56 protein-coding genes (1 of these 56 cut by a window edge) are annotated in these 56,563 nt (G+C 56.9%); 26 read left to right on the forward strand and 30 right to left on the reverse strand.

Annotated elements, in window-relative coordinates; genetic code table 11:
• The 13 genes from Q1K07_RS10145 to Q1K07_RS10205 all read right to left on the reverse strand — a co-directional run.
• On the reverse strand, window positions 1-723 hold a 723-nt coding region (locus Q1K07_RS10145; RefSeq protein WP_300310394.1), incomplete at its 3' end, for an aldehyde dehydrogenase family protein.
• 105 nt (window positions 724-828) lie between these two features.
• Window positions 829-1,770 (reverse strand): amidohydrolase family protein, encoded by a 942-nt coding sequence (locus Q1K07_RS10150; RefSeq protein ID WP_300310396.1) that lies wholly within the window; start codon window positions 1,768-1,770, stop codon window positions 829-831.
• 10 nt (window positions 1,771-1,780) lie between these two features.
• A complete protein-coding gene (locus tag Q1K07_RS10155; protein WP_300310398.1) occupies window positions 1,781-3,061 on the reverse strand; it encodes a TRAP transporter large permease subunit in 1,281 nt (426 codons plus the stop codon).
• A complete protein-coding gene (locus Q1K07_RS10160; RefSeq protein WP_300310400.1) occupies window positions 3,058-3,648 on the reverse strand; it encodes a TRAP transporter small permease in 591 nt (196 codons plus the stop codon). The genes Q1K07_RS10155 and Q1K07_RS10160 overlap by 4 nt, the downstream gene beginning before the upstream one ends.
• A 75-nt stretch (window positions 3,649-3,723) precedes the next feature.
• Entirely contained in the window at window positions 3,724-4,719 is a 996-nt protein-coding gene (locus tag Q1K07_RS10165; protein ID WP_300310402.1) for a TRAP transporter substrate-binding protein, read from the reverse strand.
• Window positions 4,720-4,776: 57 nt separating this feature from the next.
• Entirely contained in the window at window positions 4,777-5,754 is a 978-nt protein-coding gene (locus Q1K07_RS10170) for an amidohydrolase family protein (protein WP_300310404.1), read from the reverse strand.
• 22 nt (window positions 5,755-5,776) lie between these two features.
• Window positions 5,777-6,799, reverse strand: a complete 1,023-nt coding sequence (locus Q1K07_RS10175; protein WP_300310406.1) for a TRAP transporter substrate-binding protein — start codon at window positions 6,797-6,799, stop codon at window positions 5,777-5,779.
• Window positions 6,800-6,874: 75 nt separating this feature from the next.
• Complete coding sequence (gene araD1 / locus Q1K07_RS10180; RefSeq protein ID WP_300310408.1) at window positions 6,875-7,873, reverse strand: AraD1 family protein; 999 nt, start codon at window positions 7,871-7,873, stop codon at window positions 6,875-6,877.
• Window positions 7,874-7,880: 7 nt separating this feature from the next.
• The gene (locus Q1K07_RS10185) at window positions 7,881-9,053 is read right to left on the reverse strand and encodes an L-rhamnonate dehydratase (protein WP_300310410.1); all 1,173 of its coding nucleotides are present in this window, start codon (window positions 9,051-9,053) and stop codon (window positions 7,881-7,883) included.
• A gap of 45 nt (window positions 9,054-9,098) precedes the next feature.
• Entirely contained in the window at window positions 9,099-10,094 is a 996-nt protein-coding gene (locus Q1K07_RS10190; protein WP_300310412.1) for a 4-hydroxythreonine-4-phosphate dehydrogenase PdxA, read from the reverse strand.
• A 10-nt stretch (window positions 10,095-10,104) separates the two neighbouring features.
• Window positions 10,105-11,388, reverse strand: coding sequence for a TRAP transporter large permease (locus Q1K07_RS10195; RefSeq protein WP_300310414.1), 1,284 nt, complete (start codon window positions 11,386-11,388; stop codon window positions 10,105-10,107).
• Complete coding sequence (locus tag Q1K07_RS10200) at window positions 11,385-11,939, reverse strand: TRAP transporter small permease subunit (protein WP_300310416.1); 555 nt, start codon at window positions 11,937-11,939, stop codon at window positions 11,385-11,387. The genes Q1K07_RS10195 and Q1K07_RS10200 overlap by 4 nt, the downstream gene beginning before the upstream one ends.
• A gap of 67 nt (window positions 11,940-12,006) precedes the next feature.
• A complete protein-coding gene (locus tag Q1K07_RS10205; RefSeq protein ID WP_300310418.1) occupies window positions 12,007-12,996 on the reverse strand; it encodes a TRAP transporter substrate-binding protein in 990 nt (329 codons plus the stop codon).
• Window positions 12,997-13,322: 326 nt separating this feature from the next.
• Between Q1K07_RS10205 and Q1K07_RS10210 the strand changes: the two genes are divergently transcribed.
• On the forward strand, window positions 13,323-14,054 hold the full coding sequence (locus Q1K07_RS10210) for an FCD domain-containing protein (RefSeq protein WP_300310419.1): 732 nt from the start codon (window positions 13,323-13,325) through the stop codon (window positions 14,052-14,054).
• Window positions 14,055-14,060: 6 nt separating this feature from the next.
• On the opposite strand, the gene Q1K07_RS10215 is transcribed toward Q1K07_RS10210, so the two are convergent.
• Window positions 14,061-15,266: an ROK family transcriptional regulator gene (locus tag Q1K07_RS10215; RefSeq protein ID WP_300310421.1), complete on the reverse strand. Its 1,206-nt coding sequence runs from the start codon at window positions 15,264-15,266 to the stop codon at window positions 14,061-14,063.
• 212 nt (window positions 15,267-15,478) lie between these two features.
• Between Q1K07_RS10215 and Q1K07_RS10220 the strand changes: the two genes are divergently transcribed.
• The 3 genes from Q1K07_RS10220 (at window position 15,479) to Q1K07_RS10230 (ending at window position 19,390) form a co-directional block, all read left to right on the forward strand.
• Window positions 15,479-16,249, forward strand: a complete 771-nt coding sequence (locus Q1K07_RS10220; protein WP_300310423.1) for an SDR family oxidoreductase — start codon at window positions 15,479-15,481, stop codon at window positions 16,247-16,249.
• A 233-nt stretch (window positions 16,250-16,482) separates the two neighbouring features.
• Entirely contained in the window at window positions 16,483-17,889 is a 1,407-nt protein-coding gene (locus Q1K07_RS10225) for a sugar porter family MFS transporter (RefSeq protein WP_300310426.1), read from the forward strand.
• A 169-nt stretch (window positions 17,890-18,058) separates the two neighbouring features.
• Window positions 18,059-19,390 (forward strand): MFS transporter, encoded by a 1,332-nt coding sequence (locus tag Q1K07_RS10230; RefSeq protein WP_300310428.1) that lies wholly within the window; start codon window positions 18,059-18,061, stop codon window positions 19,388-19,390.
• On the opposite strand, the gene Q1K07_RS10235 is transcribed toward Q1K07_RS10230, so the two are convergent.
• A complete protein-coding gene (locus Q1K07_RS10235) occupies window positions 19,380-20,291 on the reverse strand; it encodes a LysR substrate-binding domain-containing protein (RefSeq protein WP_300310430.1) in 912 nt (303 codons plus the stop codon). The two genes, Q1K07_RS10230 and Q1K07_RS10235, sit on opposite strands and share 11 nt — an antisense overlap.
• 137 nt (window positions 20,292-20,428) lie before the next feature.
• On the opposite strand from Q1K07_RS10235, the gene Q1K07_RS10240 reads away from it, so the two are divergent.
• Window positions 20,429-21,661: an MFS transporter gene (locus Q1K07_RS10240; protein ID WP_300310432.1), complete on the forward strand. Its 1,233-nt coding sequence runs from the start codon at window positions 20,429-20,431 to the stop codon at window positions 21,659-21,661.
• Here the strand turns inward: Q1K07_RS10240 and mntP are convergent.
• Window positions 21,621-22,205, reverse strand: a complete 585-nt coding sequence (gene mntP / locus Q1K07_RS10245; RefSeq protein ID WP_300310435.1) for a manganese efflux pump MntP — start codon at window positions 22,203-22,205, stop codon at window positions 21,621-21,623. The genes Q1K07_RS10240 and mntP overlap by 41 nt on opposite strands.
• A gap of 344 nt (window positions 22,206-22,549) precedes the next feature.
• Window positions 22,550-23,788: an amino acid deaminase gene (locus Q1K07_RS10250; protein ID WP_300310438.1), complete on the reverse strand. Its 1,239-nt coding sequence runs from the start codon at window positions 23,786-23,788 to the stop codon at window positions 22,550-22,552.
• 271 nt (window positions 23,789-24,059) lie between these two features.
• Between Q1K07_RS10250 and Q1K07_RS10255 the strand changes: the two genes are divergently transcribed.
• From Q1K07_RS10255 to Q1K07_RS10270, 4 genes are all read left to right on the forward strand, one after another.
• Window positions 24,060-24,923, forward strand: a complete 864-nt coding sequence (locus Q1K07_RS10255; RefSeq protein ID WP_300310440.1) for a MurR/RpiR family transcriptional regulator — start codon at window positions 24,060-24,062, stop codon at window positions 24,921-24,923.
• 30 nt (window positions 24,924-24,953) lie between these two features.
• Window positions 24,954-26,465: an amidohydrolase family protein gene (locus Q1K07_RS10260; protein ID WP_300310442.1), complete on the forward strand. Its 1,512-nt coding sequence runs from the start codon at window positions 24,954-24,956 to the stop codon at window positions 26,463-26,465.
• 144 nt (window positions 26,466-26,609) lie between these two features.
• Complete coding sequence (locus tag Q1K07_RS10265) at window positions 26,610-27,002, forward strand: RidA family protein (protein WP_300310444.1); 393 nt, start codon at window positions 26,610-26,612, stop codon at window positions 27,000-27,002.
• Between the two features lie 112 nt (window positions 27,003-27,114).
• Window positions 27,115-28,602 carry a sodium:solute symporter family protein gene (locus Q1K07_RS10270; protein WP_300310446.1) on the forward strand — a complete coding sequence of 496 codons (1,488 nt, stop codon included), beginning with the start codon at window positions 27,115-27,117 and terminating at the stop codon, window positions 28,600-28,602.
• 156 nt (window positions 28,603-28,758) lie between these two features.
• Here the strand turns inward: Q1K07_RS10270 and Q1K07_RS10275 are convergent, their stop codons facing one another.
• The 5 genes from Q1K07_RS10275 to Q1K07_RS10295 all read right to left on the reverse strand — a co-directional run bounded on the left by Q1K07_RS10275 (window position 28,759) and on the right by Q1K07_RS10295 (window position 32,836).
• Window positions 28,759-29,337, reverse strand: a complete 579-nt coding sequence (locus Q1K07_RS10275) for an NAD(P)H-dependent oxidoreductase (RefSeq protein ID WP_300310448.1) — start codon at window positions 29,335-29,337, stop codon at window positions 28,759-28,761.
• Window positions 29,338-29,406: 69 nt separating this feature from the next.
• A complete protein-coding gene (locus tag Q1K07_RS10280; RefSeq protein WP_300310705.1) occupies window positions 29,407-29,889 on the reverse strand; it encodes a low temperature requirement protein A in 483 nt (160 codons plus the stop codon).
• On the reverse strand, window positions 29,816-30,595 hold the full coding sequence (locus Q1K07_RS10285; RefSeq protein ID WP_300310450.1) for a low temperature requirement protein A: 780 nt from the start codon (window positions 30,593-30,595) through the stop codon (window positions 29,816-29,818). The genes Q1K07_RS10280 and Q1K07_RS10285 overlap by 74 nt, the downstream gene beginning before the upstream one ends.
• A gap of 128 nt (window positions 30,596-30,723) precedes the next feature.
• Window positions 30,724-32,190: a sodium:alanine symporter family protein gene (locus Q1K07_RS10290; RefSeq protein ID WP_300310452.1), complete on the reverse strand. Its 1,467-nt coding sequence runs from the start codon at window positions 32,188-32,190 to the stop codon at window positions 30,724-30,726.
• Window positions 32,191-32,542: 352 nt separating this feature from the next.
• On the reverse strand, window positions 32,543-32,836 hold the full coding sequence (locus Q1K07_RS10295) for a ribbon-helix-helix domain-containing protein (RefSeq protein WP_300310454.1): 294 nt from the start codon (window positions 32,834-32,836) through the stop codon (window positions 32,543-32,545).
• Window positions 32,837-33,073: 237 nt separating this feature from the next.
• On the opposite strand from Q1K07_RS10295, the gene Q1K07_RS10300 reads away from it, so the two are divergent.
• The 3 genes from Q1K07_RS10300 to gloA all read left to right on the forward strand — a co-directional run bounded on the left by Q1K07_RS10300 (window position 33,074) and on the right by gloA (window position 35,887).
• Complete coding sequence (locus Q1K07_RS10300) at window positions 33,074-33,658, forward strand: twin-arginine translocation signal domain-containing protein (RefSeq protein WP_300310456.1); 585 nt, start codon at window positions 33,074-33,076, stop codon at window positions 33,656-33,658.
• Window positions 33,659-33,704: 46 nt separating this feature from the next.
• Window positions 33,705-35,288, forward strand: coding sequence for a GMC family oxidoreductase (locus Q1K07_RS10305; protein WP_300310458.1), 1,584 nt, complete (start codon window positions 33,705-33,707; stop codon window positions 35,286-35,288).
• 62 nt (window positions 35,289-35,350) lie between these two features.
• Complete coding sequence (gloA, locus tag Q1K07_RS10310; protein WP_300310460.1) at window positions 35,351-35,887, forward strand: lactoylglutathione lyase; 537 nt, start codon at window positions 35,351-35,353, stop codon at window positions 35,885-35,887.
• Between the two features lie 27 nt (window positions 35,888-35,914).
• Here gloA and Q1K07_RS10315 read toward each other — a convergent pair whose 3' ends face one another.
• Window positions 35,915-36,832, reverse strand: a complete 918-nt coding sequence (locus Q1K07_RS10315; protein ID WP_300310462.1) for a complex I NDUFA9 subunit family protein — start codon at window positions 36,830-36,832, stop codon at window positions 35,915-35,917.
• Between the two features lie 144 nt (window positions 36,833-36,976).
• On the opposite strand from Q1K07_RS10315, the gene Q1K07_RS10320 reads away from it, so the two are divergent.
• The 6 genes from Q1K07_RS10320 to Q1K07_RS10345 all read left to right on the forward strand — a co-directional run bounded on the left by Q1K07_RS10320 (window position 36,977) and on the right by Q1K07_RS10345 (window position 42,461).
• Window positions 36,977-37,789: a FadR/GntR family transcriptional regulator gene (locus Q1K07_RS10320; RefSeq protein ID WP_300310464.1), complete on the forward strand. Its 813-nt coding sequence runs from the start codon at window positions 36,977-36,979 to the stop codon at window positions 37,787-37,789.
• Window positions 37,790-37,901: 112 nt separating this feature from the next.
• Window positions 37,902-38,870 (forward strand): TRAP transporter substrate-binding protein, encoded by a 969-nt coding sequence (locus Q1K07_RS10325; protein WP_300310706.1) that lies wholly within the window; start codon window positions 37,902-37,904, stop codon window positions 38,868-38,870.
• 75 nt (window positions 38,871-38,945) lie between these two features.
• Window positions 38,946-39,551, forward strand: coding sequence for a TRAP transporter small permease subunit (locus tag Q1K07_RS10330; protein ID WP_149285509.1), 606 nt, complete (start codon window positions 38,946-38,948; stop codon window positions 39,549-39,551).
• Complete coding sequence (locus tag Q1K07_RS10335) at window positions 39,551-40,852, forward strand: TRAP transporter large permease subunit (protein ID WP_300310469.1); 1,302 nt, start codon at window positions 39,551-39,553, stop codon at window positions 40,850-40,852. The genes Q1K07_RS10330 and Q1K07_RS10335 overlap by 1 nt, the downstream gene beginning before the upstream one ends.
• Before the next feature lie 32 nt (window positions 40,853-40,884).
• Complete coding sequence (locus Q1K07_RS10340; protein WP_300310471.1) at window positions 40,885-41,538, forward strand: 2-dehydro-3-deoxy-6-phosphogalactonate aldolase; 654 nt, start codon at window positions 40,885-40,887, stop codon at window positions 41,536-41,538.
• The gene (locus Q1K07_RS10345) at window positions 41,535-42,461 is read left to right on the forward strand and encodes a 2-dehydro-3-deoxygalactonokinase (protein ID WP_300310473.1); all 927 of its coding nucleotides are present in this window, start codon (window positions 41,535-41,537) and stop codon (window positions 42,459-42,461) included. The genes Q1K07_RS10340 and Q1K07_RS10345 overlap by 4 nt, the downstream gene beginning before the upstream one ends.
• A 75-nt stretch (window positions 42,462-42,536) precedes the next feature.
• Here Q1K07_RS10345 and Q1K07_RS10350 read toward each other — a convergent pair whose 3' ends face one another.
• Complete coding sequence (locus tag Q1K07_RS10350) at window positions 42,537-43,085, reverse strand: gluconokinase (protein ID WP_300310475.1); 549 nt, start codon at window positions 43,083-43,085, stop codon at window positions 42,537-42,539.
• Between the two features lie 598 nt (window positions 43,086-43,683).
• Between Q1K07_RS10350 and Q1K07_RS10355 the strand changes: the two genes are divergently transcribed.
• The gene (locus tag Q1K07_RS10355; RefSeq protein ID WP_300310708.1) at window positions 43,684-44,046 is read left to right on the forward strand and encodes a septal ring lytic transglycosylase RlpA family protein; all 363 of its coding nucleotides are present in this window, start codon (window positions 43,684-43,686) and stop codon (window positions 44,044-44,046) included.
• Here Q1K07_RS10355 and Q1K07_RS10360 read toward each other — a convergent pair.
• From Q1K07_RS10360 to Q1K07_RS10380, 5 genes are all read right to left on the reverse strand, one after another.
• Entirely contained in the window at window positions 43,987-44,736 is a 750-nt protein-coding gene (locus Q1K07_RS10360; protein ID WP_300310477.1) for an SDR family oxidoreductase, read from the reverse strand. The two genes, Q1K07_RS10355 and Q1K07_RS10360, sit on opposite strands and share 60 nt — an antisense overlap.
• An 11-nt stretch (window positions 44,737-44,747) precedes the next feature.
• Window positions 44,748-45,629: a glycine betaine ABC transporter substrate-binding protein gene (locus Q1K07_RS10365; RefSeq protein WP_300310480.1), complete on the reverse strand. Its 882-nt coding sequence runs from the start codon at window positions 45,627-45,629 to the stop codon at window positions 44,748-44,750.
• 69 nt (window positions 45,630-45,698) lie between these two features.
• Window positions 45,699-46,415, reverse strand: coding sequence for an ABC transporter permease (locus Q1K07_RS10370; protein WP_300310482.1), 717 nt, complete (start codon window positions 46,413-46,415; stop codon window positions 45,699-45,701).
• 3 nt (window positions 46,416-46,418) lie between these two features.
• On the reverse strand, window positions 46,419-47,567 hold the full coding sequence (locus Q1K07_RS10375; RefSeq protein WP_300310484.1) for an ABC transporter ATP-binding protein: 1,149 nt from the start codon (window positions 47,565-47,567) through the stop codon (window positions 46,419-46,421).
• Window positions 47,568-47,617: 50 nt separating this feature from the next.
• Window positions 47,618-48,283: an ABC transporter permease gene (locus Q1K07_RS10380; protein WP_300310486.1), complete on the reverse strand. Its 666-nt coding sequence runs from the start codon at window positions 48,281-48,283 to the stop codon at window positions 47,618-47,620.
• A gap of 599 nt (window positions 48,284-48,882) precedes the next feature.
• On the opposite strand from Q1K07_RS10380, the gene Q1K07_RS10385 reads away from it, so the two are divergent.
• The 7 genes from Q1K07_RS10385 to Q1K07_RS10415 all read left to right on the forward strand — a co-directional run bounded on the left by Q1K07_RS10385 (window position 48,883) and on the right by Q1K07_RS10415 (window position 56,130).
• Entirely contained in the window at window positions 48,883-49,344 is a 462-nt protein-coding gene (locus Q1K07_RS10385) for an SUF system Fe-S cluster assembly regulator (protein ID WP_300310488.1), read from the forward strand.
• 126 nt (window positions 49,345-49,470) lie between these two features.
• Complete coding sequence (gene sufB, locus Q1K07_RS10390) at window positions 49,471-50,913, forward strand: Fe-S cluster assembly protein SufB (protein ID WP_300310489.1); 1,443 nt, start codon at window positions 49,471-49,473, stop codon at window positions 50,911-50,913.
• 138 nt (window positions 50,914-51,051) lie between these two features.
• Window positions 51,052-51,804, forward strand: a complete 753-nt coding sequence (gene sufC / locus Q1K07_RS10395) for a Fe-S cluster assembly ATPase SufC (protein ID WP_300310491.1) — start codon at window positions 51,052-51,054, stop codon at window positions 51,802-51,804.
• Entirely contained in the window at window positions 51,801-53,159 is a 1,359-nt protein-coding gene (sufD, locus tag Q1K07_RS10400; RefSeq protein WP_300310493.1) for a Fe-S cluster assembly protein SufD, read from the forward strand. Before sufC ends, sufD begins: the two co-directional genes overlap by 4 nt.
• Window positions 53,160-53,162: 3 nt before the next feature.
• The gene (locus tag Q1K07_RS10405) at window positions 53,163-54,404 is read left to right on the forward strand and encodes a cysteine desulfurase (RefSeq protein ID WP_300310495.1); all 1,242 of its coding nucleotides are present in this window, start codon (window positions 53,163-53,165) and stop codon (window positions 54,402-54,404) included.
• Between the two features lie 48 nt (window positions 54,405-54,452).
• Window positions 54,453-55,037 (forward strand): putative Fe-S cluster assembly protein SufT, encoded by a 585-nt coding sequence (sufT, locus tag Q1K07_RS10410; protein WP_300310497.1) that lies wholly within the window; start codon window positions 54,453-54,455, stop codon window positions 55,035-55,037.
• Window positions 55,038-55,230: 193 nt separating this feature from the next.
• Window positions 55,231-56,130 (forward strand): ElyC/SanA/YdcF family protein, encoded by a 900-nt coding sequence (locus tag Q1K07_RS10415; RefSeq protein WP_300310499.1) that lies wholly within the window; start codon window positions 55,231-55,233, stop codon window positions 56,128-56,130.
• Between the two features lie 22 nt (window positions 56,131-56,152).
• On the opposite strand, the gene Q1K07_RS10420 is transcribed toward Q1K07_RS10415, so the two are convergent.
• On the reverse strand, window positions 56,153-56,563 hold the 3' portion of the coding sequence (locus tag Q1K07_RS10420) for a hypothetical protein (protein ID WP_300310501.1). 99 nt of this gene lie beyond the right edge of the window; the window shows 411 of its 510 coding nt (coding positions 100-510); its start codon lies off the right edge, out of view; its stop codon occupies window positions 56,153-56,155.

The raw sequence follows: 56,563 nt of genomic DNA on the forward strand, positions 1-56,563 counted from the left end.
ACCGGTGAAACCAACGGCCTTGATGCGGGGATCGGCGACCAGCGCCTGGCCGACTTCACGACCGGAGCCGTAGAGCAGCGAGAACACACCTTCCGGCAGTTCGCACTTCGCCACCGCACGTTGCACGGCACGGCCGACCAGCTCGCTGGTGCCGGGATGGGCGGAGTGGGCCTTGACTACCACCGGGCACCCGGCGGCCAGGGCAGAGGCGGTGTCGCCGCCGGCGACCGAGAACGCCAGCGGGAAGTTGCTGGCGCCGAAGACCGTCACCGGCCCCAGGCCGATATGACGCTGACGCAGATCGACCCGCGGCAGCGGTTGACGCTCGGGCAGGGCTGGGTCGACACGCACATCGAGCCACTCGCCATCGCGTACCACGCGGGCGAACAGGCGCAGCTGGCCGCAGGTACGGCCACGCTCGCCTTCCAGGCGGGCACGTGGCAGGCCGGATTCCAGCATGGCGCGCTCGATCAGCGCATCACCGATGGCCTCGATCTCGCTGGCCACGGTCTCGAGGAAGGTGGCGCGTTCTTCCAGGCCGGTTTCGCGATAGCGATCGAAAGCCTGCCAGGCCAGTTCACAGGCCTGTTCGACCTCAGCCTGGCTGCCACCGGGGTAGCCCGGCTCTAGCGTCTCGCCGGTGGCCGGGTTGATGCCGTGAATGGGGCGGCCAGAGGCCAGTACCGCCTGGCTGCCGATCAGTTGTTTGCCTTCAAGTTGCACGTTGCTGCTCCGCTTGGTTGCTGAATTTGATGGTTGCTGAATTTGATGGTTGTTGAATTCGTTTGTTGCTGAATTCGATGGTTGCTGAATTCGGTTATCGTGAAATCACAGGATATGTGAGGCGGGAACAGTCCCTGCCAACCGGTAGATGCGCACGGCATTGTCATGCAGGATTGCCTGACGAGCGTCCGGTGCGGCATCGGCGATGGCCTGTTCGACCATCGCCAGCCAGGTGGCGTAACTGACATTGAGGCCAGTCACCGGGAAGTTGCTGGCGAAGATGCAGCGCTTGGCGCCGAAGATATTGATGGCCTCGGCCAGCACATCGATATTGCGCTGCTCATGCCAGGTGACCATGGGGCTGCCCAGCTCCGAAAGCTTGACCGCGACATTGGGATTGGCGGCCAGCGCGCGCATGCCCTCGCGCCAGTGTGCCAGGCCTGGTTCGCTGCGATCCCAGGGCAGGCCGGTATGGTTGAGGATCACCCGCAGCGCCGGTGTTTCCTCCAGCACTCTGGCGGCATCCGCGAGGTGCCAGGCGGGCACGCGCAGGTCCCAGCTCAGGTCGCGCTCCTCGAGCATACGCAGACCGCGAGTCCAGCCCGTATCCTGCAACGAGCCGCTGGCCCCCAAGGTGCTTTCGTACTGGTCCGGGCGAGCGGCGGTGACGGGCTTGGCACGTACACCACGAAACAACGCGGAACGCATCTGGCGCTCGAGCTGCGCCTCACAGGCCGCATCGGCGAAAGCCACCCAGCCCACCAGTGCGCTGGGCAGCTCCTGCTCCTTCGCCAGCCGGGTCAGCCACTCGGTCTCGACGTCCGGTTCGCCGCGCGCCGATTCGGCTTCACAGTGCACCGTGCCTGCCAGACGATAGCCGGCCGGAATCTGATGAAGCAGATCGGTCGGCAGGAACGGCTGGCGAATCCGGCTGTAGTCACCGAGGAAGAAGTGGCCATCGACATCATCTTCCAGCCACGGATAATGCACACTGCCATCCAGTGCCCAGAAGTGATGATGGCTATCGATCAGCGCTTGTTCACTCATCACGATGTCCTCAGCCCGCCAGCCAATACAGCGGTGCGGTAATGATCTGTGGGAAGGCCACGAACAGCAGCAACAGTACAAGATAGGCCAGCATGAACGGCATGACACCGGAGACGGCCTTCTCGAACTTGAGCTGGCCAACGCTGGTGATGACATTGAGCACATTGCCCACCGGCGGCGTGATCAGGCCGATCGCACAGTTGAGCACGAACATGATGCCGAAATAGACCGGATCGATGCCGGCGATTTTCACGATGGGCATCAGGATCGGCGTCAGCACCAGGATGGTTGGCGTCAGATCCATGACCATGCCGACAATCAACACGATGGCCATGATCGCCAGCATCAGCAGGCGGGGGTTATCGGCCAGCGGTGTCAGCATGTCCGCCACCAGCATCGGCAGCTGGGCAATGCTGATCAGCCAGGAGGCAACACTGGCTGCCGCCACCAGAAACATGACGATGGCCGTGTTGCGTGCCGCCTGTACGAGGACGTCATAGAGCCCGGAGAGGTCCAGCTCACGGTAGACCAGTGTGGAGATGATGATGGCATAGACCGCTGCGACCACACCGGCCTCGGTGGGAGTGAACACCCCGGTCTTGATCCCGCCGATGATGATCACCGGCAGCAGCATGGCCCAGAAGCTCTTGCGCAGTGCGCGCAGGCGCTCGGCGCCGGTGGCCTTCTTCGCTACCACCAGGTCTTCCTTGCGGGTGATCAGCATCCAGATCCCCACCAGAGTCACGCCCATGATCAAGCCCGGTACGATACCGGCCAGAAACAGCTTGCTGATCGAGATGCTGCCCGCGACACCGATGATGATCAGCGGAATCGAGGGTGGAATGATCGGCGCGATAATGCCGCCGGCAGCCATCAGCCCCGCCGAGCGGCCCTGGGGATATCCCGCCTCACGCATCATCGGCAGCAGCATCGAGCCCAGCGCGGCGGTATCGGCCACCGCCGAGCCGGACAGGCTGGCCATGACGATGGCGGCGAAGATGGCGACAAAGCCCAACCCGCCCTTGCGATGCCCCACCAGGCTCATGGCCAGCATGACGATGCGCTTCGACAACCCGCCCCGTGACATGACCTCACCGGCGACCAGGAAGAACGGTATCGCCAGCAGGGTGTAGCTGTCGGCGCCATTGACCAGGTTCTGGGCGAGGATCTGCGAATCGAATAACCCTAGATGCAGCATCAGCACTACAGCGCTGACCAGCAACGCAAAGGCAATCGGTAGGCTCAGGCCAATCGAGGCCAGCAGTGAGGCAAGAAACAGACCAATGGTCATGACGAAACCTCCTGTGCTCGATCTTGAGACGACTCTTGTGCCAGCTCTTGAGACGGATCTTGAGACTGGGGCTGCCTGAGCAGATGCCGTGGAGCCAGCAGACGAAACACCAGCAGGATCGACATCAGTACACCGGCAATCAGTCCGGCGAGATAGAACACGCCCACCGGTACACCACTGATCGGCGACAGATTGGTCCAGTTGAGCAGCGTTTGAGCGTAGCTGCCCTTGACCAGCATCAGGCAGCAACCCAACATCACCAGCGTCACCAAGCGACCCAGCAACGCCTGCACTGGGGCCGGTAGACGATCGGAAAAGGTGGTGACGCTGAGGTGTTCATGGCGCATCAACCCCACCACCGTGCCAATAAAGGTGACCCAGACAAACAGGAAGCGCGATAGCTCGACACTGACCGAGATACCGCTGTTGAAGCCATAGCGCAGCACCACATTGGTGAAGACCAGCGCAATCATGGCGACCAACGCCAACACCATCAGTAGATTCAGGGCTCGCTCGGTCTGGCGCGACAGGCAGCCAAGGGCTGCCTGAATCGAACCTTTCCGAGATTGAGTCGCGGTATGAGGCATGAAAATGTCCTCCGGATAAGAATCAGAGAAGCACTGAATAAATGTTGCGAGCGTAGCAGTGTATTCAGTGTTTCATCAGCGGCTTTCGGCCAGCGCGGCATCAAAGGCACTCAGCGTCGCCTCGCTGATCTCGGCACGATGCTTCTCGATCACCGGCATCAGTCGCTCGCGCATCACCTGGCGTTCTTCCAGCGAAACCTCATTGATGCTCATCTGATCCTGCAGGCGGGTCAGCAGGGTATCGTTGAGTTCACGACTGACCTGGCGCTGATAGAGCGTGGCCTCCCGCGATACATCACGCACCAGTTGCTGCTGTTCCGTGCTCAAGCTATCGATGAAGCGCTTCGAGGCAATCAGTACCTGAGCGTCATAGGCGTGGCCCGTCTGGGACAGGTAGCGCTGAACCTCGTAGAAGCGCTTGCTGTCGATCACCGTGAAGGGGTTTTCCTGACCATCCACAGTGCGGGTTTCCAGCGCGGTGAACAGTTCATTGACCGGCATCGGAATGGCGTTGGCCCCCAGGCCGTTGAACATGTCGATATACAGCTCGTTCTGCATGGTGCGAATCTTCAGTCCGTCGATATCATCGGCGGTCTCCACCGGGTGACGACTGTTGGTGATATGGCGGAAGCCATTGTCCCAGTAATCCAGACCAACGATGCCCTTGTCGGCGAGGCTGTCGAGCAGCGCGCGACCCGCCGGACCATCCAGTACGGTGTCAACCTGGGCCGCATCGTCGAACTGGAACGGTAGACTGATCACACTGAAATCCGGATTCAGGCTGGCCAGGGTGGCGGTGGATGGCACATTGAATTCCAGGGTTCCGGCCTGCAGCATCGACGCCAGATTGACGTCGTTGCCGAGTACGCCATTGCCAAACACCTGGACCTCTATCTCACCGTGGCTCTGCTCAGTCAGCAACTCGGCAAACTTGCGTGCGCCCAGCGTCTGCGGGTGGCTGTCCGGCAGGCTGGTGGCGATCCGCGCGGTGATTGCCGCCAGCACATCGGCACTGGCCAGAGCAAGGCCGAGGGCCAATACCGTTGCTGGTAGGATGCGAGATACGTTCATTGGGCATGCTCCTTATTTTTATGATTATTCAGTTCCTGGTTCTGGTTTTGGTTGTGTTTATAACGGGGGTTCTGTTGATAACGAGTAGCAGCGCCTGGCGTTATCGCAGAACAACGCCAGGCGCTGCTCGGGAGTGAGTTCGGCACTGAGCTGCTTGAAGGCGGTGAACAATGCATTGAGATCGGTCACCAGGCTATCCACCGGGAAGTTGCTGGCAAACATGCAACGCTCCGTGCCCATCACCTCGAAGGCGGTGTGAATCAGCGCACGGTTGTCTTCGATACGCCAGGGCTCACCCGCCATGCCGATCCCCGACAACTTGAGCATCACCTGGGGAAAGGCCGCGACCCGACGCAGCTGAACCTCCCAGCCACGCAGGGTTTCTGGGTCGCGATCTCCCGGCACACCGGCATGGTTGATCACTACCGGTACCTCGGGATGACGTTCGAGCAATGGCACCAGTTCATGCAGGTGCCACCAAGGCACCTGCAACTCGAAAATCAGCCCATGGCGCGCCAGTGCCGCATAGCCCCGCTGGTAGTTCGGGCAGCTCAAGGAGCCTGGCAGGGACTCGGCCTGATCGAGGCGATACTCGCTGCGCGGCAGACAGGCGGGTTTGTGACGTACCCCCTTGACCATCGGCCACATGCTCAGGCGTGCCAGTTGTGCCTCGACGTCCTGATGATCCAGCCAGGCCTGAGCGACCATGGCGTTGGGCCAACCATCTCGCTGGTGCAATTCATGAATCCAGCGCGCTTCGGCTACCGCTTCCCCGGTCTGCCACTCCGCTTCCATGTAGACACAGCCCATGACCCGGTGCGTACCACACAACTGCCGGTATTCTTCGGGCAGAAAGGGGCGACGGATCGCGCTGTAGTCGCCATAGCGAAAGGCGATCATCGGCTCATCGCACAACCAGGGATGGTAGTTGGCCACGGGGTCCCAGAAGTGCAGGTGTGCATCAATAATCGGTAGATCCCGATCATCGCCGCTGTCGAGAAAGCGCTGACGCCACGACTCGAGTTCGAGTGTCATCGAATATCCCTCACTCTGCTTATTACGCGGTAGGGCGCGCCGCTTCGATGGCATCGATCAACTCGGTGCCGTACTTCTCGGCAAAGCTGGCCTGCACCGGTTCGGCGACGATCTCGCGCATCGAGGCGCGGTCGGGATTCTCGACCACCTGCATACCCTGCTCCTCGAGGAACTCGAGATCACCGGTCAGGCGGTCGGCGAGCTCTGCACGCTCGAACTGCGCAGCCTCGATGGCGGCATCCATCAGCAGTTGCTGCTGCTCAGCACTCAAGCTGTCGAACTTCGCCTTGTTCATCACCAGGGGGGCGGCCGTGTAGGCATGAGCGGTCAGCGACAGATAATCCTGTACCTCGTATAAATTGGCCGAGCGAATCAGGCTGACCGGATTTTCCTGGCCGTCCACGGTGCGGGTTTCCAGGGAAGTGAACAGCTCGGTGAACGGCATCGGTGTCGGGGTGGCGCCCAGCGCTTCGAAGGCGGCGATATGTGCCGGATTGGGCGTGGTGCGCAACTTCAGACCTTCGATGTCTGCCGCGCTCTCGACGGGATGACGGGAGTTGGTCAGGTTGCGGAAACCGATCTCCCAGAATGCCAGTCCCTTGAGCTCATGCTCGCCGAGCCGGTCAAGCAGCGACTGGCCAATCTCGCCATCCAATACGGCATAGGCATGCTCATAGTCATCGAACAAAAACGGCAGGTCGAGCACATTGAGCTCACCCACCAGACCGGTGAAGTAGGGATTGCCGGTCAGCACGATATCCACCTGACCACCCCGTGCATTGGCCACCTGGGCGCTGTCGCTGCCCAGCTGACCATTGGGGAATACCCGTACCTGCAACTCACCGTCGCTACGTTCGTTGACCAGCTCGGCAAAGTACTCCGCCGCCTGGTGCTGGGCATCTTCCACGGGATGGGTATGGGCGAAATTGAGCGTGGTGGCCGCCATGGCCGTCAACGGCATGGCGGCCAGGGCCACGGTCAGGGCCGCGAAACGGGTTGCATGATTGATGACATCAAAGGGGATTACATCAAGGGGCTTTCTCATTATTGTTACCTCGATCATGAGAGGCTCTCCCGGCCGTTCAGGGCGGGAGAGCATCGGCACACGGATTATTCCTCTCTACAGCGCACCCATGGAGCGCGGTAATTTTTCCTCTTCCTCCTGAATCAGCGGGTTACGCAATGGCCGGCCAAAGGCGGGAATCTCGATCTCGAAACGATCACCGGGCTGCACCTGAACCTGATCGGCGAAGCTCAAGGTCGCCGTGCCGAAGAAATGCACATGAACATCACCAGGGCGGCGAAACCCTTCATACTTGAAGTGGTGATGCTCAAGATTGGCGATGCTGTGGGACATGTTGCCCTCACCGGTCAGGAAAGGCTTCTCCCACAGTGTCTCGCCGTTGCGGGTAATACGGCTGGTGCCTTCCAGGTGTGCGGGTAGATCACCGATCAGCAGTTCCGGGCCAAAACTGCACTGACGCAGCTTGGAATGGGCCAGCCACAGGTAGTTCTGCCGCTCGACGACGTGATCGGAGAACTCATTGCCCACCGCGAAGCCCACCCGCCACGGCAAGCCATCCGCTCCTACCAGGTAGAGCCCCACCAGTTCTGGTTCCTCACCGGCATCCTCGGCAAAGGCGGGTGCCGACAGCGGAGCTTCTGGCGCCACGACCCAGTCGCCATCGCCCTTGTAGAACCACTCTGGCTGCACACCGATCTCACTGGGCCCCGGTCGTCCCGCCTCGACGCCCATATTGAACATGCGCATCGAGTCGGTCAGCTCGGAGTCATCGGTTTTCTGAGCTTTCGTGTGCATCGCCGAACGGGTGTCGGCACTGCCCAGATGGGTCAGCCCGGTTCCAGTGATCAGGCAATGCGCCGGATCGGGATGGGTCAGTGGCGGCAGCAAACGTCCTTCGTCGATCAGCGGCTGATAGTCGATCAACTCATCATCCAGGCGTACCTCGACCACCGCCGACAGCTTCTGTCCGCTGTCGATGGCAATCCGCGCCAGCGCATAGACACCGCCCTCGATACGAATGGGTCTGACCGCATCATCGCTCTCGACCAGAGCCGCACGCAGGCGCCCTTCGTCCAGGTATTGAATCAGTCGCATGGCCGCCTCACTCGATGATGTTGAACTGGTCGAAGTACTGCTCGTTGAGCTCGAGACCCAGCCCCGGCACATCGTCATCAAGATCGAGGAAACCATCCACCGGCTCTGGATCGCCCTTGAACAGGTAGTAGAACAGCTCGTTGCCGATCTCGACGTCATGCACCGGGAAGAACTCGGACATGGGCGAGGCCAGTGAGGCCATGGTCAGGTGATAGTTGTGCATCTGTCCGGCGTGAGGAATCACCGGCACGCTGAACGACTCGGCGATAGCGTTGATCTTGCGCGCTGCCGTGATGCCACCGACGCGGTTGGTGTCGTACTGAACCACCGACACCGCGCGCTGCTCGAGCAACTGACGGAAGCCATAGTGGGTGAACTCGTGCTCGCCACCGGAAATCGGGATGCTGGTCAGCTTGTTGAGTTCGACATAGCCATCGATGTCGTCAGCGATCACCGGCTCTTCCAGCCATCGCGGCTGAAAGCGCTCCAGTTTGGGCAGGATGCGTTTGGCGTACTCCAGGTTCCAGCCCATATAGCATTCGAGCATCAGGTCGATGTCCTCACCGATGACCTCACGCACCGCCGCCACACTGTTGAGGTTCTCGCGGACGCCCTGCGGGCCGTCCTTGGGGCCATAGCCGAAGCGCATCTTCATCGCCTTGAAGCCCTGGTCGAGGTAGGACTGAGCCTCACGCTGCATCTCGTTCAGGTCGGTGCGATAGAGCTTGGAGGCGTAGCAGGGAATCTTCTCCTTGGTGCGCCCACCAAGGAGTTTGAACACTGGCTTGCCCAATGCCTTGCCCATCACGTCCCAAATGGCGATATCAACACCGGAGATCGCTGCCATGCCGATGCCCTTGCGGCCCCAGGCATGGGTCGAGCGATACATGCGTTGCCACAGGTATTCGTAGTCGAAAGGATCCTGGCCAATGACCAGCGGTGTCAGGTACTGGTCGATGATGGCCTTGGCGATACGTGGTGCCAAGGCCACATTGCCGAGGCCGACAATGCCGCTGTCGGTCTCGACTTCCACGGTGGTCCAGCCGTGAAAACGGAAGGTGCCCATGGAATCGCCCCGGTCCCACAGCTCATCCATGGCGTTGGAACAGAAGTGTGGCTGTGGTGGAACCGTATGTCCTTTCCACTCGAAAACCCGGGTACGAACGTTGGTTATTTTCATATTGTCGTTCCTTGATGTCGCCTGCTCAGGGGGGAAGTTGGCGGCTTACTGCGAACACATGGCCTTGACCAGATTGAAGGCATTGCGGGTTGGCGTGAGATTGGCCTTGCCCTGGCCGGCGATATCGAAGGCCGTGCCATGCGCAGGAGAGCCCACTGGCAGGGGTAGGCCACCGAGGATGGTGACCCCCTTGTCGAAGCCGAGCATCTTGATGGCAATCTGGCCCTGGTCGTGGAACATGGTCACTACGGCATCCAGTTCGCCATCACGAGCCTTGAGAAACACTGTATCGGCAGGGAAGGGGCCCACGATCGGATAACCTTGGCTGCGGCACTTCTCTACGGCAGGCGCAATGATGTCGATTTCTTCACGGCCGCAGGTGCCGCCCTCGCCGGCGTGTGGATTGAAGCCCGCCACGGCCACGCGGGGAGCGTCGAAGCCAGCCTTGCGCAGTGTGTCGTGGATCAGAGTGGCGGCGGAGATGATACGTTCTTCGGTGATGTAGGTATGCGCGTCCTTGAGCGGCACATGCGATGAGATACGCGAGGTCCACAGGGTTCCCAGCGTGTTGAACTCACTGAAGAAGTCAGTCACTCCCAGCTTGTTGACGAACCAGTGCAGCTCATCCTCGTGGCCCAGCCCACCCAGCTTCATGGCGTACTTGTTGAGTGGCCCGAAGCAGATACCATCAACCTCTCCAGCCTTGTAGCCCTCGATGCAGCGATCCAGCACCGCGAGCACGGAAGCGCCTCCATGCTCATTGGCTTCGGCATAGGCGGTTTGTTCTTGCGCCACGGTATCCATTTCCAGGAACACCGGAGTGTCGTACTTGCGAGCCTCGGTGAAGGTGGTGACTTCGGGTAGCTCGATAGTGACGCCAGCCACACGTTGTCCTTCTTCCCACAGCCAGCGGTCACCGATCAGGACAGTATGGGTATCGGCAAAGACCTCATTTTCAGCGAACAGCTTGGCGATCAGTTCCGGACCAATACCACCGGGATCGCCCAGGGTGACGGCAATGACAGGTGTGTTGTTATGCATGTTGTTTTCCTTATCCGTAGAAGACGTTGACGAGGCTCATCGGGATGGCTGGTACATAGGTGACCAGCATCAGCACCAGGAACAGCACGAAGATCATCGGCAGGTTGACTTTGGTGGTCTGCCACATATCGGTTCTGGCAATCGAGCAAGCCGTGGCCAGTACTGAGGCCACTGGTGGTGTCTGCTGACCGATGGCCAGGTTGAGGGTCAAGATCAGGCCGAAGTGGATCGGGTCGATACCGATCTGGTTGATTAGCGGCATGACGATCGGTACCACCAGGATGATGGCGGCAGCACCGTGCAGGAACATGCCCAGTAACAGCAGCAGGATGTTGAGCAATGCCAGTACTGCTACGGGATCGCTGGTAATGGACGTGATCTCGCTAGCCAATTGCTGCGGTAGCTGCATTTCGGTGAGGAACAGGCCGAGAATGGCAGAGGTAGCGACAAGCAGCATCACGACGGCGGTCTGGATCACACCTTCAATAACCGCACGGTAGAGGATCTTGAGATTGAGCTCGCGATAGACCAGTCCACCGATGACCAGTGCGGCAAGGACTGCAATGCCAGCCCCCTCGGTTGCCGTAACGAAACCGCCGAAGATGCCACCCAGAATGATGACAGGCAGCAACAGCGCCCAGAAAGCCTCCTTGAATGCCTTGCCGAGGCGTGACAGCGAGAAGGCTTCCTCACGCGGCAGATTGTACTTCACTGCATAGTAGTAACAGGCGCCGGCGAGACCCACACCGCCCAGAATGCCGGGGATGATGCCCGCCACGAACAGCTTGACGATGGAAGTATCAGCGATGGCGCCATACAGGATCATCGACAGCGACGGCGGAATGATGATCGCCAGCGAGGCCGACGATGAGGTAATCGCCGCCGAGAAGTTAGGGTTGTACTTTCGCCGCTTCATCTCCGGAATCAACACCGATCCAGTTGCCGCAACATCGGCCACCGCTGAGCCTGAAATTTCGGCGAAGAACATCGATACGCCGACATTGACCATCGCCAGGCCGCCGCGCACGAAACCGACCATGGCCGAGACCAGGTTGATCAGACGCATCGAGATACCAGAGGTGTTCATCAAGGCTCCTGCAAAGATGAACAGTGGAATGGCAATCAGCGGGAACTTGGTGGCACCGTTGAACAAGGTCAGCGGTATGTTGACCAGTGCATCAGCGCCCATGTAGAAGAAGGCGCCGACGACACCCACCACCCCAATGGCCACGGCAATTGGCACATTGATCAGGACCAACGCGAACAGTGCCGCAATCACTATCAACAGGGTCATGAGCGGTGCTCCTTGAGGTCTTCTTCGGCAATGCGAATCGCTTCTTCGATGGCTTCTTCTTCACTGTCGATACCGGAGCGCATCTTGTGCCATGCCATGGGCATGCTGAGTAGCTCGCAGACAATGAACAACGCCGCACTGATCGGGATGACCGACTGGGTGACATCCAGGCCAATGGATGGCAGCGACACCAGTGTGTCCCAGGCCAGTACCTCGAGTACCTTGTAGCCGTACCAGGCGACTACCGCGAAGAAACCCACCACGATGACTTCCGAGAGCATGAACAAAGTGCTGCGTATAGCGGGGGGGGCACGTGACACTATTCCGGGGAACCCCATGTGGGAGCGCTTTAGTGCTGCCAGACAGGCGCCGTAGAAACTCAGCCAGGCGAGGTTGATCGAGGCCACTTCGTCGTACCAAGGCAGAGAGCCGCCAAACATGCGCAGGGCTACCGCTGTCAGCACGGTAATGGTCAGGGCCAGTAACAGCCCCACAGTAAAGACTTCCAGCAGCCGTTCGAGGACCCGGCGCAACTGATCGATCGCTGGCATCGCATCTCTCCCGTGCGCGGTTGCCATAGAGGGCGCCTTGCTGGCGCCCGCATGCGTTGTCATTGACTCACTCCTCTGCCAGTGACAAGGCTCGGTCGATCAACTCCTGACCGCCTTCCACCTGCTCGGCATAGGCCTCGTACACAGGGCGACTGGACTCGACAAAGGCAGCGCGATCCACCTGATTGACCTGCATGCCTGCATCTTCAAGAGTGGTGACCAGCTCGTTATCCAATTCCAGACCCTTGGCCAGGGCCCACTGCTGGGTTTCGGCTGCCGATTCCTGGATAGCGCTCTGTACATCGTCAGGCAGTGATTCCCAGCCTTTGGCACTGGCCGTCAGCCAGATCGGCGAGTAGACATGGTTGGAGAGAGAAAGGTAGTCCTGTACTTCCTGAAACTTGGCCCCATCGACATTGGAGAGAGGGTTCTCTTGCCCGTCGACGACTCCAGTCTGCAAGGCGACGAAGACCTCGGAGAAGGCCATCGGCGTGGGGTTGGCGCCCCAGGTCTTGAACATCAGTGTGCGCCACTCGCTCTGCGGGGTGCGGATCTTCAGCCCATCCAGGTCTTCCGGTACATTGATCGCCCGTTTGCTGTTGGTGATCTGGCGGAAGCCATTCTCCCAGGTCGAGACAAGGTGCAGGCCTTTTTCCTCGGCATCCTGGGCCAGGTCAGTCATGACGATGTCCTTGTCGATGCGCAGCAGGTGGTCGCGGTCCTTGACCAGGAAGGGCAGATCAAACAGCGCGAAGCTCGGCGCAACAGTTGGCATGATCGAGGAGATGCCCGCCAGGTCGACGGTGCCCAGGCGCAGTTTCTGCAGCAACTGCCTTTCATCTCCGATTTGACCACTATGGTAATACTCGACCTGATGGGCATCGCCCAAGCGTTCCTGCAATAGGTCAGTGAAGTGCTGTGCTGTCAGGCCTTGAAGACTGTGCGGAGTGCCGCCGATAGCAAACACGATCTTGTCGGCCAGGGCAGAAGTGGAAAAGGTTGCCAGCAGTGGAGCGATCATCAGTGCTGAAAGCTTGAGCGACGTGCCTCGTTTCATTATGCGTCTCCTGAGTCCATCTGTGTTATTGGGTTTGTGGTGCAACAGAAGGAGGTCTGGTCTGGTGGTAGGATTACCAGACCAGTTTGTGAGGTATAATCTAGATAGTGTTTTGTCGAAGGGTCAAGCGGAAATATCCTGCTCCCTCTTTTGAGGGATGTGCGTATCTCGCGCTTGGTGTGTATACGAAACATGGCCATAAGATGATATTTTCTTCAGTTCATGACGTGGGATTGAGGTTGGATCAATAAGTGGACTAGTATTTAGACCAGTGGGGGGCGAATTGTGGACTCGGCTATGCATAAGGAACGGCACAGGGGACTGACATGCAAACTACTGCCTTCGCGTTCGAAAAAACGCTGACCAACAAGACCAAGAAGGACATCCTGGCCGAAAAGCTGGTGGGTATGATCCTCAATGGATTACTGCGCGATGGTGATGTGTTGCCAAGCGAGCGTGAGCTATCTCAGCTGTTTGGTGTCAGTCGTGAGACAGTGCGTGGTGCCATTTCTCAGGTCAGTGCTTATGGCCTGATCAATGTTTCTCACGGCAGCAAGACAAGAATCTGTGCCAGCGAGAGCGATCTTGTTACCTACCGCAAGCGCGAGGTAGATGACAGTAGCTACTTCGCCAATCGCTTCGACATCGATTCCGTATTTGAAAGTCGTTTTGTGGTTGAAGCTGCTATTGCGCGGCGCGCAGCGATGAACATCGACGACAGGGGGATTCAGGCGCTGGAAAGTATGCTGGAGGCCCAGGCGGGCATGTTTGATGCCCCAGTTCTCCACTTCCAGCTGTCGGATGAAAGCTTTCACAAGCTGATTTCGGAGTATGCGCGCAATGAGATCCTCGCCGGTTACTCCGAGGATCTGTTTGGCTTTGCTCTGAAGATTCGCCGCCTGATACTGCAGGAACCAGGTGGTGTCGAACAGAGTTATCGAGAGCACTGCCATATCGTTGATGCACTTAAGCAGCGTGATCCTGATGCTGCTGAACGCGCCATGCTGGCTCATATCGATAGCATCTACCGTACGACCCGGGAAAAATTGGTCAAGTAGGCTGGCCTATACCAGATCGTTGCTGCCATGAATGACGGTGGCCAGTACTTGTGCTGCCGCTCCGCGGGCAGCAACAAAGGTGGCGTCATCGAGTATGCGCAGACGTACCTTCTGCCCATTGCCGAGCAAACGGTTCTGATTGGCTGCGAAGTAACGTTGGGCGGGAGCAAGAAAGGCAGGGCCCAGTTGCACCAGGGAACCTCCGAGAACAATTTCGGCAGCATTCTGGGTATGGTGCAGGTTGAGCAATAGAATGCCCAGGGTTTCACCCGCTCGCCTCAGAACGTATTGAACGTCTTCATCATGCTGCCTCGCGCTTATCGCATCGACGAGGTTGATGTCTTCAGCAATCCCTAGGGCCGCGCGGATTGCCCAGCCACTGGCAAGAGTCTCTGCACAACCTCTGTTTCCACAATGACAATATTGGCCATTGGGTTGTAGTACCGTGTGTCCAATCTCTCCGGCTAATCCCTGTGCTCCCCGGGAAAGCTGGGGAGGGCTCTGATCCGTCACCATCCCTCCGCCGATGCCTGTACCAAGGCTGACGTAAGCCAATGAATGAGGAATATTGCCGGTACGAAAATAGAGCTCACCGAAGGCCGCGGACTTGGCCTCGTTGTCCATCAGCCAGATGCTTGTGGCCTCGGGAACCAAGGGACGTATCAGATCCAGAAAGCGAACATCCTGCCAATTCAGGTTGGGAGCCAGGCGCAATACTGGGGCTGCAGGGTCGACAGGACCAGGAAGTGCGATGCCAATACCCAGGCAATGACGATCAGCCATGCTGGGGCGTGCCTTCAGTTCCTTGAGCAACTGGGCCAGGGTATGAGCGGTTGCTTCAGGGGACGCCGGAAGAACCTGCTCGTGGTGGGACTCGATGATGTTGCCAGACAATGTGCAGGCGACCAGGCGCAGGCCATGTACACCCACTTCTGCACCGAGTAGGGCGAAGTGTTCGTCGTTGAGATGCAAGGCGCGTCCGGGACGCCCGCCACTGCTCTTGTGCAGTTCTCCCTCACTCAGCCAGCCTTGGCCCAGCAGCGTCTGCACACTGTTGCCGACGGTCGCTTTGGTGAGCTGGGCTTGGGTGGCGATATCGGCTCGGGTCAGGCCGGGGGTCTGACGAATCATCTCAAGGATGGCGCTGCGGTTGAGCCGCTTGAGATAATGCAGGTCGCCCGTTCGGTGGGGCGGCAAATAAACGATAGACATTGATGCGTGGGTGCCTTCTGGTGCAGGCCGAAGGAAATAGCGCTACCGGCTGTCCTCAAGAATCGAATATCAAGCCTACCCGGTTTTGCTCAGGATTTCTGCTTCTATACCAAGGTCTGATTGTGAAGGTTGGGCAGGATTTCTCATGCTGTTGTTAGTTTAGAAAGAAAACTAAGACTAAGCATATACATGCAAAGATGGGTGGAGACTGTATGGGTAATCTGGTGGCGCAATATCCCAGCCTTGAAGGCAAGGTGGTGCTGATCACCGGCGGTGGTAGCGGCATCGGGGCTGAGATGACTCGGGCCTTTCACCGTCAAGGAGCCCGAGTGGCCTTCATTGATATCGATGATGCTGCCAGTCAGGCGTTGGTGGAAGAATTGAAGGCCGAGACGGGCAGGGAGCCTTGCTACCGGTCCTGCGACATTCGGGATATCACCGCCTTGCAGACCGTCATCGCTGAACTGGGTGAAACCCTGGGGCCGATCCAGGTGCTGGTCAACAATGCCGCCAATGATGACCGCCATCGCTGGGATGAAGTGGATGTCGCTTACTGGGATGAGCGCATGTCACTCAACCTGCGGCCGATGTTCTTTGCTGCCCAGGCCGTTGCCCCGCAGATGATCGCGGCACAGGGTGGTTCGATTATCAATCTCGGCTCTGTCAGCGTACGCATGGCGCATGCAGACCTGTCGGTCTATGTCACGGCCAAGGCGGCGATCCATGGATTGACCCGCTCATTGGCCAGGGAACTGGGTGTGCACAATATTCGCGTCAATACCATGGTCCCGGGCGCTGTCATGACGGAACGCCAGTTGCAGCACTGGATCGGACCGCAGGAAGAAGCCGACATCCAGGCTCGCCAGTGTCTGAAAATGCGCCTTGAACCCCAGCATGTCGCTCCCTTGGCGTTATTCCTGGCCAGCTCTGACAGTGTGGCGATCACTGCTCAAGCGTTGCCCGTCGATGGTGGGTGGGCATGAGGGCCGGGGGGGGCGAAGAGCGACAGCGACAGAAGAAGGGTGGCAGAACATGGAAACACCTCTTCTGGTGTGTCAGGGCAAAGAGGTATGCTTAATTAATTCATTAAATTAACTAAGGTGCTGATGCATCTATCGATAACACGCCATCCATATAGCGATTAGGAGCACAACAATGACAATGTCTGCCTGGTCTCTGAACCTGAGCGAAAGTGCCTGTGTCGAGGAGGCTACCGGTGAACAATAATCCGTTTCTCGGCCAGTCTCTCTATATCTTCATCATCTGCTGCATCGCGGCCATTGGAGGGTTTCTCTTTGGTTTTGACAGCGGTGTCATCAATGGCACCGTTGATGGTCTGCAGTCTGCTTTCAACTCCGATAGCGTAGGCACCGGCTTCAATGTGGCATCCATGCTACTCGGGTGTGCCATCGGTGCCTTCTTTGCCGGACGCCTGGCGGATCGTTTTGGGCGCAAGGCTCTGCTGATCGTGGCGGCAGTGTTTTTCATCGTCAGTGCCTGGGGATCGGGTATTGCCGCTGGATCGCTGGAGTTCATCATCTATCGAGTGATCGGTGGCATGGCCGTCGGCGCAGCCAGCGTGATGACTCCGGCCTATATCAGCGAAGTTGCACCGTCTGCCTACCGTGGCCGGTTGGCGACGATCCAGCAAGTTGCCATCATTGGAGGGCTGTTCATGGCCTTCCTCAGCAACTATCTGTTGGCCAAGCTGTCTGGTTCTGCCGTCTCGGGGTTGTGGTGGGGATATGCCACCTGGCGCTGGATGTTCTGGGTCGAACTGTTGCCTGCCGGAATTTTCCTGTTGGCATTACTGTTCATCCCTGAAAGCCCGCGTTATCTGGTCAGTCGTGATCGCCAGGAAGCTGCCCGGAGGGTGCTCAGCCTAGTGATGCCGGAAGACCGTGTGTCGGCCAAGCTGCAGGAAATAGAGGCAACCTTGACGCGTGATCGCGCACCACGCCTGGGTGATGTTATCAATCGTGCCTCCGGACGCTTGCATGGCATCGTCTGGGTTGGCATCGGTCTGGCAGTTTTTCAGCAACTGGTAGGCATCAACGTCGTCTTTTATTACGGTGCAGTGCTATGGCAGTCGGTCGGGTTCTCTGAAGGCGATGCGCTGTTGATCAATGTGATCTCGGGGGCGGTGAGCATCGGCGCTTGCTTGATTTCCATTGCCTATGTCGATCGTATTGGCCGCAAGCCGCTATTGTGGATGGGGTCGATCGGTATGACCATTACCCTGGTATGCCTGGTATATGCTTTCTCCACAGCGTCCATGGTGGATGGCGAGGTGCGCTTGAGTGACGATATGGGAACTCTGGCGCTGTTCGCCGCCAATGCTTATGTGTTCTTTTTCAATGCATCCTGGGGGCCGGTCATGTGGGTGATGCTCGGCGAGATGTTCCCCAACCAGATGCGTGGCTCTGGCCTGGCGATTGCTGGTCTGTGTCAATGGCTGGCCAATTTCGCCATTACCATGACCTTTCCGGTCTTCCTGTCCAGTATTGGCCTGTCGGGTGCCTACAGTTTCTATGCACTTTGTGCGGTGCTTTCTGCCTACTTCGTACATAGGTATATCAAGGAGACACGCGGCAAGGAACTGGAAGACATGCGTTATGAGTAATACCAGCCTGCATCAGTGAAAAGCCGGATGCAGTGCTACTGAAATCCTTTTAGACCGAGTCCACGTCGTGTGATGAGTGGGCTCATTTTTTATAGCAGGCTATCAGTTAGTTTGATGTGTAATCCTTCATAAACGGATAGAATCAGGCTTTGTTTTGTCCTGGTGTTCCATGCCTACTGATTTCGAGACCGTCCATCCTCGTTCCGATGAACCCTTGTCGCTACGTCGACAACCGGGATTCCTGGGATTTCTGCTGTCACGCTTGTTCGCAGTGTTCGCGATGCAAATCCAGGGCGTGGTCGTTGCCTGGCAAGTCTATGATATCACTCGTGATCCTATTTCCCTGGCTTATGTAGGGCTGGCTCAGTTCTTGCCCATGGTGGCGTTGTTGCTGCCGGCGGGGGATCTGGTTGATCGTTTCTCTCGCAAGCGCATTCTGCAGTTGAGCTGGGGAGTGCAGGCGGTATGCAGTGGCTTGTTCCTGGCGCTCTCCATGTCGGGGACCGAGCGAGTTGTCCTGTTCTATCTGGTACTGGTGCTGTATGGCTGTGCTCGCGCCTTTACTGGCCCTACCTTGCAGAGCATCCTGCCGAATATCGTGCCTCGGTCGCAGCTGGCCCAGGCGATTGCCATCAACAGTTCGATCATGAAGGTTGCCGTCATCGGCGGGCCGCTACTGGGCGGACTGCTCTATGCCTTTGGTGGCAGTCTGGCCTATGCGGTATGTCTGGGGGCCTATGTACTGGGGCTGATACTGCTTTCGCCAGTACCGATGCGGTATGCACAACAGCATGAAGCGCTCAAGCAGCAGATGCTGGAATCCACGGCCTGGCGTCGCTTCACGGCGGGAATCTCCTATATTCGCCACCAGCCTATCGTGCTGGGGGCGATTTCTCTGGATCTGTTTGCCGTATTGCTGGGAGGCGTGGTGGCCCTGTTGCCGGTTTATGCTCAGGAAGTGCTGCATGTGGGGCCGGAGGGGCTAGGCGCGCTACGTAGCGCTATTGCCGTTGGTGCTTTGCTGATGGGGCTTTATCTGAGTACGTACGGCATCAAGAGGCATGCAGGATTCGTGATGTTTGCCGCGGTGGCGGTATTTGGCATTGCCAACCTGGTATTTGCTCTCTCGACGATATTCTGGATCTCCTTGTTGGCCATGCTGGTGGCTGGTGCAGCTGACATGATCAGCGTGAATGTGCGCACGTCATTAATCCAACTGGCAACGCCCGATGAAATGCGTGGCCGGGTTTCGGCCGTCAATATGCTGTTCATCGGTTCATCCAATGAGCTGGGTGAATTCCGCGCGGGCACCATGGCCTCCTGGTTTGGTGCTGTGCCTGCTGCGCTGATTGGCGGGGTGGGGACACTGGCTGTTGTCGGGGTCTGGGCAAGACTGTTTCCGGCATTACGCCAGGTAGATCGCTTTGATGAAGCTTCCCTGGAAGCCGCGTTGAAGGCATCTCCCCAGGCACGGCCATCACAGGATGCCGTTAGCCGCTAGGTGAAACTTCGGCGCCTACATTGAACTGATCCAGCAGCCAGTGCTTCAGCAGCCGGGCAGCCGGACTGAGTGGCTGCTGCCTGGGATGCACAAGGTAATAGCCCTTGTCCTGGGAAAGACTCTGCTCGAATGGCGCAATCAACTCGCCATGTTTCAGCTCATCATGAACCAGCAAGGCGTTGCTCAGCACCAGGCCCTGACCTCGTTTGGCGGCATCTATAGCCAGCAGAGCCTGATCAAACTGCAGTGCACGAATGCTGTGCTTGGCATCGGCCTCAAGGGTTGTGCATTGCTGTAGCCATTCCCTCCAATCGACATAGGTGCTGATATTTAAGAGCACGGCTTTGGCAATGTCATTGGGCTCTTTCAGCTGCATGTGATGACAATAGTCGGGTGAACAAAATGCCTGAACCTCATCGTGGTGCAGCAAGCGAGTTTCCAGATCATTATCGTGTCCATCGAAATGGCGGATGGCAAGGTCCACGGCTTCATTATGAAAATCCACCGGGTGGCTGACCGAATTGATGCTCAAGTCGATGCCTGGGTGGGTGGCGATGAAGCAGCCTATTCGCGGCCCCAGCCACTTGGCTGCCAGCGCCGGGGTCAAGGACAGGCAGACGCTGTGACTATCACGTTTTCGGCAGGCTTCGCTGGCCCGGCGAATCTGATGCAGTGATGGGGCAATGCGGGCGTAATATTCCAGGGCGCTTTCCGTTGCACAGACTTGCCGCACCTCGCGCTGGAAAAGTGGGTAACCGAGCCAATCCTCAAGCTTGCGAATCTGCTGGGACACGGCGCCGGGGCTGATGTTCAGCTCCTTCGCCGCCTGCTTGAAACTGGCATGGCGCACACTGGCTTCGAAGGCCACAAGAGCACGTAGCGGGAGATAGGATATCGACATCTAAGGTGTCCCTGAGACTGGTACAAACGGTGTATAGGATAGTTTTTCTTATCTATAGGGAAGTATTAATCGTTTGTAAGGCAGTTAGCCAGCTATAAAAATCAACATCATGAATCTTTTCCCCTGACGAGGTTGCGATGTTTCATTCCATGAGTCGTGCCAGCCTGCTGCTGGTGATCAGTGGTTGTCTGTTGCTGATGTTGTCTTTTGGCTACCGTTCGGGCTTTGGCTTGTTCGTGCCGCCACTTACTGCAGCCAATGGTTGGTCCAGGGAGACCATTTCCATGTCGCTGGCTATCCAGAATATTGTCTGGGGAGTTCTGGCTGTATTTGCAGGAGGGCTGGCGGATCGTTTTGGTACGCGCAAAGTGATTGTGGCGGGCGCCTTGCTGTATGCCGCAGGCATGTGGCTGATGGCGGGTGTCGATACTCCTTGGTTGCTCAATACATCAGCCGGTGTGTTGGTGGGGGCGGGTGTCGCCGGCACAGCGTTCGGTATCGTTCTGCCTGCCATGGCCAAGGCGGTGGATGAGTCGCGTCGCCAATGGGTGCTGGGGGTAGGAACCGCGGCTGGCTCAATGGGGCAATTCGTGGTCGTGCCGGTAGTGCAGCAATTGATCGATCATGTCGGTTGGATCAGTGCTCTGCAGGTCCTGGCCATTTCGGCGTTTGGCATGATGCTGTTGGCCTTTCCTCTGGCCATGAAGAATGAGGAAAGCCAGGTGGCGGTAGGGCAGCCTGAACAGACTCTGCGTCAGGCCTTGATGGCTGCGTTGAAGTACCCATCCTTCATGCTGCTGGTGATGGGCTTCTTTGTCTGTGGTTTTCAGATCGCCTTTGTCACAGCCCATATGCCGGCGTTTCTCCAGGATAATGGCTTCAGTCCTGATGTCGGTGCGTGGGCGATCGCCGTCATCGGCCTGTGCAATGTCGTAGGGGCCTACATGGCGGGTATCCTGTCAGGCCGTTATCCCAAGCGGGAGGTGCTGGTGATCATCTATCTGGTGAGAGCCCTGGCGGTAGCGGTATTCATGTTGATGCCCTTGAGTCTTACATCGGTGCTGGTGTTCAGTGCGGTAATGGGCTTTTTCTGGCTGGCCACTGTGCCGCCGACATCGGGGCTGGTCGCGGTGATGTTCGGTACTCGCTACATGTCACTGCTCTATGGTGTGGTCTTCCTTGGCCATCAGCTTGGTAGCTTCTGCGGAGTATGGCTTGGCGGAATGCTCTACGATCAGACCGGCAGTTACGATGTGGTCTGGTGGATGGGGGCTTTGCTGGCGGTCATGGCGGCATTGGTTCACTGGCCGATCAAGGAATGGAGTGCCGTCAGAACAGCGCCGGTTCCGTCAGGTGTTGATACAGCGTGATACAACCGATGCCGGCCAGAATGAGACCACCGATGATTTCTGCTCGCTGACCCAGCGCCGAGCCCATACGATGGCCTACCATGATGCCGATGGTGGCCATCAAGGTAGTGGCAGCACCAATTGCCAGGGCTGCAATCCAGATATTGACACTCATGAAGGCCAGGCCGATACCTACCGCCATGGCGTCGAGGCTCGTCGTGATGGCGGTTGCAATGATCAGCCACCATTTGGTTGACCCGTTGCTGATGGGAACCCTATCGTCATCGCTGGCGGGTCTCAAGCCGGCATAGATCATCCGTCCTCCCAGCAGCAACAGCAGCGTGAAGATGACCCAGTGGTCCCAGTCCTGGATGACCTGGGAAGCACCGAGTCCGAGCAGCCAACCGATGACAGGTGCACAAGCTTCGACAACACCGAACAGCAATCCGGTTTTCAGCGCGCAGGTGAAGCGTGGAGCATTCAGGCAGGCTCCCTTGCTCAGCGATGCGGCAAAGGCGTCTGTCGACATCGAGAAAGCCAGCAAGGTAGTGGACAGCGCGGACATGGCATCGAACCCTGATGTGAAAAGTTGGCGCGAGAAAATACTGAAATTCTATCTTCGGTTATTGCTTTAAATAGCATTTTTAACAGTGTTGGATGCTCGCTGAAATGAGCACCGTCAAGGGAGATGTTAAAGCAGGATTTTCTTACGTCAACTCTTTGCTTTGGTTGGGTTTTTTAGTGGGTGCGAAGATTTATAGGCGAGGCTATAAGTCATGCGTTGAGCAATGTAATGCTCCACGGTATTGCCGAGATTTTAATATCTGTCTTTTAAATAAGAAGTGCGCCTTATAAACACATACCGCCCCTAAGTTGGGGCGGCATGTATTGACTCGCTGAAAGGACGCTTTAAAAACAGGTCTTCCAGGTATCCAGTACTTGCAAGGTCTCATCCACCAGGTGGATCTTGCGCCACTTGTCGAAGGTCATGCAGGGGTGGGAGGTGCCAAAGGCAATGATATCGCCGACCTGAACGTCTTCTGCGTGTTGCGGAAGCTCGATGAAGGTGTGTTGATCCATCAACTTGACCACTTTCCAGTCATCCACAGATAGCGGGGTGTCGGTATTGCCACCTTCACGGTAACGCACCAGGGCTTCCGGTAACAGGTCGATGCCGATGTCACGCTTGCCCATGGCAATAATGGCAAGGCCGGGCTCCGGCAGTGACTGAACCTGAGCGTAGACCTCCAGGGCCGGGCGCAGGCCTTCGTGAAGGTCTGGGCGCCGTGACAGTACGCCTTTCTGAGCTTCACGATAGACACCGTGGTCATGTACGACATAACAACCTGGGCGCAGAACTGGCGTGAAGTGTCCTTCCAGCCCCCCATCACGGAAGGTTTCGGCAATCAGGTCATACCAGGCGGAACCTGAGGCCGTGACAATGGGGGACTCCACATCCACCAGTCCTTCCTGGGCAAGACGCTTGACGTTGGCGACCAGGCGTTCGGCATAGGCACGAATTCCTGCAATCGGGTCATCGCCATGGACAACCCCTTCATAACCTTCAAGGCCTGCCAGCATCAGTCCTGGTAAATGGCGAACCTGGCGGGCCAGCTCCGTGATGGCCTCGTCATCGCGACAGCCGCAGCGGCCGCCATCGATACCGACCTCGATCAATACCCGCAGTGTTACCCCCGCCTTGGCGAAGTATTCGCCGAGGTCAGCGACATTCTCTGCACTATCTACTGTGACATACAGCTCACACCCGGCTCGGATCAGGTCGGCTGCAATGGCCATGTTGGCATGTCCGACCAGTTGGTTGGCGACCAGCAGGCGAGTGACACCTTCAGCAAAGGCGGCACGACATTGGGGCAGGGTAGCCAGAGTGATCCCCCAGGAACCGGCAGCGAGCTGACGCCGGAATAATTCCGGGGTCATGGTCGTTTTGCCGTGGGGCGCCAGATGAGCCTGGTGCTGTTCGGCAAAGTTCTGCATCCAGGCCAGGTTATGAGCCAAGGGCTGCTCATGGATGACAGCAGCAGGCAGGCTGACATCCGTCAGGAGATCACGGCCGGTTTCCAGTGTGCCTTTGTCCAACGTGTCTTTGCCTAGAGAACCTGAGAATTCAGAAGTGGAATGGGGCGCCATGACGGTCTCCTGTGGATGGCGGGGCACTCATCCTGCGCTGATGCCTGGTGATAGGCAAGCAGCTCGGGGCAGAGCAGCCTCACACTTTTGTATAAAACTAACAATTTTTTGTGGATGTTTGATAGAAACTAACATAGCTTTGGTAGTGTGATCTATTACCCGGTGTGCTTGTCATCCACTCAGTACTTGGCATTGACAGTACTTGTCATTGAGCGCTGAGCTGACATGCCCTCCGCCGATGAGCCCGCTGCCAATTGTGTATGAATACGCCATGACTCAACCGACCGACATTCTTTCTGCCATCACTTCCTGCGTCGGCACCTTGAGCGATTCAGAGCGCAAGGTCGCGGAGCTGATCTTTGAAGATATCGATGTGGTGGCAGAGGCAAGTATTACCGATATCGCCAAGCGAGCATCGGTCAGTGAGGCCACGGTGACCCGTTTTGCCCGTTCCGTGGGGTGTACTAATGTACGGGACCTGAAATTGCGTCTGAATCGGGCCTTGGCCGCTGGGCGGCGCTTTATTCAGGATGCTGATCCTGATGATGGTCTTGGGGTGGTCTATGACATTGCCATCCAGACATTGGAACTCAACCGGGAGCTGCTGCTGAGCGCAGATGTTGCCGGGGCCGTCGAGCGTCTCGATAACGCTCGCCAGATCCTGGTGTTTGGCTGTGGTGGTGGTTCCAGCGTAATGAGCCAGGAGATGCAGTTTCGCCTGGTGCGCCTGGGATATGCGATCAGTGCCTATCCCCATGGCTTGCTACCGCGCATGGTAGCGGCAACCCTGGACCCGGCCGATGTGGTGGTGGTGTTGTCAGTATCGGGTTACACCCCGGAGATGGTGGAGTCTGCCCAGATTGCCCGGCATTACGGTGCCCAGGTGATTGCTATCACCGCTGTCGGTTCACCTCTGGCAAGTAACGCCGATGTGGTATTGCCGATCGCGACCCGAGAAACCGATTTTATTATTCACCCCTCCGCTTCCCGCTATGCACTGATGGCAGCCATTGATGTGCTGGCCCTGGAACTGGCCATACGCCACCGCGATCAGGCACGTGACAAGCTGCGTCGGTTGAAGATTGCTCTGGATGACCATCGCGGTGGCGACAATCGACAGCCGTTGGGCGATTGAGTGCTGCAAGTACCAGAGAATGAAAGCCGGATGGACGCGCAGTTGACCGAATGCAATACCGAGAGTGAGACCAACATGCATCATGACTTGCTGATTCGACATGCCACACTGCTGGACGGTAGCGGTGCTGAACCCACCACTGCGGACGTGGCCGTGAAGGGTGACCGGATTGTCGCAGTAGGCGATTTGAGTGCTCACCATGCCAATGAAGAGATCGATGCTGAAGGTCTCGTCCTGACACCGGGGTTCATTGATGTACATACCCACGATGATACCAATGTCATCCGTACTCCAGAGATGCTGCCCAAGCTCAGTCAGGGCGTTACCACTGTGATTGTCGGTAATTGCGGGATCAGTGCTTCACCTGTGACGTTGCGGGGAGAAGTGCCTGATCCCATGAACCTGCTGGGTGATAGCGAAGACTTTACCTATCCCACTTTTGCGGCGTATGTACAGGCGGTCGAGCAAGCGCGTCCGGCCATCAATGTGGCGGCACTGATCGGGCATACCAGTCTGAGAAGCCAGGTCATGGAGGATTTCTCCCGCCCCGCCAGCGAAGACGAAATAGTCGCCATGCGCACCTTTCTGGAACAAGCGCTGGTAGACGGCGCCATTGGCCTGAGTTCCGGTCTGGCCTATCGTAATGCAAGGCAGGCACCGGACACTGAAATGGCTCCCCTGGTTGCTGCCGTAGGGGAGGCTGGCGGTATCTACACCACTCACCTGCGAGATGAATTCGAAGGCCAGGCGGATGCCATGGAAGAAGCCTTTGCCACTGCCAGCCAAGGCAAGGCACCGCTGGTCATTTCCCATCTTAAGTGCGCTGGTGCGGGCAATTGGGGGCAGGCGCCGCGAGCTTTGAAACAACTGGAAAATGCTGCACGTCAGCAACGGGTGCATTGTGATTGCTACCCGTACACGGCGGGTTCATCGACTCTGGACCTGGGGCAGGTGACGGATGAAATCGACATCACCATCACCTGGTCCAAACCTCATCCTGAACAGGCCAAGCGACCGCTGGCCGACATCGCGCTGGACTGGGGCGTTTCGCTGATGGAGGCGGCCCGCCGTCTGCAACCTGCGGGTGCGGTATACCACAATATGAGTGAGGACGACATGCGTCAGGTGCTGGCGCATCCGTTGACCATGGTGGGATCTGACGGCTTGCCCAATGACCCGCATCCACACCCCCGGCTTTGGGGAGCCTTTCCACGGGTGTTGGCTCACTACAGCCGCGACCTGAAACTGATGCCGCTCTCGGAGGCTGTGCGCAAGATGACCAGCCTGTCTGCTGCCACTTTTGGCTTGGTGGATCGTGGGGAGATTCGCCCGGGAGCCTATGCCGACCTGGTGTTGCTGGATCTGGCAACGCTGGAGGACACCGCTAATTACGACACACCAATTGCCCCGGCCAAAGGCATTGTGAGGGTCGTGGTCAATGGACTGACGGCTTACACCGATGGAACAGCGAGCAGTGAGCGCCATGGGCGCCTGCTGAAGCGCAGCATGCGGCTGGATGCAGCACCCAACACACCCAGTTGAGAATTTCCGTATTTACTTTCATTGCATTTTCGAGGATGTGGCATAGGAAGGATGGTGGCAGCGCATCACGGTAGCGTAATGAAGTCACCACTGACCTGAGTCATCCGACAACAGAACATTCATCCATTGAAGTGAGGAGACAACATGAGCATCAAACGTTATGGCGCTGAAGGCGGTGTCGGTACTGGCGGCCAGAAACTGCCATTTTCTCGAGCTGTGGAAGCCGGAGGCTGGCTGAAAGTGTCTGGCCAGACACCGATGCGAGACGGTGAAGTGGTGGAGGGCGGCATCATCGAGCAGACCCGTCTGGCGTTCGAGAACTGTCTGGCCATTGTGCATGAGGCTGGGTACTCCGTGGAAGATGTGGTTCATGTCACTGCAGTACTGACGGATGCGCGTTATTTCCAGTCGTTCAACAAGGTGTTCGCCGAGATCTTCAAGGATCATCCGCCTGCACGTATCTGCAGCGTTCAGGATCTGGTCGTCGACTGTAAGGTTGAGGTCGACATGACGTGTTACCGAGCCGATAGAGCCTGAAGAAAGAAAGTGCCGGACCCCGGCAAGGGTCCGGCACTGGGCACAGCAAACGGCACAACGTTCACTGCCCGGTCGCGGCAACGACCGGGAACGACAAGTATAAGAGGTCTGTATGAGCAGTCACCTTTTCCTTGCCACCTTTTTTGTATATGTCATTGGCATGATTGTCTTTGGCTGGTGGATTTCGCGTAATGATCGCGGCACAGGCGACGACTTTTTGCTCGGTGGTCGAAGTGTGCCGTTGTTCCTCACCATTGGTACTACCGTGGCCACCATGGTCGGTACTGGCTCGAGTATGGGAGCGGTTGGATTCGGCTACGTGAATGGCTGGGGCGGTGCGCTGTATGGCATCGGCGGTGCCATCGGAGTTCTGTTGCTGGCGATATGTTTCTCTGGCATTCGCAAAATGCGTTTCATGACCATGAGCGAGGAACTGTCATATTACGTTGGTGCCAATCGACTGGTGCGCAATGTCGTGGCATTGCTGATCTATATCGCCTGTATCGGCTGGTTGGGTGCCCATATCCTTGGTGGTGGATTGTATCTGGCCTGGATGGCAGATATTCCCTCCTGGCAGGCCAAGATCATCGTGGCCCTGGGCTTTGGCGTCTATTGTGTCGTTGGAGGCTACATGGCGGTGGTGTGGACGGACACCGTGCAGGCTATCGTGCTTTTTGTGGGCTTCTTCCTGATGGCGGCCGTGGCCGTTGTTGATGCAGGTGGATTCGAAGCGATCAAGGCCGCGGCAGACCCTTCTGCCATCAGCTTCCTTGGCATCGAAAAGATTGGCCTGATACCGGCCATTTCACTGTCGACGGTGATTGCTGTGGGCGTGCTGGCTACACCATCTTTCCGTCAGCGTATCTACTCAGGTTCTTCGGTAGGTTCCGTACGCCGTTCTTTCCTGGTCACTGGCCTGTTGTACATGGCATTTTCTGTAGTGCCGGCAATCATTGGCATGGCGACCTATGCGCTGAATCCGAATCTCGAGACCAGCAATTTTGCATTCCCTTACCTGGCAACGGAAGTTCTGCCGTTATGGCTGGGTCTGCTGCTGCTTGTCGCAGGGCTGTCGGCCACCATGTCGAGTGCCAGTAGTGATGCTATTGCTGGTGTAGCAACGCTGATTCGCGATATCTATGTATTGGTCAAGGGGCGCGCGCCTTCGGCTCAGAACGTGGTGCGTTTCTCGCGTATTGCGCTGGTAGGTACCATTGGACTGGCGCTGGCGTTTGCACTGAGCTCTGATGATGTCATTTCATATATCACGCGAATGGTTTCCACCGTGCTGGCCGGCATGTTCGTTTGTGGCGTGCTGGGACGTTTCTGGCCACGCTACAACTGGCAAGGTGCCATAGCGTCCCTGATCGTGGCCTCGGTAACTTCCTTGGCGGTGATCGCCAATGCAGACTGGAGTGCTTTCTGGGGTAACCCGAGCATTCCTGCTGTGACACTATCCGCCCTGGCTGGCATTATCGTCACGCTGTTAACACCGGCCAGCCGTCTCAGTGAAGAGGAAGCGCTGGAGCTGATCAGTGAAGAACGCAAACGTATGGAAGCAGTGCCCGAAGTGACTGTTGGCAAGGCTTCTCCGGTGTGATCTAGCGTCACCTGTGATGAGCTTGAAGGCCCGCGTTCCGGTAAGGAGCGCGGGCCTTCTTTTTCACAGGTCCGTTTTCATGGGCCTGTTCTTCATGGACCTGTTCTTCATGGACCAAAGATATATTGGGCCAAGTGCTATCATCGAGCGGTGGTCTTACAGCTGGCGCTGGAGTGTGACAACCAGGCGCTCGCAGATGGCATTGAGCTTGTTGGCATGGCCTTCATCGGTAAGGTTGCCTGACTCATCAAAAACTTGGGAAGCTCCACCGATGGCCAGCTGATCGGGAAGGACGGTGACGCCGATATTGCTTAACAGCTGGCGCAGCAAAGGTAGACCGCGTAGACCGCCAAGCCCTCCTGGAGAGGAGGATACGATACTGGCGATCTTGTTCTCATAGGGAGCCAGGCCAGGCAGGTCCCCGTCGGGTCGGGACACCCAGTCGATGGTGTTCTTGAGCAGTGGGGTGATGAAACCGTTGTACTCTGGAGAGGCAATCACCAGGCCTTGGTGTTCCATGAACACGCGCTTGAGCTGACGAGCGGCATCCGGGATGCCCTCGGCATCTTCCGTGTCGCCGTCGTAGATCGGCATGGGATAGTCACGCAGATCAATGAAGGTTGCTTCAGCACCGGCAGCTTCGACACGTTTAGCAGCCAGGCGAGCCAGATGCTTGTTGAAGGAAGCTTCGCGGGTGCTGCCTGCGAAGACCAAAACCTTGGGCTTATGGGACATGTTCAGTTCCTATCTTGAGCGTGAGGATATTGATGTGGTTGGTGCTCACCACTATCGAGGATACACAGATCATTTTGAAGATACCTGATGCTCTGTTTCAGGATGAAGCACAGGAATGTCGAGATGATTTCTTGCTACGACTGCCAGCACGATGAGGACCGTCATGCCACTGAGCCCCAGCCATGGCACGCTGACTAGGATGAGGACGGCAAAGGCAGGAAGTACCAAAGACAACGGCCCACGCAGTAAGAGACGATCACGCACGAACCACAAGCCAAGCAGGTACACGGCGACAGGGATGGCAATGGCGTAGAGGGCAACCATCGCACCAACCTCGGCATGGCCAGCGGTAACATCCACCAATACCGCGAAACCACCACCAACCGCGGCGCCAGACATATAGATGGTCAAGTGGCCGTAGCCCCAGCTGAAGGCTCGAGCAAGGCAGTACTGCAGTTGGTGCTCTTCGCGGGCGAAATTATAGCCACCACATGGCAAACACGATGACCAGAGAGCAGAACGCAGTGTATGCCAGGCCCCAGTGAGTACCATCACCGATGACCTCTGCCAGTGCCAGAGAGCCGGCCAGCAAGGTCTCGCCCAACACGATGATATTGAGTAGGCCATAGCGTTCGATCAGATGATGGCGGTGCCATGTGGTGGCCAAGTGGCGTTCGGCAATGACGGGAACACACAGTTCCATGGCGGCCCCCAGGACGAACAGGCTGACGTAAAGGCCCAGGCCTTGCGGGGCGTTGAGGCCCAGCCATACCCAGTAGCATTGCACCAGGCTGATGCCGACAGCATACGTGAGTGCTGTTTGCCGGCGTTGGCGATCATGCAAGGCTGCTCGCAACCATAGCACGACTATGCCAACACGCATGACCACGAAGCCGATCACTATCAAGCTCAGGTCCAGCTCATGGAAGAAGCGAGTGATGCCTGCGGCCATGATCAGGGCGCCACTCATGATGACCATGGTCATCAGGCGAAACAGGACGTCATCGTTATCATAGGCAGAGGCATACCAGGTGAAATTCATCCACGCCCACCAGATGGGGAAGAACACCAGCGAGAAGGTCACGACACCTTGCATGACATGATCGTCGGCAATGGAATGATGCAAACCGGCCACCGCTGAGGCGATCGCGATGACGGAAACCAGATCGAACAGCAGCTCCAGTGGTGTTGCGGCGCGATGAGGCTCGTGGGGGTCACGTGGGTGAGTCGGGCGTATGAGGTTGAGACGCAGAGGCATGTCCCTATTCCTGAGCAGCGATAGCCATCAAAGATGGTATATAGCATATGCCAAACATCATCATGTCTGCCCGGAAACGACAACGCCATGGCAATGGCCATGGCGTTGGGTACGAATGGAAGCTTGTCTTAACGCTTCTCGCTACCTTCCGGCGGTGTCGGCCAGGCGCGCGGATCAACCTTGGCGGCGAGTTTCGGGAACTGGCTCGGGTTGAAGGTCGGTTCCACACCTGCCTTGAGCTGGCGCTCGTAATCCCGGAACAGGGCGAAGGCCAGCGGTGACAGAGCCAGAATGGCGACCAGGTTGATCAGTGCCATCATGCCCATGGACAAGTCGGCGAAGTTCCAGATGGCCCTGAGCTCGGACACGGAGCCGATCATGATCATGGCCAGTACTGCCAGACGATAGATGAAAATAGCGGTGGCCGAGCGGCGCTCGCCTGCCAGGTACTCGATATTGGTTTCGCCATAGGAGTAGTTGGCAATCAACGAGGTGAAGGCGAACAACAGAATGGCGACAGCGACGAAGAAGCTACCCCAGTCACCTACATGATAAGTCAGTGCAGCCTGGGTCAACTGGATACCGTTGGTATCCCCCGTAAATAGCTCGGGGCCGGCGAGAATGATCATCGAGGCGGTGCAGGTGCAGATGACCAGTGTGTCGAGAAACACACCAAGCATCTGGATGAAGCCTTGTGCTGCCGGATGATTGGGCCGAGTGCTGGCAGTAGCTGCTACGTTGGGAGCAGAGCCCATGCCGGCTTCGTTAGAGAACAGGCCTCGCTTGATGCCCTGCATCATGGCCTGGGCCACGGCATAACCCATGGCGCCACCTGCTGCCTCGTGGAGGCCGAAGGCACTCTTGAAGATCAGGGCAATGGCACTGGGTAACTGGCTAATGTTCATCAATACCACGACCACGGCCAGAATCAGATAGAGCAGGGCCATGAGCGGCACGATCAGCTCTGCTGTTTTGGCAATGGAGCGCAGGCCACCGAAGATGATGGGAGAAACAATGGCAATCAAGGCGACACCGACCAGCCAGGTCGGCAGGCCGAATGCACCTTCCATGGCCTGAGCAATGGAGTTGGCCTGAACGCTGTTGAAAGCCAGGCCAAAGGCAATGATCAGGCAGATGGAAAACAATGCTGCCATCCAGCGCTGACCGAGACCTTGTTCAATATAACGGGCCGGGCCGCCACGGAAGGTCTTGTCGCCATGGTCGGTCTTGTAGGCCTGGGCCAGGGTGGACTCAATGAAACTTGTGGCCATGCCGACCAGAGCGGTCAACCACATCCAGAAGATCGCCCCAGGGCCGCCGAGAGCGATGGCCACGGCAACACCAGCCAAGTTACCCGTACCGACACGAGCTGCCAGGCTGGTGGACAGAGCCTGGAAGGAGGAGATGCCTTCGCCACCGTCGCGGGACCCCTTGAGCAGGCTGAACATGTGTCCGAAGAAGCGGAACTGAATACCTCGGGTCATGATGGTGAAATAGAGACCGGCGCCGATCAGGACATAGACAAGAACCTTGCCCCAGATCAAGCCGTTGCCGGCGTCTACAAAATTGGTAAAGAGAGTCGCGATGGAATCCATAGCGTGTTTTTTCCGTCGGTGTGCAGATTCGGGAGCCATTCTTCATGAATCTCCCCTGATTACAAGGAAGAATAAGGTTATGGCACATTCATACGACTAAGGTCGTAGAGCGACCGATTTGCCGTTTTCCTTGCAGAAAAGATGGATTGGCAGGCGATGGAAGAGGGCCTGTCGGTAAGCGGGAAGGCGTTACCATGGACCATTGTGGCGGTGCTGTTGCATCGAGGGATTTCCTGTCGATCTACGAGAAATGCAGGGATGGCGGGCATTCTCCTGAATCCGACGGCAGCTCCGCGAAAGAGGTGTCTAGCGAAAGAGATCTATCCGGTGCCCGTGGTCCGGGCGTCCAGAATCACCCCATCGATACATTGACGTTGCGCTGTTGTATTGCACTCTGCTGGTAGACCGCGCAGGCCACCCGCAGCAGTGATGCCAGATTGGGCACTTCACCGCGGCTGGTAAACACTTCGCTGTGTAACTGGCTGATGAACTGTGCAGTAGACAGCTGTTGACCATGGGCAATCTGCTCGAGGATCTCCCAGAACTCGTTCTCCAGACGTACGCTGGTGACACAGCCCTGCAGGCGTACGGAACGAGTGGTGCATTCATAGCGGGATGGATCAGTCGAGGCATACATGTAGCACATGGCGAACTCCAGCTGTCAGGCAGCACGATGATGGCTGCTTCATTGAGCATGTCTTCATTGACTATCAACCTGGAGGCGACAGAAGGCCAGCCGAATTAGACCATGGTCGACGTAGTAATCCGCTGTTACCTCATCTTCCCATCTTCGGACCAGGATAGTCGTTAGAGTGCGAAATTCGTTGCCGTGGCGAACCTCTTTCGTCGGATTCGCGACGATCCGCCATCGAGGAGAACAAACATGATAAGCCAACCTCTATTTCACAACCCCGTATCCCGCCGTGTGTTTCTCAAGGCCAGCGGTGGTGTGCTGGCAGGTTCGCTGGCCTTTGCCTCAGGACCGATTGCTCTGTTGGCTCCCAGCCGTAGTTGGGCGGTGTCTCTGGAGTACCTGAGCAGTCGTCAAGGGGAAGTGCTGTTGGCCGTGACCCGACAGTTATTTCCCCATGCAGGCCTTGAGGATGCGGTCTATGCGCTGGTGGTCAAGAGCCTGGATGGGAAAGCAGCCGACAGTGAGGTAGCCGAGCAGCTCAGAGCCGGGATCTCCGAACTGGATGACAAAGCGGGTGGTGATTGGCTGATGCTCGATGATGCCCAGCGTCTCACGCTGCTCAAGGAGGTGAGTGGGACGCCGTTCTTTGAACGGGTACGAGGCGATGCAGTGGTTTCTCTGTACAACAATCCGCTGGCCTTCGCCCATTTCGGGTACGAGGGAGAGAAGGGCAATTCAGGCTACCTGACCCAGGGGTTCAACGATCTCACCTGGCTACCGGATCCACCGCAACCTGAAGCAGGCTACCTGCCTTCTGAAAAGCCGAGTGCTTGATGTCCGTGGACCTGATGACAAGAAAAGCAGACGAGGAGAGGTCAGTATGACCATGACCGACAACCAGAAGACTTATGCGCTCGATGACGACAGCGTTGTCGTGGTAATCGGGTCAGGCGCGGGTGGCGGGACCTTGGCCAATGAATTGGCTCAGCAAGGGGTTGATGTAGTGGTTCTGGAAGCTGGCAAGCTGCACACTGCCGCTGATTTCCTTGCTGATGAGTGGGCGGCCTTCAGTCAGCTGTCCTGGCTTGATCCGCGAACCACGTCGGGTAGCTGGCGGCTGGCGAAGGATTTTCCTGACCTGCCTGCCTGGATCGTCAAGTCAGTGGGAGGAACCACAGTGCACTGGGCGGGCGCCAGTCTGCGTTTCCAGCCTCATGAATTCCAGGCCTTGACACATTACGGTGAAGTGGAGGGGGCCGCCTTGCTTGACTGGCCCTTGAGCTATGACGATTTGGCACCCTGGTATGACCGTGCGGAACAGCGCATGGGCGTGACTCGCACCCATGGCAACAAAGGACTGCCCGGCAACAACAACTTCAAGGTGATGTACGCCGGCGCCAAGAAGCTGGGCTATTCCTGCAACACGGGTCATATGGCGATCAACAGTACAGTACGTGATGGGCGTGCTGCCTGCCAGCAGCGTGGCTTCTGCTTTCAGGGCTGCAAGATGCAGGCAAAATGGTCGACGCTCTACACCGAGTTGCCCGCAGGTATCGCTACCGGCCATATGGAATTGCGTCCTGAATCGCATGTGGCACGCATCGAGCACGATGACCAGGGAAAGGTCAATGCGGTGGTCTATTTTGATGCCGAGGGCAATGAGCAGCGCCAACGGGCGAGAGTGGTTGCAGTCGCAGGGAATTCCATCGAAACGCCCAGGCTGCTGCTCAATTCTGCCAGCGATCGATTCCCCGATGGTCTAGCCAATGGTGCCGGGCATGTCGGTCGGCATTACATGCGTCATACGACTGGCTCAGTGTTCGCGACCTTCGAAGAACCTGTTCACATGTACCGTGGGACGACCATGGCCGGTATCATCTCCGATGAAGCACGTCATGACCGTGAGCGTGGCTTTGTCGGTGGCTACGAAATGGAAACAATATCACTGGGCCTGCCTTTCATGGCGGCCTTTCTCGACCCTGGTGCCTGGGGGCCGGACTTTACAGGTGCCCTCGATCAATATGAGCACATGGCTGGCATGTGGTTGGTGGGGGAGGACATGCCCCAAGCGACCAACCGCATCACACTCAACCGGGACGTCGTGGATCGGTTCGGCCTGCCGGTCGCCAACGTGCACTATGACGACCACGATAACGACATCGCCATGCGCCAATATGCCTATGCCCAGGGACGAGCGCTCTATGAGTCGGTTGGTGCTCAGGATATCTATGAGGTACCACCCTACCCATCGACGCACAATATGGGGACTTGTCGCATGAGCGAGCGCCCGGAGGATGGTGTCTGCAACGACCATGGGCAGAGTCATGAGATCACCAATCTGTTCATTTCCGATGGCAGCCAGTTCACCACCTCCGCAGCCGAGAACCCGACGCTGACCATCGTTTCCCTGGCATTGCGCCAGGCGGAGTTCATTGGCCAGCAGATGCGCGAAGGCGCCATTTGATCGACTCCGTCAGGTGTGTCTGGCGGTCAAGGTCTTCTTCACATCATTAAAAGGAGTATTTCATGAGCGACCACATCCAGGGGGAAGCACATCCCGGTGTTGAAGCGGCTCCCGCCCAGACGCGTGGCTTTCGCCTCAACCACTGCATGTTGCGAGTCAAGGATCCCGAGGTATCGTTGCGCTTCTACTCACGCGTCTTCGGCATGAGTGTATTGCGACGCCTGGATTTCGAGGAGATGCAGTTTTCGCTGTACTTCCTTGGCGACCTTGAAGACAGGGAGGTACCAGCGGAGGCAACGGAGCGAACGGTGTGGACCTTCCAGCAGCGTGGCCTGCTGGAACTGACGCACAACTGGGGCACGGAGAACGAAGAAGGGCGGATCTACCATGATGGTAACGCCGAGCCTCAGGGGTTTGGGCATATCTGTTTCAATGTGCCGGATCTGGAAGCGGCAGTGGCATGGTTCGATACTAATGAGGTCGAATTCATCAAGCGTCCGGACCAGGGCAAGATGAAGAATGTCGTCTTCGTCAAGGATCCGGATGGTTACTGGATCGAGGTAGTGCAGAGTGATTTGATCGGTGATATCGGCAGTTGAAGGGTGATGGGATCGACATGATGATGCTCAAGGCCGTGGCAAGCAGTGAGGCAGGCTATCACGCAGGCTGCGCGGTTTGATGCCCAGGTCGGCAAAGGTACCGACACCTTCGCCGACCAGGTTGTCTTCGCTGATCAGCCATAGCATGTCCCGGGTCAAGGGAGGCGAGGGCAAGCCTGACATCGCTCTGGCCAAGGTATGCCAGAACATCATGGGAACGGGGGCCAGGCGCGGTTCCCGTTGCAGGTGGCGAGCGACCTGCAGGATCAGTTCCCGATAGGTGAACGCGTCTGGGCCGCCGAACTCGAACAACATGCGTGGTGTATCGGAGCGACAAACCAGGCGCGCCACCGCCCCGGCCAGATCACCTAGATGCAATGGCTGCAAACGGCTCTGTCCCTGCCCGAACAGCGGTACCACCGGTAACCTCGCCAGGCGAGCGATACCTGGCAGAAAACCTCCATGCTCGGCATAGAGCGCGCTGGGACGCAAGATAATGGCTCGGGCCATTTCTGCCATCACGGCCTGCTCCCCTTCGGCCCTGGCACGAATATAGGGCGATGGCGAGTCTTGACGTACCCCGATTCCCGACATTAGGAAATACTGCTCGACTCCTGCTTGCCTGGCCAGGTAAGCCAGGCGTGAAGCCCCCTCGACATGCACATCATGGAAGTGGATGTCTTTTCCTTCCGTATAAAGGCTTACTACATTGATGACGGCACGGGCGCCCTCAAGAGCAGGCTTGAGGCTTTCGGCATCGCCAATGTCAGCCTTCCGCACTTCCAGTGGATCTCCTGGCTCCAGCTCTCCGGGCAACACATCTTCGGCGGTAGATACATGGCGTGCAACGACGCGCACGTGCTGGCCACTGTAGAACAGCTCTCTGACGATGGCGCGGCCAACGAAGCCTGTACCACCGATCACGACGATGGGGCGGGTATCCAAGGGTATCCATCCTCCACTTTGCAGATCACCAAAATAGCCTTGTCAGCCAGTGACTTCCATACCAAGGACTAAAGTCTAAAGGAATTCAGGTTCATTTTTGTTGATGCTATGTCCGACATAAAGAGAATCCCGTCGGACATGAATATGACAGTGTCTTCCCCAAAGCGTCGCATACGCCCTGATATCGCCGATGCCCTGGCCGAGTCGATTTTCAATGGTGACTACTCACCGGGAGATTTCCTGCCTCGGGAGGTAGACCTGTGCGAGCGTTTCGAGGTCAGTCGCTCCACTGTGCGAAGTGCATTGCAGACTCTGGTAGCGACGGGGTTGATTACCCGAATTTCTGGGCAAGGGTCGCGCGTTCAACCACTCGAGAAGTGGCATCTGCTGGACCCTCGCGTAAGTGGATGGCTGGCCAGCTATGCAAAACCGAACCCGGCCATTCAGCGTGAGGTATTCAGCTTTCGCGCCGCAGTGGAGCCTTATGTTGCCCGCTTGGCAGCAGAGCATGCGACTGCGGTGGATCTGCTGGCGATCGAGACAGCGTACGAAGGCATGATCAAGGCGCTGGAGAATGAAGATCGCTGTTACGCAGGGAAGACCCATGATGAATACGACGTGGCTTTTCATGAAGCCATATTTACAGCTTCGCACAATCTGGTCTGGGCTCAGATCAGTCACGTGCTCAAGCCCGCAATTGCGCTTGTGGTAGAGCGCTCCAACCAGTCTGCCAAGCGCTTGAGTGACAGCATGGAACGCCACCGTCGAGTGATGGAGGCGATCCGCCTGAGGCAACCGCAAGCGGCGGCAGAGGCTGCATTAGCGGTGTTGCAACGTACAGGGCAGGACCTGGGTCTCGAGGGTCTGCTGCGCCATATACCTGCTATCGAGACGACCTTCGATTGCAACAATGACCTATACAACAACGACCTTGTTACACGCGTACAAGAAGGATGACCAGCTCATGATGGCTAGCACCAAGCTCAAGACACTATCCAGTCTCAAGCTCCAGACCAGTCTCAAGCCCCTCTCCAAACTCAAGGTTCTTTCCGCGGCGATTCTCGCCGTCATGGCCAGTTCTGCTCATGCTGCCGAGTATGAGTGGACATTCCAGACTTCCGAAACGGCTGGTGAGCCGCAGTTCGAGATCAAGAAGGAGTGGGCCCAGAAAGTCAACGAGTTGTCCGATGGCCGCATTACCATCGAGATCCTGCCGGTCAATGCCGTGGTCCAGGCCAACCAGACGCTGCAGGCAGTACAGTCCGGTATTCTTCAAGGCCACTTGACGGATCCCAGCTACTTTACCGGCCAGAACCCTGCCTTCGGCATGATGGGCAACCTGGTAGGGGCCTGGAGCGATCCCAACGATTTTCTTGATTACATGAACAACGGCGGTGGTGAAGACCTTTACAACAAGCTGGTCGAGCCCTATGGCCTGCACTTGATCGGTGCCGGGGCAACGGGGCTGGAATCCTTGCCATCCACCAAGCCAGTGCGTTCCATCGACGACCTGAAAGGTCTCAAGATCCGCGCTCCGGAGGGCATGGTCTACAACATCTTCGAGGCAGCAGGTGCGACACCGGTCAATCTGCCGGGCTCCGAAGTCTATACCGGGCTGGAGAAGGGAGTGATCGATGCTGCCGATTACACCGTCTTTGCCACCAATCAGGCTCAGGGGCTGCACAAGTTCGCACCTTATCCGCTGTATCCGGGTTTCCACTCCCTGCCAATGGTAGCCGTGTCCTTGAACAAGGACATCTGGGACGGCCTGCCCGATGACCTCAAGTCCATGCTGGAAACGTCCGTAGATGAAATGGCCGTCGAGATGGTGGCCAAGCTCAAGGAACTGGACCAGGCCGCTGTAGAAGAGGCGAAGCAGGATCCGGATATCGAAATCATCGACCTACCGGCGGAAGAGCTCGTCAAGTTCCGCAACATCGCTAAGGATGAGTGGGCCGAATGGGCCAAGCGTAACGAGATTACCCAGGAATACTACGATTCCGTGGTGGCTTATCTCGAAGAGCACGATTTGCTGTAAGTCGGTAAATCATCCCTGAGAGGGCGGTGCCGACGCGCCGCCCACGTATTTCTCCTGTCATATCGAGGATGTCGCATGAGTGACGCGACTCGTGAGCCGCACGAGGGTTCCGTGCCCAGCGGCGACAAGCTACCCGAACACGGCCCAGACCCCGTCCGCAGCGCGTTTGACCGTGTCATTGTCAAGGCTGCCCGCGGGGCAGCATGGCTAGTCTTTCTGGCCATGGCGATCAGTGTCTATGAAGTCTTCATGCGCTATGGCTTTGACTCACCCACTTCCTGGGTTCACGAAACCGTGGTCATGCTGGTGGCTGTGAGCTTCTGTCTCGGCGGGCCGGCAGCGCTGGCGTCCAATCGCCATATCCGCGTCAAGGTGCTGTATGACTCGGTGGGGCCACGCTTTCGCTTGTGGCTGGACCGCTTCAATGACTTGGTCACCTTCGGCTTCTGTCTGGGGATGAGCTATGCCGGCTATGTGATGTTCTGGGGCGCTAGCCACAATCCTCTCGGGGAGTGGCAGCTGGAGCGCTCTGGGACCTCCTGGAATCCGCCTTTTCCAGCATTGGTAAAGGGGATGATTCTGCTGGCGCTGGCCATCATGTGTATTCAGTCACTGATCCATCTGGTGCAGTCGATCAAAGGCAAGCCAGCTCCTCAACCCCACGATGAAGGAGCCGCCTGATGGATATCGCAGACGGAACGATATTGATGGTTGGGGCCATCTTTGCATTGCTGGTTACCGGCCTGCCACTGGCCTTTATTACGGGGCTCATCGCCCTGGCGTTCACCTTCGGTTGGTTTGGTCCCATGGCACTGCCTCTGGTCACCAGCCGGGTCTATGGGTTCGTCACGGAATATTCTCTGGTGGCGGTGCCGATGTTTGTGTTGATGGCATCGCTACTTGATCGCTCGGGAATCGCCAAGGATCTGTTCAATGCCATGCGGGTATTCGCTGGCCGACTTCCTGGTGGCGTGGCGGTACAGACCATCGTGGTGGCGTTTTTCCTGGCGGCATTGTCCGGCATCATCGGTGGCGAGATCGTTCTGCTCGGCATCCTGGCATTGCCGCAGATGCTGCGCCTTGGCTATGACAAGCATCTGTCCATTGGCGTGGTGTGTGCCGGTGGCGCCCTGGGAACCATGATGCCGCCGTCGATTGTACTGATCATCTATGGTCTGATTGCCAGTCAGTCCATTGCTGATCTGTTCACGGCGGCAGTGACACCAGCCGTGGTTCTGATGCTGTCGTATATCGGCTATGTCCTGGTTCGTTGTCTGAGGAATCCACAGCTTGGTCCGCCCATGAGCGAGGCAGATCGCAATGATGGCTTTTCCAGCAAGCGCCAGGCGATCAGGGCCATTGTCGTGCCTGGACTGATTGCTGGCCTGGTGCTGGGCTCCATCTATGGTGGCGTGGCATCAGTGACGGAAGCCGCTGCCATGGGGGTGTTCGGTGTACTGCTGGCCGTCGTCCTGCGTGGTGAGTTCTCGTTCAAGACCATGCATGAGAGCCTGTCCCAGACCTTGGTGACTTGCGGTATGATCATCTGGATTGGTATAGGGGCCGCCGCTCTGGTGGGAGTCTACAACCTGATGGGTGGTAACCGCTTTATCAACGGCATGATCATGGGCCTGGATGTACCGCCCATCGCGATCATTCTGGTGATGATGGCGATATTGCTGGTGCTGGGCATGTTCCTTGACTGGATCGGCGTTGCCATGCTGACCCTGCCGATTTTCGTACCTATCGTCGAGCAACTGGGTTACAGCCCGATCTGGTTCGGTATCCTGTTTGCCGTCAACATGCAGGTTTCCTTCCTGTCCCCACCCTTTGGTCCTGCGGCCTTTTATCTCAAGGGTGTGGCACCACCGGGCATCAGCCTCAAGGACATCTTTGTCTCTCTACTGCCTTTCATTGCCCTGCAACTGTGTGTTCTCGCCGCCCTGTTATTGTGGCCGAACATGGCAATGTGGCTGGTGTAACGACGATATAAGCCAAGCAACGAGGAGTTTCGATGAACGACAACCAGCGCAAGATTCTGGACAAGGCCCTGGAGGAGCTGCCACTGGTAGCCATCCTGCGTGGCATTACACCGGATGAGGTGGAAGGTGTATGCGATGCTTTGGTGAGTGCCGGCTTTCGTCTGATCGAGATTCCGCTCAATTCTCCAGAACCTTGGGTCAGTATCGAGCGAGCAGTGGCTCACTGTCCTGATGATGTCCTGATTGGAGCAGGGACCGTGCTGGAGGAGGGAGACACTCTGCGTCTGGCCCAACTGGGGGCTCCGCTGATGATCACTCCCAACACGGATCCCGCACTGGTCAGTCTGGGCGCTGAGCGTGGCCTGGCACCGATGATCGGCTGCATGACACCAACCGAAGCACTGGCGGCTGCCAAGGCTGGCGCCAGTGCATTGAAACTGTTCCCTGCGGCCCGCCTCGGAACTGCCTATTACAAGGACATCAGTGCCATCCTGCCCAGAGGGTTGCCGGTGTTGGCAGTCGGTGGCATCGACAAGAGCAACATGGCGGAATGGCATGCGGCTGGTATCAGTGGCTTCGGCTACGGCAGCAACCTCTACAAACCAGGCCGCAGTGCTGCTGAAGTAGAAGTGGCAGCTAAAGAGCTGGTGGCTGAGTGGATGCGCTTGCAGGAGGCGAGGGCATGAGTGAACGCCTGATCGCCATTGATTGGGGGACAAGCAACTTTCGCGCCTTTCTGGTCGATCGTGCGAGTGGTGAGTGTCTCGACAGTCGCCGCTCTGATGCGGGGCTACGTTCTCTGACCAGTGCTGAGTTTCCGCACTATTGTGACGCTCAGGTGGGGGATTGGCGCCAGGGAGGAAAAGTGCCTGTGTATCTGGCCGGCATGGTAGGGTCTGCCAGAGGATGGAGTGAGGCGCCTCAGTTGGATGTACCGGCCAGTGCCGAGGATCTGGCAGCCAATGTCGTTGCAGCTCCTGGTCTGGACAATGCCTGGATCGTGCCCGGACTCAAGGAAGTGCGTCATGATCACGTGGATGTCATGCGGGGCGAAGAGATCCAGGCATTCGGAGCTCTGGCGCTGGTAGCGGCGCAGAGTGCGATCTGTTGCCTGCCGGGTACCCATAGCAAATGGGCAAGAATGGTCAACGGACGTTTGGTGGAATTCACCACGGCGATGACCGGAGAACTATTCCATGCCGTGCGTTTTCATACCCTGCCTGGAGAGCCTGCTCGGGAAGATTCTTCCCACGATACTGACGCGTTCGCTCAAGGTTTGGCCGCTGCTGCACATCCTTCTGGTGTGCTACATGCTTTATTCGAAGGCCGCAGTCGACACCTTTATGCTGGCCTTGAGGCTTGCCAAGTGAGTAGCTTTCTGTCGGGCGTGCTGATCGGGGCAGAAGTGCTGGCGCAAAAGTACCATATGCTGAAAGGGGATGATGTGGAGCGCGATGAAGCAGAAATCCTGCTGATTGGTTCCACGAGTTTAAATCCACTCTATCGTCAAGCTCTGGAGACTCAGGGTATCAAAGTGAGAGAGATCGATAGTGATAGCGCCACTTTGGCAGGACTATTGGCCTTGGCTGGTCGTCATGACGCACGGTGACGTTGTGTGCCAATGAATAGTACAAAAATAGCGGCGTTTCCTTGAAACGCCGCTATTTTTTATTTCTTCATGTGGTTATTTTTCAGCAAGTTTTCTAGAGAGTTCATGAAGAAAGTCGTGAATGATCTCCTTTGGTGTGCTCTCAATACTGCATTGGATGGCTTCATCCTTGCCTGGAAGCTCCAAGGTATTCAACTGGCTGTTGAGCATGTGTTCTCCAGAAAAGAAGTGAGAACCTCGCGTATTAAGGCGATCAAGCAAGACTTCTCGTGAGCCGTGGAGATAAAGAATATGCAGATTTGGTGCCCCTTGGCGTAGCACATCCCTATAGTGGCGTTTCAGTGCCGAGCAGCCAATCACAAGAGAGACCTTACGCGCCTGATGTTCTCGATATAGCTCGGAAAGTGTCTGTAACCACGATTCTCGATCCATATCGGTAAGCGGCTCGCCGCGAGCCATCTTGGCGACATTTTCTGGACTGTGATAATCATCTGCATCAATGAAAATAGCACCAGTTTCGGCAGCAAGCTGTCGGCCGATATGAGATTTTCCTGAACCAGATACCCCCATCACCAGGAAACTGAAGGGCATCGAAAGAAAAGGATAGTTGGAAGATATGTTCATGCGATTTTACACGAGGTTGTTTGCACGATACTGTTTCCAGTTGATGTTCACATTCTAGCATTTTCTCTAGATGTCTCTCTAGTTTTTCTAGCATCTTTGGAAAAAAATGTGATGAAGTTCGCTTCATATGGACGCAGAGAATGAGATGCCCTGGTGTGCATTTTGCGCATTGGCGGGAAATGTGTTGGGAATGGCAGTCATAAAATATTCGTCTAAGGTTTCATGCTGTAGTTGAGTGACTTTTATGTGTTTTTAATCAACAGATATATTTACTATTTTTTGTGAAGTTTTTAGTAGCGGTTTTAATTGATTTTGTATGGATAGTGGTTGTATTTAAAACGTCTATTTCAATCTTGTGTTTATTGTGCTTTGTATAATTGTGCACGGTTTTGTGTAGGAATTTTCTTATTGTTTTGTAGCTAACTTCCTGGCGGGCTTTCTTCTCTTTATTTGTCTTCGTCATTCTTGTTAATTGAGGCTGTTTCCTTAAGAAAAACAAGGGTGATGAATGAGCTTGCATTATAATTTCTCTTGCGCAGGAGAGTCCTTAAAAAAGTGGATTGTGATTGTCGCGCTTGCCTGTTGGGCGGCTCCAAGCATGGCAAAGTCGCTTGGTAAGGAGTCGTATATCGAATACGGGATCGCTTCGTATTACGCGGATATGTTTCAGGGAAGAACGACAGCCAACGGAGAGTCCTTCGATCAGGCTGCACTCACGGCAGCCCATCGCAGTTTGCCTTTTGGTACCAAAGTTCTGGTAACTCGCCAGGATACGGGGCAGTCAGTCGAGGTCACGATCAATGACCGGGGGCCATTTGTGAAAGGTAGGATTATTGACCTGTCCAAGCAGGCTGCCCGAGAGCTTGGCATGATTCATCGTGGAATCGTACCGGTGGCGCTATCATCGCCCGCCGGCAACATCAATAAAGCTACCGGTGACATAGGAGGCCTCGGTAGATAGTAGCCAGACGATGGCTGCTGCCACTTCATCTGCGTCTCCTGGTCTTCCCAAGGGGCAGTTGGGGCCAAGCTCGGCAATCCGCTCTGGCCGTCCTCCACTAGCATGAATTTCTGTGGCGATCAGCCCTGGGCGGACGGCATTGACACGGATATTGCGAGGCCCCAGCTCCTTGGACAAGCCTATGGTGAGGCTGTCCAGGGCCCCTTTGCTGGCAGCATAATCCACATATTCATTAGGTGATCCTAATTTCGAGGCCATTGAGCCCACATTGACCAGGGCACCGCCATCGGCCAGATCGCGAGCGGCCTGGCGGGCGACAAGCAAAGCGCCAAATACGTTAGTTTCCAGGACGTTCCGAATGCGTTCGGCATCCATTTCGGCCAGAGGCATGGAAGGTGCCACGACCCCGGCATTATTGACGACGCCACTGATCGTGCCGAAGTGGGTCCTGGCAGCGGTAAACAACTTGACCACATCCTCTTCCGAGCAGACGTCGGCTTGAACGGCCCGGATGCGGTCAGCGCTCCCGATGGCCCGGCACTCATTGATTGTTTCAAGGGCCGCAGCTTCATTGCCACGATAACTGAATACCACCTTGGCTCCTGAGCGAATGCAGGCCAGAGCGGTGGCTCGGCCGATTCCTCGAGAACCGCCGGTGATCACGATGACTTCATCAGAAAAGTTAGGCATGGTCTTCCATATCACAGCAGTTCGTTGGCTTCCAGAAACGTGTTGGCGACATCTTCTATGGTGCGACGCTCCACATCAACTTGAGCGTTGAGTTCTGCCATTGTGTCATCGTCCAGAAGCGCGGAAAGTTTGTTCATCTGCCCGGCCAACTCTGGATTGGCGTCTAGGGTTTCCTGGCGTACCACCGGGGCGAGCGAATAGGCCGGAAAGAAGTCCTGGTCGTCCTTGAGCACGGTGAAGTCAAAGGCCGGGATGCGGCCGTCAGTGGCAAATACCAGGCCGACATCGACTTGACCATCGCGAAGGGCAGGGTAGACGAGGCCTGAATCCATGCGTTTGACATTGCTGCGGCCGACACGGAAGTCGTAGGCCTGTTGCAGTGGGCGCCAACCGTCTTCCCTGGCATAGAATTCGGCATTCATGGCGAAGGAGAGGCTATCCTCTTCGTTGATGGCGGCGGCCAGGTCAGAAAGCGTCTTGATACCGGTTTCCTTCACGCTGTCAGAACGCATGGCGAGCGCATAGGTGTTATTGGCCTCGGAGGGTTCCAGCCATACCAGTCCTTTCTCACCATCCAGCTCCTTGACCTTGTCATAAGTGTCTTCGAGGCTCAGCGACTCGGTCACATCGTTGTAATTGATCAGGGACGTGCCGGTATATTCCCAGTAAAGATCGATCTGGCCGTTTTCCTGGGCTTGACGCAGCACCGCAGAACCCATGCCAGCTCGGGTTTCGATGTCATACCCCAACTGCTCTAGATATTGGCTGGTCATGCTGGCCAGGATTTGCTGCTCGGTGAAATTCTTGCCGCCAACCACGATCTCGTCAGCACTGGCGCTGGTGGCAGCCGTAACCAGTGCCAGGCTTGTCAGAGTGGGAATCCAGAATTTCATGGGGTGTCTCCTTGGGAAAAAAATCAGTCAGAGGGATGGCAGAGCCATATTCATTTCACGGGGCCCTGGTCATGCCCGCCCAGGGTTGATACCCCTGGGGACCACAACAAGAGCGACAAGGGCAATCAGTGCGTCGACTACCACCGCCAGGAGTGCAGTGGGAATGGCGCCTGCCAGCATCATCAACGGGTCATACAGATCGATACCAGTGAAGATCAACTCTCCAAGGCCTCCTGCACCGACCAGGAACGCGAGTGGTACTGTTCCGACATTGATGGTCAGGGCCGTGCGTATGCCTGCGAAGATGACATACAGCGCATTAGGCAGTTCCACCTTGAGCAGCTGCTGAAGGGGTGACATGCCGATGCCTGCGGCCGCTTCGAGCAGGTCGGGAGAGACTCCCTTGAGACCGGCGTAGGTATTGCGTGCAATAGGCAGCAAGGTGGCAACGAACAGACCGAAGACAGCGGGCAGGGTACCAATGCCCAGAAAACTCATGGATAGCGCCAGGACGGCAAGCGTCGGAATGGTGGTGCCAACATTGAGCACCTGCATGATGTTTTCGGCACTCGAGGACATGCGCGAACGTGACAGCAGGATACCCAGCGGGATGGCGACCAGAATGGCCAGCCCGCCGGACAGGAAGGTCAGCCACAGGTGCTGAGCGGTGAGGTACTGAATATCAGGAAGATAGAACAGTAGCTCGTCCAGCGTACCACTGGCCTGGGCCCAGGCTCCGGCAGTGAAAGTCCCGATGAGCAGTAGAAAGAGCAAGAAGCGAGGCATGGTTCACTCCCCCGCAACAGTATCGTGCTCGGCCTGGAGCCGATAGCGGGCGCCAAGGTGGTGTGTGATCGAGCGTTGAGTGATATGTCCGTGCAGATGGCCACGATCGTCGACGCAGGGTAGCCAGACCTGGTCGTGGGCGAACATGAGCGAGACCACCTTGCGCAGATCATCATCGAGGTGGGCCATGGCGGGAAGGTTCTCGAAGTGATCGCCACAGTAGCCGCTGGTCATTTCGGTCATGGCGCGACTGATCATGCCAATCGGTTGGTTGTGGTCATTGACCATGACGATGCCCATCGTATATCCGTGTTCCTGCATTACGGCCTGGGCGGCTTCCATGCTGTCGGTTGGCTTGACGGTACCAATGCCAGAAGAAACGAAGTCGCGCACCTTGACCAGGTGCAGGCGCTTGAGTGCGCGGTCTTCACCAAGAAATGATTCGACGAATTCATCCACGGGGCTAGCCAGGAGGTCGTCGGGAGAAGAGTGCTGAATCAGTCTGCCGCTACGGAAGATAGCAATTCGGTCGCCCATCCTGATGGCTTCATCAATATCATGGCTGACGAACATGATGGTCTTGTTGAGTTCCTGCTGCATCTTCAGGAACTCGCCTTGAATCACTGCACGATTGATCGGGTCAATGGCGCCAAAGGGCTCATCCATCAGCATGACGGGAGGGTCGGCGGCCAGAGCACGAGCCACTCCGATACGCTGCTGTTGACCACCGGACAACTCCTTGGGGTAGCGCTTGAGAAAAGCATCGGGTTCCAGAGCGATCATGCGCATCAGCTCGCGCGCACGTTCCCGGTAGCGGGCCTTGTCCCACCCCAGCAGCTTCGGTACCACGGTAATGTTTTCCTCGATGGTCATATTGGGAAACAGGCCGATCTGCTGGATGACGTAGCCGATGTTGCGACGCAATTCCTGAGTGTCCAGCTCAGCGGTATCCTGCCCATCAATGAACACCTTGCCGGACGTGGCGCGAATGATGCGATTGATCATCTTCAGCGTAGTGGTCTTGCCACAGCCCGAAGGGCCCAGCAGGATGCAGATCTTGCCCTTCGGCACTTCCATGTTGATATGGTCTGCGGCAACCACGGTACCCTCTGGGGTGTCGAAAACCTTTGTCAGATTTTCCAAGCGAATCATGGCGTAACCCTTGTTTTTCTTTTTGCTGTGCAGTGCTTCGAGTGCCTGGCTCAGTTCGGGATGGCGGTATTGCCCATGCCTTTCGGAGTTAGCCGTTTCTGCACAGCGAGCAGCGTATAGTCAGCGATAATGGCCAGCAGGCTGACGGCAACAGCGCCAACGATGAGCTGACGCGGGTCGGACTGGGAAATACCACGGCTAATAAAGGTGCCGAGACCACCTGCTCCAATGTAGGCGGCGATAGCCATGACGCCGATGTTAAGCACCACCGCCGTGCGTACCCCTGCCATGATCACGGGGATGGCAAGAGGGATCTCGACCATGCTCAGGCGCTGGTTCGGGCTCATGCCTATGCCGCGAGCAGCTTCGCGCAATGCCGGATCGACATTTTGGATAGCGGTGTAGGTGTTGCGGATGATGGGTAACTGCGAATAGAGCAAAACTGCGATCATGGCTGGTAGATAGCCGATTCCCTGGCCGATCAGAGACAGAATCGGAATCATGATGCCGAAGAGAGCAATAGAGGGAATGGTCACGATGATCGAGGCAACATATAGCACTGCCTGAGCGGCCCGTTTATTACGAGTGATGGCGATACCGATGGGGACACCTGTCAGTGTGGCGATGCCGACTGCCACGGCCACCAGCGCAATATGCTCCAGGGTGCGTGAGGTCAGCAGTTCAAAGTTGTCCAGGGCGTACTGCAAGAGTTCCAATCTGTCGGCTCCATTTGGCAAGTGCAGCCTGCAGGCCTGCGTGAGCGGGCTTGATGAAGTAGGGTGGTCATGTGCATCCCGCTCGGTTGATGTGTTGTGTGTTTCATTGCTTGGATGATGTAGCCAGCAATTCTTGGAGTACGGGCAGTTGCTGAACTGCTCGCACCACATGGTGGGCGAGTGAATGTCTCGGAGACCTTGCATGCCGTCATCGTGCATGCAAGAGACACATGGCATGTTGGGAGCATGGTGATGCGTCAAGTCTAGCAGAATCGCTATCTATTTGGTTTGCCAATGAATGAGTTGTTCCAGGAAGGGGGGGTTGTTCCTTTTAGATAGGGATCGTCTCTTGTTGCAAATACGAATGATTGGCAATAGAAGTCGAACGTCGTCGAACGTGTCGATAAAACCCTTTCTATCGGTCTGATAGCTGTTTTTACATCTTCACATCGCCTCTATACAGGACTAAAATGGTCCGCAATTGAAGCGAGACGGTTTCTTGCCTGGCATATCTCTTCGCTGGATCTCTTTCAGCAGGCTTGAGGGGATTGCCATGGACGAGCCGACTCAGGATGGGACCTGGGTCCCGGGGGATGGGCATGCTCAAGCTTTCTCGGATGACGGACTATGCAGCTGTAGTAATGGCGCAGATTGCGCGCCATCCCGATCAGGCGCATGCCGCCACTGAATTGGCTGAAGAGGTGCAATTGCCTCATCCCACCGTCAGCAAGACGTTGAAGATGCTGGTCAAGGCAGGGTTGCTGGTATCTCGACGTGGTGCTCAAGGGGGATATCGCCTGGCTCGTCCTGCTTCACAGATTACTGCTAGCGATATCATTGCGGCCATTGAAGGCCCTGTGGCCGTGACCGAATGCAGTCATGTCGACGGTGACTGCGATCTTGTGGCCTCGTGTGGTGTTTCGGATAACTGGCAACGAGTATCCGTGGCTATTCGTGAGCTACTGGACAGTGTCACCTTGGCGCATCTGGCCGACAAGACACCCTTGAAGTTGCCGATTCGCCTGCCGATTCAAGCTGTGACGCTGGCTGCCGAGGCCTGACCTTGGCGTAACGAACCAGGGCGCTTGTCATCATGACTGGCGCCGACCTTGCAACATCTTTGTTATCAACATCCTGGACAGGGCGTGCCCTCCGGGGTGCCCCAACAGTCCGGGAGGGGACGCATCATGGCAAGTCAGGAAATGGAACAACTTGTCCGTCGCGAGTACAAAGAAGGATTCGTGACCGACATCGAGAGTGAAACCGTACCGCCCGGCCTGGACGAGGGGACGATCGCCTTCATCTCCCAGAAGAAGGGAGAGCCCGAGTGGATGCTGGAGTGGCGCCTGGAAGCTTATCGTCAGTGGCTGAAGATGACGCCGCCTTCCTGGGCCCACCTGGATTATCCACCCATCGATTATCAGGCGATTTCCTACTACAGCGCGCCGAAGCGTCCGGAAGATCGTCCCCAGAGTCTTGATGAAGTTGATCCCAAGCTACTGGAAACCTACGAAAAACTCGGCATTCCTCTGCATGAGCGTGCAGCCCTGGCTGGAGTGGCTGTGGATGCGGTGTTCGATTCCGTTTCCGTGGCAACGACGTTCAAGGACAAGCTGCATGAGGCCGGGGTGATCTTTTGCTCCATCTCCGAGGCCATTCGCGATTACCCCGATCTGGTCAAGCAGTATCTGGGCACTGTGGTGCCCGTCGGTGACAACTATTTTGCTGCACTCAACTCTGCAGTGTTCACCGATGGCTCCTTTGTCTTCGTGCCTGAGGGCGTGACTTGTCCCATGGAGCTCTCCACTTACTTCCGCATCAATGCGGCCAATACAGGCCAGTTCGAGCGCACCCTGATCGTGTGCGAGAAGCAAGCCCAGGTTTCCTACCTGGAAGGCTGTACGGCGCCGATGCGCGATGAAAATCAGTTGCATGCAGCAGTAGTGGAATTGGTCGCTCTGGAAGATGCCAGGATCAAGTACTCCACCGTGCAGAACTGGTATCCCGGTGACGAGGATGGCAAGGGCGGTATCTATAACTTCGTGACCAAGCGCGGTGACTGCCGTGGTGATCGCTCCCATATCAGCTGGACTCAGGTGGAAACCGGCTCTGCCATCACCTGGAAGTATCCGTCCTGTGTGCTGCGCGGAAAGGACAGCATCGGTGAGTTCTACTCTGTCGCGGTGACCAACGGACGCCAGCAGGCGGACACCGGCACCAAGATGATTCATCTTGGCGAGGGCTCTCGTTCCACCATCGTCTCCAAGGGCATTTCCGCCGGTCGCTCGAACCAGTCCTATCGTGGCCTGGTCAAGGTGGGGTCACGTGCCAAGGGTGCGCGCAACTTCACTCAATGCGACTCTCTGCTGATTGGCGATACCTGTGGTGCCCATACTTTCCCATATCAGGAAATCGGCAATAGCACCGCCACCATCGAGCATGAGGCTACGACTTCCAAGATCGGAGATGACCAGTTGTTCTATCTGCAGAGCCGAGGCATTTCCGAGGAAGACGCGGTGAACATGATCGTCAATGGCTTCTGCAAGGATGTGTTCCAGGAACTGCCCATGGAATTTGCCGTTGAAGCCGAAGCGCTGCTGAACGTGACCCTGGAAGGTGCCGTCGGTTGATGCCCTGCCGTGGCGCTACGTCACGGTTCAGAGCCTGAGCGACGGTTGTTCAATAAGACATAGCTCAAGGCGCCACAGAAAAGAATGCAATGCTGGGCCGACCGCCGGCTCGCCTGACACGAAACAAAGGTAAGTAAGATGCTCGAAGTCAAGGATCTGCACGTCAAGGTTGAGGGTTCCGAGATCCTCAAGGGGCTCACTCTGACCATCAACCCCGGTGAGGTTCACGCCATCATGGGGCCCAATGGTGCTGGCAAATCGACGCTGTCGTCTGTCATTGCTGGCAAGGAAGGCTATGAGGTGACTTCTGGGACCATCACTTTCGATGGTCGAGACGTATTGGAGATGGAAGTCGAAGAGCGTGCTCAGGCGGGCTTGCTGCTGGGCTTCCAATATCCAGTCGAGATCCCGGGAGTGAAGAACATCTACCTGCTCAAGGCTGCTCTGAATGCTCAGCGGGAGGCTCGAGGTGAAGGCGAGATTCCCGCGCCGGAATTCATGAAGCTGATCAAGGAGAAGGTGGCATTCATGAAGATGGATACCAGCTTCCTGCAGCGAGCGGTCAACGAAGGCTTCTCCGGCGGTGAGAAGAAACGCAATGAAATTCTGCAGATGTTGGTACTGCAGCCCAAGCTAGCGATGCTCGATGAGATTGACTCCGGTCTTGACATTGATGCCCTGAAAGTGGTGGCAGAAGGCGTCAACTCCTTGCGCGGTGAAGAGCGCGGCATCCTGCTGGTGACGCATTACCAGCGTCTGCTCGACTATATTGTGCCGGATCATGTGCATGTTCTGGTCGATGGACGCATCGTCAAGAGTGGCGACGCTGACCTGGCACGTGAGCTTGAATCCCGTGGCTACGACTGGGTCGTAGAGGAGCCGGCGGCATGAGTGGTGTGCAAGGATTTCTTGACCGCCTGAATGAGCGCAATGCCAGCCGTGGGCAGGAGCCCAGCTGGATGGCTGCTCGCCGCCAGGCTGGGGCAGCTCGCTTCGAAGCACTGGGCTTTCCTAACCGCCGTGTTGAAGCCTGGAAGTACACCGATGTGCGCGCCATTGCCCAGGGTGACTTTCAACTGGCAACGGATGCCGAGTTTTCTCCATCGTCTGCTGCTGCGCTGACGCTGCCGATCAGTGCCTATCGCCTGACGTTTGTCGATGGGGTCTTCTCCAGCGCCCTGTCTGATCTGGCGGGGCTGCCCGAGAGTGTGCAGGTCAAGCCGCTGTCCCAGGCTCTGAACGAGAACCATGAGGCTGTCGGCGGGCCTCTGGGGCGGCTGACCGGTGTTGAGTTCTCACCGTTTTCAGCGCTTAACACTGCTTTCTTCGAGGAAGGTGCCTTGGTGCGCATCGCACCCGGGACCGTAGTGGACAAGCCGATTCTGCTGCAGTTCCTGTCACGTAACGGCGACACTGCGGTGATGAGCCATCCGCGTATCCTGATCGAGGCTGCGGGACGTTCACAGGCAACGTTGATCGAGCATCATGTCGGAGAAGCTGGTGCGGCCAACTTCACCAACCTGGTGGAGGAGGTCATCCTTGATCGAGGTGCCATCCTGACGCATTACAAGCTGGTGGAGTCGCCGGAGCAGGATCTGCACGTGGCCAGTATCCACGTAGAGCAGGGGCGCGATGCCAAGTTCACCTCGTTGAACCTGACACTGGGTGGTGGACTCGTTCGCAACGACCTGATCAGCGATCTCAATGGCCAGGGTGCCGAGGTGACCTTCAATGGTCTGTTCTACGGCCATGGTCGCCAGCACGTGGACAATCATACTCTGGCCAACCATAACGCGCCGTACACCTATTCCCATGAGAACTACAAAGGCATTCTCGATGACCGGGCTCATGGTGTGTTCAATGGTAAGGTCATCGTCAAACGCGACAGTCAGAAAATAGAAGCCGATCAAAGCAATGCCAACCTGTTGCTCTCCGACCGGGCTGAGATCGATACCAAGCCAGAGCTGGAAATCTATGCCGATGATGTCAAGTGTTCGCATGGTGCCACGACAGGCCAGCTTGACGAAGGGGCGGTCTTTGCTCTGCGTTCCCGTGGCCTTGATGAAGCGACTGCTCGTGGCTTGCTGACGCTGGCATTTGCTGGTGAGGTCATGGATCAGGTGGAACTTGATGCCATTGCCGAGCGAGTGGAGCTGACGGTGGCTGGCAAGCTGCCTGAGCGGTTCAATCTGGCTGGGCTGGTGGAAGCTGCCGTGGCCTTGCACGAGAGTGAAGACGAGGAATAAGCAATGGCCAATTTCAGCGACCTGTTGTTGGATGTGGCCCGTGTACGCCAAGACTTCCCGATTCTGGAAAGAGAAGTCCATGGCAAGCCACTGGTGTATCTGGACAATGCGGCAACCAGCCAGACGCCTCTGGTGGTTATTGAGGCTTTCGACGACTACTACCGTCGTATCAATGCGAATATCCATCGTGGCTTGCATACCCTGGCTGATGAGGCGACAGCAGCCTATGAAGGCACTAGGGAAATCGTGCGCGACTTCCTCAATGCTGCCGAAACCCGGGAGATCATCTTTACCCGTGGGACTACCGAAGCCCTGAATCTAGTGGCCCAAAGTTGGGGGCGTGCCAACCTGGGACCCGGCGATGAGGTGTTGATCTCGAATCTCGAGCATCACTCCAACATCGTGCCTTGGCAGTTGTTGGCGGCTGAGCGGGGCTTCAGCATCAAGGTCATTCCTGTGGATGAACGTGGCGTGCTGGACATGGATGCCTATCGTGACCTGCTTGGAGCTCGCTCCAGGCTAGTGGCGGTGAACCATGTCTCCAATGCCCTGGGAACCATCAACCCTGTGCAGGAAATGGCGCGCTTGGCCCATGAGCAAGGGGCCTTGATTCTGGTTGATGGTGCGCAGGCTGCACCGCATCTGGAGATTGATGTCCAGGCCATTGGGGCGGATTTTTATGCCTTCTCTGGGCATAAGGTCTATGGCCCTACTGGTGTCGGCGTGCTTTATGGCAGGGCGGATCTGCTCGAGGCCATGCCTCCTTGGCAGGGCGGCGGTGAAATGATCGCGACGGTATCCTTTGACGTACCGACGACCTTTGCTGCCATCCCGCACAAGTTTGAAGCTGGCACCCCTGCTGTTGCCGAGGTCATTGCCCTGGGGCGTGCGATTCAATGGATCCACGAGATTGGCCTGAAGCATATTTCCGCCTGGGAAGAGCGGCTGCTCGAACATGCAACGGAAGGTGTCAGCAGCATAGAGGGGTTGCGCATTCTGGGGACGTCCCCGGATAAGGCCGGTGTGCTGTCTTTTGTGGTCGAAGGGGCGCATAGCCAGGATATTGGGCTACTGATCGATCAATTGGGAGTAGCGATTCGTACTGGGCATCACTGTGCTCAGCCGCTGTTGCATCGTTTCGGTGTTGAGGCAACCTGTCGAGCCTCTTTTGCTGCCTACAACACTCCCGAAGAAGTGGATATCTTTGTTGAGGCACTGCAACGCGTCATCGGGATATTGCGCTGAAACGAATTGAAGTTGCCTGGCGGAAAGCGGGCATGAATAAGGGCTTCTATGAGCGACAATGAGCGGATCCCCAATATCGATGGCAAGTTGAGCAAGGGGCAGCAGTTGCCCCTGCAGCGTGACGTCGAGGTCATCTCGATTCCTTTCGGCAAGACCGTGACGCTGGATGAAGACTGCATCGTCACCGTGATGCAGGCCAAGGGCAGTAGTGTCAGCGTGGCTTTCGAGGGGCGCCTGTACCTGATTGAGGGTAGCAACCTTGATGCGATTGGACTGGAGGCGCTGCCGCGTCCAACGCTTCCAGAGGATGCTGGCGAAGAACAGATCGAGGCGTTTGTGTGGGATCAGCTACGCACTTGCTTTGATCCCGAGATCCCGGTCAACATCGTGGATCTTGGCCTAGTGTACGGTTGCCGTATCGAGCGTCTGCTCAGTGGTGAACGTATCGTAACGATTCGCATGACACTCACTGCCCCTGGTTGCGGCATGGGTGATGTGATCGCTGCTGATGCACGTAACAAGATCCTTGGTGCGCCGCAGATATCACGAGTGCATACTGAAATCGTCTTCGATCCGCCTTGGAGTCGTGAGATGATGTCCGATGAGGCCAAGCTGGAACTCGGCATGTTCTAGTTCGGCATAAGCAAGTTGGATATGTGTGAGCCAGTCATGTACGAATCAGACACGTACTGCAAAGAGACGAAAAGTCTTTGCTTGTGATGATAAAGGCCCATTGGCCTCGTGCCTTGCCGACTTTTCGATCCGGTCTTCAAGGCAATGTCCTGGTCTCCATCGCTTCGATATTACCGCCTTGAGTGGGAGCCTGATGCGCAAGTCGCTAATGACGCTGTTCCGTCGCCTGTTGCTGTGTTTCGGCGGTCTTGCTCTTTTGTCTACTCTGGTCTTCCTTGGTACCAATGCCTGGGTGTTGTTCAGCACCCGGGAGCGCATCTACTCCGTGCCATCTTGTCCGCCCGAAAGGGTTGGTATCGTCTTCGGGACCTCTCACTGGACTCGTAGCGGTGAACGCAATCCTCACTTTGAGGGGCGCATGGAAGCCGCAGCCGAACTGCTCAGAGACGGCAAGATAGAGCACCTTCTGGTGTCAGGTGATAACGCGACTCTCTACTACAATGAGCCGGTTACCATGTGGCGTGACCTGCGAGGCCGAGGTGTGCGCGAGGTGGATATGACCCTCGATTATGCCGGTTTTAGCACCTTCGACACATTGGCCCGGGCACGGGATGTATTTCTGGTAGAGAAAGCAGCCTTGATCACCCAATCCTGGCATTTACCACGAGCACTGTTCATTGCCAATGCGTTGGGCTTGGAGGCGTACGGTTGTGCCGCCGAAGAGACCCCTAGTCTGGGAGTCTGGTGGCTGAAGCTGCGAGAGGCGGCTGCACGTGTCGCGACAGTGGGGGATCTGTATATATGGGGCAGGACTCCACGTTTTCTAGGGCCTCTGGAGCCGTTGCAGTTTGCGCCGCCTGTGGAGTTAGCACCGAATCATCTTGATAAGAACGCAGGTGCGGCTGACATTGATGGTGACAAGGATAAAGTTGTGACGTCACCAATTGTGGTGGTTTCGCCCCGGACGCAGTCTCAAGAGCGGGGAGCTCAAGGGCAGGGAACTCAAGGGCAGGGAAAGTATCAGGACCACGACTTGGATGGACCGGAGCGGGATATCCACTCCGGAGTCGTTTCTGATAAAGTCGTACAGTGAACGATGAGGCTTTGAATGACCGTCAGCGGCGTCTTCCACCGGCCCGACGAGCAACGTTTTTCTTCTGTTTGGGGCGAGCAGAAGATTTCTTTGGCGCCGTTTTCTGCTGCAAGTCATAGAGCTCGCGAATCAGCGCTCGACAACCCTTCCACAATTCCTCGATAACCGGCTCGATTGAGCTGGGCAGTGGGTGAGTAAAGATCGTAGATAGCGCCTGCATCAAGCCACGCTCCTGCTCGAGCAGTTCGTTGATCAGTACCAAGGAATCGTTGCCGACAAAGCTCTTCAGGCGACTCCATAGCCACATGTAGTCATCACGTTCGACATCGGCATCGCGAGGCAGCAGGTCCAGATAACGACGAGCCAGGGTCTGCAGCTTACCCATGGCCTTTTGACGTGCCTCGTAATGCGGCTCCAGCGCATCGCGCAGCGA

The sequence above is a fragment of the Halomonas sp. genome (genome assembly GCF_029263665.1).
GTDB lineage: Bacteria > Pseudomonadota > Gammaproteobacteria > Pseudomonadales > Halomonadaceae > Halomonas.

Coding starts and splice junctions, on each gene's coding strand:
- Q1K07_RS10150 (WP_300310396.1), bottom strand. CDS start 1,770: ATGAGTGAACAAGCGCTGATCGATAGCCATCATCACTTCTGGGCACTG.
- Q1K07_RS10155 (WP_300310398.1), bottom strand. CDS start 3,061: ATGACCATTGGTCTGTTTCTTGCCTCACTGCTGGCCTCGATTGGCCTG.
- Q1K07_RS10160 (WP_300310400.1), bottom strand. CDS start 3,648: ATGCCTCATACCGCGACTCAATCTCGGAAAGGTTCGATTCAGGCAGCC.
- Q1K07_RS10165 (WP_300310402.1), bottom strand. CDS start 4,719: ATGAACGTATCTCGCATCCTACCAGCAACGGTATTGGCCCTCGGCCTT.
- Q1K07_RS10170 (WP_300310404.1), bottom strand. CDS start 5,754: ATGACACTCGAACTCGAGTCGTGGCGTCAGCGCTTTCTCGACAGCGGC.
- Q1K07_RS10175 (WP_300310406.1), bottom strand. CDS start 6,799: ATGAGAAAGCCCCTTGATGTAATCCCCTTTGATGTCATCAATCATGCA.
- araD1 (WP_300310408.1), bottom strand. CDS start 7,873: ATGCGACTGATTCAATACCTGGACGAAGGGCGCCTGCGTGCGGCTCTG.
- Q1K07_RS10185 (WP_300310410.1), bottom strand. CDS start 9,053: ATGAAAATAACCAACGTTCGTACCCGGGTTTTCGAGTGGAAAGGACAT.
- Q1K07_RS10190 (WP_300310412.1), bottom strand. CDS start 10,094: ATGCATAACAACACACCTGTCATTGCCGTCACCCTGGGCGATCCCGGT.
- Q1K07_RS10195 (WP_300310414.1), bottom strand. CDS start 11,388: ATGACCCTGTTGATAGTGATTGCGGCACTGTTCGCGTTGGTCCTGATC.
- Q1K07_RS10200 (WP_300310416.1), bottom strand. CDS start 11,939: ATGCCAGCGATCGATCAGTTGCGCCGGGTCCTCGAACGGCTGCTGGAA.
- Q1K07_RS10205 (WP_300310418.1), bottom strand. CDS start 12,996: ATGAAACGAGGCACGTCGCTCAAGCTTTCAGCACTGATGATCGCTCCA.
- Q1K07_RS10210 (WP_300310419.1), top strand. CDS start 13,323: ATGCAAACTACTGCCTTCGCGTTCGAAAAAACGCTGACCAACAAGACC.
- Q1K07_RS10215 (WP_300310421.1), bottom strand. CDS start 15,266: ATGTCTATCGTTTATTTGCCGCCCCACCGAACGGGCGACCTGCATTAT.
- Q1K07_RS10220 (WP_300310423.1), top strand. CDS start 15,479: ATGGGTAATCTGGTGGCGCAATATCCCAGCCTTGAAGGCAAGGTGGTG.
- Q1K07_RS10230 (WP_300310428.1), top strand. CDS start 18,059: ATGCCTACTGATTTCGAGACCGTCCATCCTCGTTCCGATGAACCCTTG.
- Q1K07_RS10235 (WP_300310430.1), bottom strand. CDS start 20,291: ATGTCGATATCCTATCTCCCGCTACGTGCTCTTGTGGCCTTCGAAGCC.
- Q1K07_RS10240 (WP_300310432.1), top strand. CDS start 20,429: ATGTTTCATTCCATGAGTCGTGCCAGCCTGCTGCTGGTGATCAGTGGT.
- mntP (WP_300310435.1), bottom strand. CDS start 22,205: ATGTCCGCGCTGTCCACTACCTTGCTGGCTTTCTCGATGTCGACAGAC.
- Q1K07_RS10250 (WP_300310438.1), bottom strand. CDS start 23,788: ATGGCGCCCCATTCCACTTCTGAATTCTCAGGTTCTCTAGGCAAAGAC.
- Q1K07_RS10255 (WP_300310440.1), top strand. CDS start 24,060: ATGACTCAACCGACCGACATTCTTTCTGCCATCACTTCCTGCGTCGGC.
- Q1K07_RS10260 (WP_300310442.1), top strand. CDS start 24,954: ATGGACGCGCAGTTGACCGAATGCAATACCGAGAGTGAGACCAACATG.
- Q1K07_RS10265 (WP_300310444.1), top strand. CDS start 26,610: ATGAGCATCAAACGTTATGGCGCTGAAGGCGGTGTCGGTACTGGCGGC.
- Q1K07_RS10270 (WP_300310446.1), top strand. CDS start 27,115: ATGAGCAGTCACCTTTTCCTTGCCACCTTTTTTGTATATGTCATTGGC.
- Q1K07_RS10275 (WP_300310448.1), bottom strand. CDS start 29,337: ATGTCCCATAAGCCCAAGGTTTTGGTCTTCGCAGGCAGCACCCGCGAA.
- Q1K07_RS10280 (WP_300310705.1), bottom strand. CDS start 29,889: ATGGTACTCACTGGGGCCTGGCATACACTGCGTTCTGCTCTCTGGTCA.
- Q1K07_RS10285 (WP_300310450.1), bottom strand. CDS start 30,595: ATGCCTCTGCGTCTCAACCTCATACGCCCGACTCACCCACGTGACCCC.
- Q1K07_RS10290 (WP_300310452.1), bottom strand. CDS start 32,190: ATGGATTCCATCGCGACTCTCTTTACCAATTTTGTAGACGCCGGCAAC.
- Q1K07_RS10295 (WP_300310454.1), bottom strand. CDS start 32,836: ATGTGCTACATGTATGCCTCGACTGATCCATCCCGCTATGAATGCACC.
- Q1K07_RS10300 (WP_300310456.1), top strand. CDS start 33,074: ATGATAAGCCAACCTCTATTTCACAACCCCGTATCCCGCCGTGTGTTT.
- Q1K07_RS10305 (WP_300310458.1), top strand. CDS start 33,705: ATGACCATGACCGACAACCAGAAGACTTATGCGCTCGATGACGACAGC.
- gloA (WP_300310460.1), top strand. CDS start 35,351: ATGAGCGACCACATCCAGGGGGAAGCACATCCCGGTGTTGAAGCGGCT.
- Q1K07_RS10320 (WP_300310464.1), top strand. CDS start 36,977: ATGACAGTGTCTTCCCCAAAGCGTCGCATACGCCCTGATATCGCCGAT.
- Q1K07_RS10325 (WP_300310706.1), top strand. CDS start 37,902: ATGGCCAGTTCTGCTCATGCTGCCGAGTATGAGTGGACATTCCAGACT.
- Q1K07_RS10330 (WP_149285509.1), top strand. CDS start 38,946: ATGAGTGACGCGACTCGTGAGCCGCACGAGGGTTCCGTGCCCAGCGGC.
- Q1K07_RS10335 (WP_300310469.1), top strand. CDS start 39,551: ATGGATATCGCAGACGGAACGATATTGATGGTTGGGGCCATCTTTGCA.
- Q1K07_RS10340 (WP_300310471.1), top strand. CDS start 40,885: ATGAACGACAACCAGCGCAAGATTCTGGACAAGGCCCTGGAGGAGCTG.
- Q1K07_RS10345 (WP_300310473.1), top strand. CDS start 41,535: ATGAGTGAACGCCTGATCGCCATTGATTGGGGGACAAGCAACTTTCGC.
- Q1K07_RS10350 (WP_300310475.1), bottom strand. CDS start 43,085: ATGAACATATCTTCCAACTATCCTTTTCTTTCGATGCCCTTCAGTTTC.
- Q1K07_RS10355 (WP_300310708.1), top strand. CDS start 43,684: ATGGCAAAGTCGCTTGGTAAGGAGTCGTATATCGAATACGGGATCGCT.
- Q1K07_RS10360 (WP_300310477.1), bottom strand. CDS start 44,736: ATGCCTAACTTTTCTGATGAAGTCATCGTGATCACCGGCGGTTCTCGA.
- Q1K07_RS10365 (WP_300310480.1), bottom strand. CDS start 45,629: ATGAAATTCTGGATTCCCACTCTGACAAGCCTGGCACTGGTTACGGCT.
- Q1K07_RS10370 (WP_300310482.1), bottom strand. CDS start 46,415: ATGCCTCGCTTCTTGCTCTTTCTACTGCTCATCGGGACTTTCACTGCC.
- Q1K07_RS10375 (WP_300310484.1), bottom strand. CDS start 47,567: ATGATTCGCTTGGAAAATCTGACAAAGGTTTTCGACACCCCAGAGGGT.
- Q1K07_RS10385 (WP_300310488.1), top strand. CDS start 48,883: ATGCTCAAGCTTTCTCGGATGACGGACTATGCAGCTGTAGTAATGGCG.
- sufB (WP_300310489.1), top strand. CDS start 49,471: ATGGCAAGTCAGGAAATGGAACAACTTGTCCGTCGCGAGTACAAAGAA.
- sufC (WP_300310491.1), top strand. CDS start 51,052: ATGCTCGAAGTCAAGGATCTGCACGTCAAGGTTGAGGGTTCCGAGATC.
- sufD (WP_300310493.1), top strand. CDS start 51,801: ATGAGTGGTGTGCAAGGATTTCTTGACCGCCTGAATGAGCGCAATGCC.
- Q1K07_RS10405 (WP_300310495.1), top strand. CDS start 53,163: ATGGCCAATTTCAGCGACCTGTTGTTGGATGTGGCCCGTGTACGCCAA.
- sufT (WP_300310497.1), top strand. CDS start 54,453: ATGAGCGACAATGAGCGGATCCCCAATATCGATGGCAAGTTGAGCAAG.
- Q1K07_RS10415 (WP_300310499.1), top strand. CDS start 55,231: ATGCGCAAGTCGCTAATGACGCTGTTCCGTCGCCTGTTGCTGTGTTTC.